52 protein-coding genes and 1 pseudogene (1 of these 53 running past the window's edge) are annotated in these 56,900 nt (G+C 72.5%); 29 read left to right on the top strand and 24 right to left on the bottom strand.

Annotation, left to right across the window (positions count from 1 at the left end; all coding sequences use genetic code 11):
* From AB0F13_RS24890 to AB0F13_RS24870, 5 genes are all read left to right on the top strand, one after another.
* A protein-coding gene (locus AB0F13_RS24890; protein ID WP_362086399.1) for a flavin reductase family protein crosses the window boundary here: on the top strand, positions 1-416 show its 3' portion. It extends 91 nt beyond the left edge of the window; the window shows 416 of its 507 coding nt (coding positions 92-507); its start codon lies off the left edge, out of view; it ends in the stop codon at positions 414-416.
* 188 nt (positions 417-604) lie between these two features.
* Positions 605-1,387: an electron transfer flavoprotein subunit beta/FixA family protein gene (locus tag AB0F13_RS24885; RefSeq protein ID WP_362086396.1), complete on the top strand. Its 783-nt coding sequence runs from the start codon at positions 605-607 to the stop codon at positions 1,385-1,387.
* A 57-nt stretch (positions 1,388-1,444) separates the two neighbouring features.
* Entirely contained in the window at positions 1,445-2,407 is a 963-nt protein-coding gene (locus AB0F13_RS24880) for an electron transfer flavoprotein subunit alpha/FixB family protein (protein ID WP_362086393.1), read from the top strand.
* Positions 2,408-2,603: 196 nt separating this feature from the next.
* On the top strand, positions 2,604-2,825 hold the full coding sequence (locus AB0F13_RS24875) for a hypothetical protein (protein WP_362086390.1): 222 nt from the start codon (positions 2,604-2,606) through the stop codon (positions 2,823-2,825).
* Between the two features lie 323 nt (positions 2,826-3,148).
* Positions 3,149-4,438: an aldolase/citrate lyase family protein gene (locus tag AB0F13_RS24870; RefSeq protein ID WP_362086387.1), complete on the top strand. Its 1,290-nt coding sequence runs from the start codon at positions 3,149-3,151 to the stop codon at positions 4,436-4,438.
* Here AB0F13_RS24870 and AB0F13_RS24865 read toward each other — a convergent pair.
* A complete protein-coding gene (locus AB0F13_RS24865; RefSeq protein WP_362086468.1) occupies positions 4,435-5,424 on the bottom strand; it encodes a LacI family DNA-binding transcriptional regulator in 990 nt (329 codons plus the stop codon). The genes AB0F13_RS24870 and AB0F13_RS24865 overlap by 4 nt on opposite strands.
* A 211-nt stretch (positions 5,425-5,635) precedes the next feature.
* Between AB0F13_RS24865 and AB0F13_RS24860 the strand changes: the two genes are divergently transcribed.
* Entirely contained in the window at positions 5,636-6,592 is a 957-nt protein-coding gene (locus AB0F13_RS24860) for an ROK family protein (RefSeq protein WP_362086384.1), read from the top strand.
* A gap of 132 nt (positions 6,593-6,724) precedes the next feature.
* The gene (locus AB0F13_RS24855) at positions 6,725-7,762 is read left to right on the top strand and encodes an NUDIX domain-containing protein (RefSeq protein WP_362086381.1); all 1,038 of its coding nucleotides are present in this window, start codon (positions 6,725-6,727) and stop codon (positions 7,760-7,762) included.
* Positions 7,763-8,113: 351 nt separating this feature from the next.
* Here AB0F13_RS24855 and AB0F13_RS24850 read toward each other — a convergent pair whose 3' ends face one another.
* A complete protein-coding gene (locus AB0F13_RS24850) occupies positions 8,114-9,499 on the bottom strand; it encodes a dipeptidase (RefSeq protein ID WP_362086378.1) in 1,386 nt (461 codons plus the stop codon).
* Positions 9,500-9,687: 188 nt separating this feature from the next.
* Here AB0F13_RS24850 and AB0F13_RS24845 point away from each other — a divergent pair, with 188 nt between their 5' ends.
* The gene (locus tag AB0F13_RS24845) at positions 9,688-10,917 is read left to right on the top strand and encodes a geranylgeranyl reductase family protein (RefSeq protein ID WP_362086375.1); all 1,230 of its coding nucleotides are present in this window, start codon (positions 9,688-9,690) and stop codon (positions 10,915-10,917) included.
* Between the two features lie 235 nt (positions 10,918-11,152).
* On the opposite strand, the gene AB0F13_RS24840 is transcribed toward AB0F13_RS24845, so the two are convergent.
* Positions 11,153-12,055, bottom strand: a complete 903-nt coding sequence (locus AB0F13_RS24840) for a DUF2797 domain-containing protein (RefSeq protein WP_362086372.1) — start codon at positions 12,053-12,055, stop codon at positions 11,153-11,155.
* Positions 12,056-12,235: 180 nt separating this feature from the next.
* On the bottom strand, positions 12,236-13,465 hold the full coding sequence (locus AB0F13_RS24835) for an MFS transporter (protein WP_362086369.1): 1,230 nt from the start codon (positions 13,463-13,465) through the stop codon (positions 12,236-12,238).
* A gap of 17 nt (positions 13,466-13,482) precedes the next feature.
* Here AB0F13_RS24835 and AB0F13_RS24830 point away from each other — a divergent pair, with 17 nt between their 5' ends.
* The gene (locus AB0F13_RS24830) at positions 13,483-14,706 is read left to right on the top strand and encodes an ROK family protein (RefSeq protein ID WP_362086366.1); all 1,224 of its coding nucleotides are present in this window, start codon (positions 13,483-13,485) and stop codon (positions 14,704-14,706) included.
* 328 nt (positions 14,707-15,034) lie between these two features.
* Here AB0F13_RS24830 and AB0F13_RS24825 read toward each other — a convergent pair whose 3' ends face one another.
* Together AB0F13_RS24825 and AB0F13_RS24820 are read right to left on the bottom strand one after the other, a co-directional pair.
* Positions 15,035-15,607, bottom strand: coding sequence for an ATP-binding protein (locus AB0F13_RS24825; protein WP_362086363.1), 573 nt, complete (start codon positions 15,605-15,607; stop codon positions 15,035-15,037).
* A 216-nt stretch (positions 15,608-15,823) separates the two neighbouring features.
* Positions 15,824-16,153: a hypothetical protein gene (locus AB0F13_RS24820; RefSeq protein WP_362086360.1), complete on the bottom strand. Its 330-nt coding sequence runs from the start codon at positions 16,151-16,153 to the stop codon at positions 15,824-15,826.
* A gap of 231 nt (positions 16,154-16,384) precedes the next feature.
* Here AB0F13_RS24820 and AB0F13_RS24815 point away from each other — a divergent pair, with 231 nt between their 5' ends.
* A complete protein-coding gene (locus AB0F13_RS24815) occupies positions 16,385-17,473 on the top strand; it encodes a PLP-dependent cysteine synthase family protein (protein WP_362086465.1) in 1,089 nt (362 codons plus the stop codon).
* A 39-nt stretch (positions 17,474-17,512) separates the two neighbouring features.
* Here the strand turns inward: AB0F13_RS24815 and AB0F13_RS24810 are convergent, their stop codons facing one another.
* The 5 genes from AB0F13_RS24810 to AB0F13_RS24790 form a co-directional block, all read right to left on the bottom strand.
* The gene (locus AB0F13_RS24810) at positions 17,513-18,373 is read right to left on the bottom strand and encodes a DeoR/GlpR family DNA-binding transcription regulator (protein ID WP_362086358.1); all 861 of its coding nucleotides are present in this window, start codon (positions 18,371-18,373) and stop codon (positions 17,513-17,515) included.
* 80 nt (positions 18,374-18,453) lie between these two features.
* Positions 18,454-20,871 carry a right-handed parallel beta-helix repeat-containing protein gene (locus AB0F13_RS24805; protein WP_362086355.1) on the bottom strand — a complete coding sequence of 806 codons (2,418 nt, stop codon included), beginning with the start codon at positions 20,869-20,871 and terminating at the stop codon, positions 18,454-18,456.
* 97 nt (positions 20,872-20,968) lie between these two features.
* A complete protein-coding gene (locus AB0F13_RS24800; RefSeq protein WP_362086352.1) occupies positions 20,969-21,571 on the bottom strand; it encodes a hypothetical protein in 603 nt (200 codons plus the stop codon).
* Positions 21,572-21,728: 157 nt separating this feature from the next.
* A complete protein-coding gene (locus AB0F13_RS24795; protein ID WP_362086349.1) occupies positions 21,729-22,562 on the bottom strand; it encodes an MOSC N-terminal beta barrel domain-containing protein in 834 nt (277 codons plus the stop codon).
* Positions 22,563-22,647: 85 nt separating this feature from the next.
* Positions 22,648-23,121: a DUF6643 family protein gene (locus AB0F13_RS24790; RefSeq protein WP_362086346.1), complete on the bottom strand. Its 474-nt coding sequence runs from the start codon at positions 23,119-23,121 to the stop codon at positions 22,648-22,650.
* A gap of 176 nt (positions 23,122-23,297) precedes the next feature.
* Between AB0F13_RS24790 and AB0F13_RS24785 the strand changes: the two genes are divergently transcribed.
* The gene (locus AB0F13_RS24785) at positions 23,298-24,566 is read left to right on the top strand and encodes a TerD family protein (RefSeq protein ID WP_362086343.1); all 1,269 of its coding nucleotides are present in this window, start codon (positions 23,298-23,300) and stop codon (positions 24,564-24,566) included.
* 24 nt (positions 24,567-24,590) lie between these two features.
* On the opposite strand, the gene AB0F13_RS24780 is transcribed toward AB0F13_RS24785, so the two are convergent.
* Complete coding sequence (locus tag AB0F13_RS24780; RefSeq protein ID WP_362086340.1) at positions 24,591-25,760, bottom strand: glycosyltransferase; 1,170 nt, start codon at positions 25,758-25,760, stop codon at positions 24,591-24,593.
* A 266-nt stretch (positions 25,761-26,026) separates the two neighbouring features.
* On the opposite strand from AB0F13_RS24780, the gene AB0F13_RS24775 reads away from it, so the two are divergent.
* The 4 genes from AB0F13_RS24775 (at position 26,027) to AB0F13_RS24760 (ending at position 28,465) form a co-directional block, all read left to right on the top strand.
* Positions 26,027-26,815 (top strand): aspartate/glutamate racemase family protein, encoded by a 789-nt coding sequence (locus AB0F13_RS24775; RefSeq protein WP_362086337.1) that lies wholly within the window; start codon positions 26,027-26,029, stop codon positions 26,813-26,815.
* 70 nt (positions 26,816-26,885) lie between these two features.
* Positions 26,886-27,482 carry a hypothetical protein gene (locus AB0F13_RS24770; protein ID WP_362086334.1) on the top strand — a complete coding sequence of 199 codons (597 nt, stop codon included), beginning with the start codon at positions 26,886-26,888 and terminating at the stop codon, positions 27,480-27,482.
* Between the two features lie 97 nt (positions 27,483-27,579).
* Complete coding sequence (locus AB0F13_RS24765; protein ID WP_362086331.1) at positions 27,580-28,059, top strand: NUDIX domain-containing protein; 480 nt, start codon at positions 27,580-27,582, stop codon at positions 28,057-28,059.
* A 121-nt stretch (positions 28,060-28,180) separates the two neighbouring features.
* Positions 28,181-28,465, top strand: a complete 285-nt coding sequence (locus tag AB0F13_RS24760; RefSeq protein ID WP_362086462.1) for a hypothetical protein — start codon at positions 28,181-28,183, stop codon at positions 28,463-28,465.
* A 101-nt stretch (positions 28,466-28,566) separates the two neighbouring features.
* Here the strand turns inward: AB0F13_RS24760 and AB0F13_RS24755 are convergent, their stop codons facing one another.
* Genes AB0F13_RS24755 through AB0F13_RS24740 form a run of 4 tightly spaced genes read right to left on the bottom strand, consistent with a single transcriptional unit; the run spans position 28,567 to position 33,556 of the window.
* Positions 28,567-29,766, bottom strand: coding sequence for an XdhC/CoxI family protein (locus tag AB0F13_RS24755; RefSeq protein WP_362086328.1), 1,200 nt, complete (start codon positions 29,764-29,766; stop codon positions 28,567-28,569).
* 51 nt (positions 29,767-29,817) lie between these two features.
* The gene (locus AB0F13_RS24750; RefSeq protein WP_362086325.1) at positions 29,818-32,049 is read right to left on the bottom strand and encodes a xanthine dehydrogenase family protein molybdopterin-binding subunit; all 2,232 of its coding nucleotides are present in this window, start codon (positions 32,047-32,049) and stop codon (positions 29,818-29,820) included.
* 3 nt (positions 32,050-32,052) lie between these two features.
* Complete coding sequence (locus AB0F13_RS24745) at positions 32,053-33,036, bottom strand: FAD binding domain-containing protein (protein ID WP_362086322.1); 984 nt, start codon at positions 33,034-33,036, stop codon at positions 32,053-32,055.
* Entirely contained in the window at positions 33,029-33,556 is a 528-nt protein-coding gene (locus AB0F13_RS24740) for a (2Fe-2S)-binding protein (protein ID WP_362086319.1), read from the bottom strand. Before AB0F13_RS24740 ends, AB0F13_RS24745 begins: the two co-directional genes overlap by 8 nt.
* Before the next feature lie 287 nt (positions 33,557-33,843).
* Between AB0F13_RS24740 and AB0F13_RS24735 the strand changes: the two genes are divergently transcribed.
* On the top strand, positions 33,844-34,401 hold the full coding sequence (locus AB0F13_RS24735; protein ID WP_362086316.1) for a PadR family transcriptional regulator: 558 nt from the start codon (positions 33,844-33,846) through the stop codon (positions 34,399-34,401).
* Between the two features lie 60 nt (positions 34,402-34,461).
* On the top strand, positions 34,462-36,183 hold the full coding sequence (locus AB0F13_RS24730; RefSeq protein ID WP_362086313.1) for an acyl-CoA dehydrogenase family protein: 1,722 nt from the start codon (positions 34,462-34,464) through the stop codon (positions 36,181-36,183).
* Between the two features lie 48 nt (positions 36,184-36,231).
* On the opposite strand, the gene AB0F13_RS24725 is transcribed toward AB0F13_RS24730, so the two are convergent.
* Together AB0F13_RS24725 and AB0F13_RS24720 are read right to left on the bottom strand one after the other, a co-directional pair.
* Positions 36,232-36,708: a carboxymuconolactone decarboxylase family protein gene (locus AB0F13_RS24725; protein WP_362086310.1), complete on the bottom strand. Its 477-nt coding sequence runs from the start codon at positions 36,706-36,708 to the stop codon at positions 36,232-36,234.
* A gap of 124 nt (positions 36,709-36,832) precedes the next feature.
* A complete protein-coding gene (locus tag AB0F13_RS24720; RefSeq protein WP_362086307.1) occupies positions 36,833-38,719 on the bottom strand; it encodes an NHL repeat-containing protein in 1,887 nt (628 codons plus the stop codon).
* Between the two features lie 294 nt (positions 38,720-39,013).
* Between AB0F13_RS24720 and AB0F13_RS24715 the strand changes: the two genes are divergently transcribed.
* The 7 genes from AB0F13_RS24715 (at position 39,014) to AB0F13_RS24685 (ending at position 47,386) form a co-directional block, all read left to right on the top strand.
* Positions 39,014-39,943, top strand: a complete 930-nt coding sequence (locus tag AB0F13_RS24715) for a polysaccharide deacetylase (protein WP_362086459.1) — start codon at positions 39,014-39,016, stop codon at positions 39,941-39,943.
* Between the two features lie 419 nt (positions 39,944-40,362).
* A complete protein-coding gene (locus AB0F13_RS24710; protein WP_362086304.1) occupies positions 40,363-41,886 on the top strand; it encodes an MFS transporter in 1,524 nt (507 codons plus the stop codon).
* Positions 41,887-41,932: 46 nt separating this feature from the next.
* Complete coding sequence (locus tag AB0F13_RS24705) at positions 41,933-43,294, top strand: pyridoxal-phosphate dependent enzyme (protein ID WP_362086301.1); 1,362 nt, start codon at positions 41,933-41,935, stop codon at positions 43,292-43,294.
* Positions 43,291-44,217, top strand: coding sequence for a diiron oxygenase (locus AB0F13_RS24700; RefSeq protein WP_362086298.1), 927 nt, complete (start codon positions 43,291-43,293; stop codon positions 44,215-44,217). The genes AB0F13_RS24705 and AB0F13_RS24700 overlap by 4 nt, the downstream gene beginning before the upstream one ends.
* Before the next feature lie 78 nt (positions 44,218-44,295).
* Positions 44,296-45,255 (top strand): ornithine carbamoyltransferase, encoded by a 960-nt coding sequence (locus tag AB0F13_RS24695; protein WP_362086295.1) that lies wholly within the window; start codon positions 44,296-44,298, stop codon positions 45,253-45,255.
* Between the two features lie 52 nt (positions 45,256-45,307).
* Complete coding sequence (locus tag AB0F13_RS24690; RefSeq protein WP_362086292.1) at positions 45,308-46,231, top strand: methyltransferase domain-containing protein; 924 nt, start codon at positions 45,308-45,310, stop codon at positions 46,229-46,231.
* A gap of 30 nt (positions 46,232-46,261) precedes the next feature.
* On the top strand, positions 46,262-47,386 hold the full coding sequence (locus tag AB0F13_RS24685) for a hypothetical protein (RefSeq protein ID WP_362086289.1): 1,125 nt from the start codon (positions 46,262-46,264) through the stop codon (positions 47,384-47,386).
* Here the strand turns inward: AB0F13_RS24685 and thpD are convergent.
* The 4 genes from thpD to AB0F13_RS24665 all read right to left on the bottom strand — a co-directional run bounded on the left by thpD (position 47,343) and on the right by AB0F13_RS24665 (position 51,001).
* A complete protein-coding gene (gene thpD, locus AB0F13_RS24680) occupies positions 47,343-48,281 on the bottom strand; it encodes an ectoine hydroxylase (RefSeq protein WP_362086286.1) in 939 nt (312 codons plus the stop codon). The two genes, AB0F13_RS24685 and thpD, sit on opposite strands and share 44 nt — an antisense overlap.
* A 150-nt stretch (positions 48,282-48,431) precedes the next feature.
* Complete coding sequence (locus AB0F13_RS24675; protein ID WP_362086283.1) at positions 48,432-49,346, bottom strand: ABC transporter permease subunit; 915 nt, start codon at positions 49,344-49,346, stop codon at positions 48,432-48,434.
* Entirely contained in the window at positions 49,343-49,990 is a 648-nt protein-coding gene (locus AB0F13_RS24670) for an amino acid ABC transporter permease (protein WP_362086280.1), read from the bottom strand. The genes AB0F13_RS24675 and AB0F13_RS24670 overlap by 4 nt, the downstream gene beginning before the upstream one ends.
* A 96-nt stretch (positions 49,991-50,086) precedes the next feature.
* Positions 50,087-51,001, bottom strand: a complete 915-nt coding sequence (locus tag AB0F13_RS24665) for a glutamate ABC transporter substrate-binding protein (protein WP_362086277.1) — start codon at positions 50,999-51,001, stop codon at positions 50,087-50,089.
* 191 nt (positions 51,002-51,192) lie between these two features.
* Here AB0F13_RS24665 and AB0F13_RS24660 point away from each other — a divergent pair, with 191 nt between their 5' ends.
* The gene (locus AB0F13_RS24660) at positions 51,193-52,608 is read left to right on the top strand and encodes an NADP-dependent succinic semialdehyde dehydrogenase (RefSeq protein WP_362086274.1); all 1,416 of its coding nucleotides are present in this window, start codon (positions 51,193-51,195) and stop codon (positions 52,606-52,608) included.
* A gap of 25 nt (positions 52,609-52,633) precedes the next feature.
* Here the strand turns inward: AB0F13_RS24660 and dhaK are convergent, their stop codons facing one another.
* Positions 52,634-53,626, bottom strand: coding sequence for a dihydroxyacetone kinase subunit DhaK (gene dhaK, locus AB0F13_RS24655; RefSeq protein ID WP_362086271.1), 993 nt, complete (start codon positions 53,624-53,626; stop codon positions 52,634-52,636).
* 246 nt (positions 53,627-53,872) lie between these two features.
* On the bottom strand, positions 53,873-54,412 hold the full coding sequence (locus AB0F13_RS24650; RefSeq protein WP_362086268.1) for a hypothetical protein: 540 nt from the start codon (positions 54,410-54,412) through the stop codon (positions 53,873-53,875).
* Between the two features lie 335 nt (positions 54,413-54,747).
* Here AB0F13_RS24650 and AB0F13_RS24645 point away from each other — a divergent pair, with 335 nt between their 5' ends.
* The 4 genes and pseudogenes from AB0F13_RS24645 to AB0F13_RS24630 all read left to right on the top strand — a co-directional run bounded on the left by AB0F13_RS24645 (position 54,748) and on the right by AB0F13_RS24630 (position 56,727).
* A complete protein-coding gene (locus tag AB0F13_RS24645) occupies positions 54,748-55,248 on the top strand; it encodes a hypothetical protein (RefSeq protein ID WP_362086265.1) in 501 nt (166 codons plus the stop codon).
* Position 55,249: 1 nt separating this feature from the next.
* Positions 55,250-55,552 (top strand): annotated as a pseudogene (locus AB0F13_RS24640) (transposase); the annotation flags it as partial.
* A gap of 547 nt (positions 55,553-56,099) precedes the next feature.
* On the top strand, positions 56,100-56,372 hold the full coding sequence (locus AB0F13_RS24635; protein WP_362086262.1) for a hypothetical protein: 273 nt from the start codon (positions 56,100-56,102) through the stop codon (positions 56,370-56,372).
* Positions 56,347-56,727 (top strand): DUF402 domain-containing protein, encoded by a 381-nt coding sequence (locus AB0F13_RS24630; RefSeq protein ID WP_362086259.1) that lies wholly within the window; start codon positions 56,347-56,349, stop codon positions 56,725-56,727. Before AB0F13_RS24635 ends, AB0F13_RS24630 begins: the two co-directional genes overlap by 26 nt.
* Positions 56,728-56,900 lie beyond the last annotated feature (173 nt).

Below are 56,900 nucleotides of genomic sequence, written 5' to 3'. Positions count from 1 at the left end.
TGATCACCGCCCACGGCACGCGCCCGGCCGGCTTCACCGCGACCTCCCTGACCTCGGTGGCCGCAGAGCCCCCGCTCGTCTCGTTCGGCGTCGGCACCGGCTCCTCCAGCTGGCCCGTCCTGGCGGAGGCCGGCCACGTCGGGGTGCACATACTCGGCGAGCACCAGCAGGAGCTGGCCGCCACCTTCGCGCGCAGCGGCGCCGACCGCTTCGCCCCGCCCACCCGCTGGTACCCCGGGCCCCACGGCGTGCCGGTGCTGCAGGGCGTGCTGGCCTGGATGGTCTGCCGTGTGGTGGCCCGCGTGCCGGCCGGTGACCACCGCCTGGTGCTGGCCGAGGCGGTGGCCGGCGACCCGGGCGGGGACGGCCGCCCGCTCCTGTACCACCAGGGCCGCTTCAACGGATTGCGCGACTGATACATCCCCTTCCGCCGCGTTGGGCAGATCACAGTCGGCCGGCCTTGATTTCGGTGGGCGCGCTCGCTGTACTGACGAGTAACATTCTGGTCGGGCGCAGCCCGCACCGACCGGGGGTCCGCCCCACAAGGCGCCTATGCTGCGTGCCAAGGCAGCTTTGATAGAGACGATGCAGTAGGAGAGCCGGCGTGAGCTTGAGGATCGTTGTCTGTGTGAAGTACGTGCCCGACGCCACCGGCGACCGGCACTTCGCCGAGGACCTGACCGTCGACCGCGACGACGTGGACGGCCTGCTCTCGGAGCTCGACGAGTACGCGGTCGAGCAGGCGCTGCAGATCGCCGACGAGGCGGACGCCGAGATCACCGTGCTGACCGTCGGCCCCGAGGACGCCAAGGACGCGCTGCGCAAGGCGCTGTCCATGGGCGCCCACAAGGCCGTCCACGTCGAGGACGACGACCTGCACGGCACCGATGCGCTGGGCACCTCGCTGGTGCTGGCCAAGGCCATCGAGCACGTCGGCTACGACCTGGTCATCTCCGGCATGGCGTCCACCGACGGCGGCATGGGCGTCGTCCCGGCGATGCTCGCCGAGCGCCTGGGCGTGCCGCAGGTGACCCTGCTCTCCGAGGTCGCGGTCCAGGACGGCAAGGTGACCGGCCGCCGTGACGGCGACGCCGCCAGCGAGCAGCTGGAGGCCTCCCTCCCGGCCGTCGTGTCCGTGACCGACCAGTCCGGCGAGGCCCGCTACCCGTCCTTCAAGGGCATCATGGCCGCCAAGAAGAAGCCGGTGGAGTCCCTGGACCTCTCCGACCTCGGCATCGACGCCGACGAGGTCGGCCTCGAGGGCGCCTGGACCAAGGTCGACGAGGCCACGGAGCGCCCGGCCCGTACGGCCGGCACGATCGTCAAGGACGAGGGCGAGGGCGGCAAGCAGCTCGCCGAGTTCCTCGCGGGCCAGAAGTTCATCTGAGCTCCTGACACCCGATCCTCTCAACCGCCCTCGCAATTTTCGCAGGAGTGCAGATCCATGGCTGAAGTCCTCGTCTACGTCGACCACGTGGACGGCGCCGTCCGCAAGCCCACCCTTGAGCTGCTGACCCTCGCCCGCCGCATCGGCGAGCCCGTCGCCGTGCACCTCGGTGCCGGCGCCGACACGGCCGCCGCGACGCTCGCCGAGTACGGCGCGGTCAAGGTCCTCGCCGCCGACGCCGCCGAGTTCGCCGACTACCTCGTCGCGCCCAAGGTGGACGCGCTCGAGGCCGCGTACAACGCCGTCTCCCCGGCCGCCGTCCTCGTCCCCTCCTCCGCTGAGGGCAAGGAGATCGCGGCCCGCCTCGCGGTCCGCATCGGCTCCGGCATCATCACCGACGCCGTCGACCTGGAGGCCGGCGACGAGGGCCCGGTGGCCACGCAGTCCGTCTTCGCGGCCTCGTACTCCACCAGGTCCCGCGTCACCAAGGGCACCCCGGTCATCACCGTCAAGCCCAACTCCGCCGCCCCGGAGGCCGCCCCGGCCGCCGGCACGGTCGAGCAGCTGGCCGTCTCCTTCGGCGAGAAGTCCACCGGCACCAAGGTCGTCTCCCGCACCCCGCGCGAGTCCACCGGCCGCCCGGAGCTGACCGAGGCCGCGATCGTGGTCTCCGGCGGCCGCGGCGTGAACGGCGCCGAGAACTTCCCGCTCATCGAGTCCCTGGCCGACTCCCTCGGCGCGGCCGTCGGCGCCTCCCGCGCCGCCGTCGACGCCGGCTGGTACCCGCACACCAACCAGGTCGGCCAGACCGGCAAGTCCGTCTCGCCGCAGCTGTACATCGCGGCCGGCATCTCCGGCGCCATCCAGCACCGCGCCGGCATGCAGACCTCGAAGACGATCGTCGCCATCAACAAGGACGCCGAGGCCCCGATCTTCGAGCTCGTCGACTACGGCGTCGTCGGCGACCTCTTCCAGGTCGTCCCGCAGCTGACCGAGGAGATCACCTCCCGCAAGGGCTGATCCCCGGCGCACCGCCCGTGCCCTCCGCCCCCGGCCGTCCGGCCGGGGGCGGAGGGCTTCGTCGTGCCCGCCCGGGTGCCGCGTCCGTTTGGGTGACCTTGGGCGGTGCGGGGGTGTCCGCCGGAGCCGGACGCTGGAAGAGATACGGGCGGACCACTGGCCAGTGCGCGCGGCCGCGCGGATGCGAGGAAGACCCATGCAGAGTGACCGGACCGACACCGTGACGCGGTTCCTCCACGCCCTGAGCCCCGCGAGCCGCGAGGACGTCCAGCAGCTGCCGCGTGAGCAGCAGGAGAAGATGGCCGCGGAATGGGAGAACCACCTCCGCGACGACACGGACCTGATGTCGCTGAGCGAACTGGACCCGGCCACGGCCGAGAACCGGGCGGCGGAGGGCGTCGCCAGGGAATTCTTCTGACGCGGCGACGGTCGCCTGCGCCCCGTTCTCCGCTGCCACGACGGGCGGGGCCGGGCGCCGGTGGGGGACGACGCCGGGCCGCCGGGCGGAACGTCCGGGCGGACGCGTCCGACGGCCGGGCGCCGGGACGGCGATGGAAGAGGCCTGTTACCGCGGGCTTCCTCCCCGGAGGCCATGGGCTTCCCCGAAGGGTGGTTCCCGCTGCGCGGTGAGCCACCCTCCGTGCGTTCGCGGAGGCGGAGGTGTTGACCGCCTCGCTGTCGCCTGGCTAACTTCGCGGCTGCGGATGGTCGATTCCGCACAGCGGAAACGCGGAGGGTGGCATGGAGCAGCAGCGGACGGTCGCGACGACCTTCGGGCCCGCGGTGAGCGAACGGATCGGGGCCTCCCTTGCCGGCGTCGACGCGGAGCTCGCCCGGCGGTACCCGGGCGACCCGGGCACGCGGCAACCCGTTCACACCGTCTACGTCCCGGCCGACGTCTTCGCGGCCGGAACCATCCGCTCGTGGGGTGAGCAGGCACTCGCCGCCCTCGACGAACACGCCCCCGACGCGGGGAGTTTCGCCGCCGTGCTCGGCCTGCCCGACGAGCTCGCCGGGCCGGTGTACGAGCGCGTGCGGGCGAAGCTCGGGCGCGAGCCGGTCGAGGACCTGCGCATCGACTTCGAGGACGGCTACGGGCCGCGCCCCGACGCCGAGGAGGACGCGGCGGCGGCCAGTGCGGCACAGCTGGTGGCCGCGGCGTCCGGCGACGGCACCTCGGCTCCCTACATGGGCATCCGCATGAAGTGCATGGAGGCGGCCGTACGCGACCGGGGGATACGGACCCTCGACATCTTCCTCACCACCTTGACGGAGGCGGGCGGACTGCCCGGCGGGCTCGTGCTCACCCTGCCCAAGGTCACCTACCCCGAGCAGGTGACCGCGATGGTGCGGCTGGCCGAGGAGTTCGAGAAGGCCCACGGCGAGCAAGCCGGGCGCATCGGCTTCGAGATCCAGATCGAGACCACCCAGGCGGTGCTCGGCGCCGACGGCCGGGCCACCGTCGCCCGCCTGATCGACGCGGGGCAGGGGCGCGTCACCTCGCTGCACTACGGCACCTTCGACTACAGCGCCGCGTGCGGGGTCGCCGCCGCCCACCAGTCGCCGGACCACCCGGTGGCCGATCACGCGAAGGCCGTCATGCAGGCCGCGGCGGCCGGCACCGGGGTGCGGCTCTCGGACGGCTCGACCAACGTGCTGCCCGTCGGCGCGACCGCCGACGTCCACCGGGCCTGGCGCCTGCACCACCGGCTCGTGCGCCGCTCCCTGGCACGGGCGTACTACCAGGGCTGGGACATGCACCCGGGCCATCTGCCCACCCGTTACGCCGCCGTCTACGCCTTCTACCGCGAGGGGCTGGAGGCGGCCGCCGCACGCCTCGTGGCGTACACCGCCCGGGCCGGGGGAGCGGTGATGGACGAGCCGGCCACCGCCCGGGCGCTCAGCGGCTATCTGCTGCGCGGCCTGGACTGCGGCGCGCTGGACGCCCAGGAGGTGGCCGCTCTGACCGGGATGGGCCGCGCAGCCCTGGACCGGCTGGCGGGGCGTACGGGCGCCGGCTCCGCCGGCTAGGGCTCCACGGGCGGGAGTTCGCCGGAGCCCCGGGCGATGAGCCGTGTCGTCAGCTCCACGCGGCGCGGTGCGTCCTGGGCCCCGTCCAGGCGCCGGAACAGCAGTTCCGCGGCCGTACGGCCGAGGCGGGCGGCGTCCTGGGCGATCACGGTGATGCCGGGGGAGAGAAGGTCGGCGAGTTCGAGGTCGTCGAAGCCGACGAGGGCGACCGGCCGGGGCAGGCGGGCTATGACACGGATGACCGTGACGCTCACCCGGTTGTTCCCCGCGAACAGGGCGGTCACCGGCTGCGGCCCCGTCAGCATGCGCTCCGCCCCGGCTCGTACGTGCCCGGCGGCCGTGGGGCCCAGGGACACCCAGGAGTCGTCCACGGGCAGGCCCGCGTCGGCCATCGCGGCCCGGTAGCCCCGCAGCCGCTCGGCGGCGGTATGGATGCGGGGCCGGTCCCCGATGAAGCCGATGCGGCGGTGGCCGTGGGCGATCAGATGGGCCACGCCGTCGCGGGCGCCGCCGAAGCTGTCGGAGAGCACCGCGTCGGCGTCCAGCAGCCCGGCCGGGCGGTCGGCGAAGACGGTGGCCACGCCCGCCGCGATCTCGGGCTCCAGGTAGCGGTGGTCGTCGCCCGCCGGGATGACGATCAGGCCGTCGACGCGGCGGGCGCAGAAGGCCAGGGCCAACTCCCGCTCCCGCTCGGGGTCCTCGGCGCTGGAGCCGTTGATGAGGAGGGCGCCGTGCGCGCGGGCCACCTCTTCGACGGCCCGGTTCAGCGGTGCGTAGAACGGGTCGGCGAGATCCTCCAGGACCAGCCCGATGGAGGCGGTACGGCCCTTGCGCAGGATGCGGGCGCTGTCGTTGCGGCGGAAGCCGAGGGCCGTGATCGCCTCCCGCACGCGCCGCTCGGTGTCCGGGGTGACGCCCGGTTCGTCGTTCACCACGCGTGAGACGGTCTTCAGGCCCACCCCGGCGCGCGCGGCGACGTCCTTCATCGTCGGGCGGCTGCCGTAGCGGGGCTGCGGACCGCGGGGGGTCCCGGCGGTGCGGCGGCTGTCGGTCACGGGCGCTCGTCCTTTGCGCGGAGGGGCCTTGGATGCACGGAGGTGAGGTCGAGCATAGAGCCTGGACAACGTTGTCAGAGCCGGGGAGACTGATGCCCGGGCCACCCCCTTCGCACCCGCTGGACCAGGAGAGACCGTCACCGTGCATACCGTCCCCGGCGAGCTCGTCGCCGCTCTCGACATCGGCGGCACCAAGATCGCCGCGGCGCTGGTGGACGGCGGTGGCCGGCTGCTCGTACGCGCCCAGCAGCCGACTCCGGCGCGGGAGGACGCGGCGACCGTGATGGGCACGGTGGTGGCCGTTCTCGACGAGCTGGCCGCCTCCGCCCACTGGCCGCGAGTACGGGCCGTGGGCATCGGCAGCGCGGGGCCGGTCGACGCCCTCGCCGGAACGGTCAGCCCGGTCAACGTGCCCGGCTGGCGCGGGTTTCCGCTGGTCGCCGAGGTGTCCGGACGGGTGGCCGGCCTGCCGGTGGTACTGGTCGGCGACGGAGTGGCGATGACCGCCGCCGAACACTGGCAGGGCGCGGCCCGGGGCCGGGCCAACGCGCTGTGCATGGTGGTGTCCACCGGCGTCGGCGGCGGCCTCGTCCTCGACGGCCGCCTGCACACCGGACCTACAGGCAACGCCGGTCACATCGGGCACATCAGCGTCGACCTCGACGGCGATCCGTGCCCCTGCGGCGCCCGCGGCTGCGTGGAGCGCATCGCCAGCGGCCCGAACATCGCCCGCCGGGCGCTGGAGGCGGGCTGGCGCCCGGGGCCGGACGGCGACACGAGCGCCGCGGCCGTCGCGGGGGCGGCCGGCGCGGGCGACCCCGCCGCGCTGGCCTCCTTCGCCCGCGCGGCGCAGGCGCTGGCGGCGGGCATCGCGGCGACGGCCACGCTCGTCGAGATCGAGGTGGCCGTCGTAGGCGGCGGCGTCGCCGGCGCCGGAGAGATCCTCTTCGCCCCGCTGCGCGAACGCCTGCGCGACTACGCCGCGCTGTCCTTCGCCTCGGGCGTGGAGGTGCTCCCGGCGCGGCTCGGCTCCGACGCGGGGCTGGTGGGCGCGGCCGCGGCCGCGGCGGAGGAACTGGGGCTCTGGGGACGGCCGTGAGCCGCCCCGTGGGCCTCGCCCGGCGCCGCGACCCGAATGCCGCCCCATCCCGCTCGTACACGTTTGCGTGGCAGGGTGTTGCGGGCACGGTGTTCGGGGCACGTCACCGGGGGCTACGGAGAAGGGGGAACCGTGATCGTCTGGCTGAACGGTGCGTTCAGTGGGGGCAAGACCAGTACCGCGAAGGAACTGGCCGAACTCATCCCGGGCAGCAACCTCTACGACCCCGAGGTCACCGGCGGGGCGCTGCGGTACCTGCTGCCGCAGAAGAGACTGGGTGAGGTCGGCGACTACCAGGACCTGCCGGTCTGGCGGCGCATGGTCGTGGACACGGCGGCCGCGCTGCTCGCGGAGCTCGGCGGGGTGCTCATCGTGCCGATGACGCTGCTGCGCCAGGAGTACCGGGACGAGATCTTCGGGGCCCTGGCCGCCCGGCGTATCCAGGTCCGGCATGTGGTGCTGACGGCGGACGAAACGATCCTGCGGGGGCGCATCGAGGACCGGGTGGAGTTCCCGGACGACCCCGGGCGCAGCGAGTCCGTCCGGCAGTGGGCCCGTGCTCACCTCACGCCGTACCGCGAGGCGCTGACGTGGCTGCGCGACGACGCCCTCGCCGTGGACAACAGCCTCCTGACACCGCGTGAGACGGCCGAATGCGTCGCCGAGGCCGTACGCAACGGCACCGCGGGGTCCTGCCAGATCGTCGAGACCCCCGAGCCCACGGCCGCGACCCTCGCCTCGGGCGTCCTGCTCTTCGACGAGGACGACCGGGTGCTCCTTGTCGACCCCACCTACAAGCCCGGCTGGGAGTTCCCCGGCGGCATCGTCGAGCCTGGCGAGGCGCCCGCCCGGGCGGGCATGCGCGAGGTCGCCGAGGAGATCGGCATCGAACTCACCGCTGTGCCACGGCTGCTGGTCGTCGACTGGGAACCGCCGAAGCCGCCCGGCTTCGGCGGGTTGCGCTTCCTCTTCGACGGGGGGCGGCTGAACTCGGCCGATGCGCGGCGGTTGCTGTTGCCGGGAGCGGAGCTCCGGGGCTGGCGGTTCGTGACGGAGGAGGAGGCGGCCACGATGTTGCCGCCGGTGCGGTTGAGCCGGCTGCGGTGGGCTTTGCGGGCTCGTGAACGGGGGCGGCCGCTCAATCTTGAGGCGGGGGAGCCTGTGGGCTGACGCCCAGGTCGTTCGGGCGGGGGCGGGGGCGGGGGCGGGGGCGGGGGCGCCGCCGGTGTGGGGCTGGGGGCGGGGGCGGGGCGGGGAGGGCCCTTCTGGGGCTGGATTATTTACGGCCCGTTGCCCGTGTTTCCTTTGCTGCCCCGCACTTGGGCCGCAAATAACCCTTACGCCCCTGCCAGGGCCCTCCCCGCCCCGCCCCCTCCCGCCGGACGGCGGCCTCGGGTGGAGGGGGCTCGCCTCCTCCGGCGGCCTCCGGCTGGAGGGGGTGAGCGGGAGGAGTTGAGGGCCTGGGAGGAGGGGGACGTGGCCCGCCTCCTTCCGGGGAAGGGGGCAGGCGCGGGTGTGTCCTTAGCGCTTGCTCTCCGCGTATGTGGTGAGGAACAGGGCTTCTGCCAGGGAAAGGCGCTCCAGTTCCTGGGGGGAGACGCTCTCGTTCACCGCGTGGATCCGGGCCTCCGGCTCGCTCAGACCGATCAGCAGGATCTCCGTGCCGGGGTAGAGCGCGGCCAGGGTGTTGCACAGCGGGATCGAGCCGCCCATGCCGGCGGTCTGCATCTCCTCGCCCGGGTACGCGATGCGCATCGCCTCGGCCATCGACGCGTACGCCGGGCTGGTGGTGTCGGCGCGGAACGGCTGGCCCTGGCCGACCTGGTCGACCGCCACCCGGGCATGCCACGGGGTGGCGCTCTCAAGGTGTGCGGCCAGCAGCTTCGTCGCCTCCGCCGCGTCCATGCCCGGCGGCACCCGAAGGCTGATCAGCGCACGCGCGCTCGCGTGCACCGAGGGGGTGGCGCCGATGACCGGCGGGCAGTCGATGCCCAGCACGGTCACGGCCGGGCGGGCCCACAGGCGGTCGGCCACCGTGCCCGAGCCGATCAGGCCGACGCCGTCGAGTACCTTCGCGTCCTTGCGGAAGTCCTCCTCCGGGTACTGAAGGCCGTCCCAGGTGCCGTTCTCCTCCAGGCCGTTCACGGTGGTCGAGCCGTCCTCGGCGCGCAGCGAGTCGAGGACGCGGATCAGCGCGGCCAGCGCGTCCGGCGCGGCACCGCCGAACATGCCGGAGTGCAGATTGCCTTCGAGGGTGTCCACCTGGACACGTACCAGGGTCATGCCGCGCAGGGTCGCCGTCACGGTGGGCAGGCCGAGCCGGAAGTTGCCGGCGTCACCGATGACGATCGCATCGGCCGCCAGCAGCTCGGGGTGCGCCTCGGCGTAACGCTCCAGACCGCCGGTGCCCTGCTCCTCCGAGCCCTCGACGATGACCTTGACGTTGACCGGGACCCCGCCGTGCTCCTTGAGCGCCCGGAGGGCGGTCAGGTGCATGATCAGGCCGCCCTTGCAGTCGGCGGCGCCCCGCCCGTACCAGCGGCCGTCGCGCTCGGTCAGCTCGAACGGGGGAGAGACCCAGGCGGCCTCGTCCAGCGGCGGCTGGACGTCGTAGTGCGCGTACAGCAGGACCGTCGGGGCGCCGGCCGGGCCGGGCAGGTAGCCGAAGACCGACTGCGTGCCGTCGGGGGTGTCGAGGAGGGCCACGTCCTCGAAGCCCTCTGCGCGCAGCGCGCCGGCCACCCAGTGCGCGGCGGCCTCGCACTCGCTCCTGGGGAACTGAGCCTCGTCCGCGACCGACTTGAAGGCCACCAGCTCGGCCAGTTCGGTTCGCGCGCGGGACTGCAGCGAGGTGACGGTCGTCGCGAGCGCGGCCGGATCCGGCAGGCGGGTCGAGGACGTGTCCATGGAACGCTCCTTGTGGGCGCGGCGTTATGTCCGTACGTACGGGCGATTGCGTCACTGATCCTGCCATGGCCCGCCCGGGCGACCGCGCGGTGGTCCGCTCGTGGTTCCCACGGGCGCTCCGCCCGGCGGCGGGCCTTAGGATGCGGGCGGTAGCGGTAGCCGGTGATCGAATGGGAGTAGAAGCACAGGTGAGCAGCGACAACGCAGCCCGGGAAGCGGGCCGGGACGTACCCGAGACAAGCGAGCGCGTCTGGGACGTCGTGGTGGTGGGCGCGGGGCCGGCCGGCGCCTCGGCCGCACGCGCCGCGGCCGCCGCGGGCCGACGGGTGCTGCTCCTGGAGAAGGCCGAACTGCCGCGCTACAAGACCTGCGGAGGCGGCATCATCGGCCCCTCGCGCGACGCGCTGCCGCCCGGCTTCGAACTGCCGCTGCGCGACCGGGTGCACGCCGTCACCTTCTCCCTCAACGGGAAACTGACGCGCACCCGCCGCTCCAAGCGGATGCTCTTCGGTCTCATCAACCGGCCGGAGTTCGACGCCGGCCTGGTCGAGGTCGCCAAGGCCGCTGGTGCCGAGGTGCGCACGGGGGTGACGGTCTCCCGTGTCGAACAGCACGGCCCGTCCGTGCCCGACCGGCGCACCGTGGCCGTCGTCCTGGGCGACGGCAGCACGATCCACGCCCGCGCTGTCATCGGCGCGGACGGCAGCGCCGGGCGCATAGGGGCACACGTCGGAGTGAAGCTGGAGCAGGTGGACCTGGGCCTGGAGGCCGAGATCCCGGTGCCCCCCACCGTCGCCGAGGACTGGGCGGGCCGCGTCCATCTGGACTGGGGTCCCATTCCCGGCAGTTACGGCTGGGTCTTTCCCAAGGGCGACACCTTGACCGTCGGAGTGATCTCGGCGCGCGGCGAGGGCGCCGCCACCAAGCGCTACCTGGACGACTTCATCGCCCGCCTCGGGCTGGCGGGCTTCGAGCCGAGCATCTCCTCCGGGCACCTGACCCGCTGCCGGTCCGACGACTCCCCCCTTTCCCGCGGCCGTGTCATCGTCTGCGGCGACGCGGCCGGGCTCCTCGAGCCCTGGACCCGGGAGGGCATCTCCTTCGCCCTGCGCTCGGGCCGCCTGGCGGGGGAGTGGGCCGTACGGATCGCCGAGGCGCAGGACGCGGTCGACGCGCGCCGCCAGGCCCTCAACTACGCCTTCGCGGTCAAGGCGGGGCTCGGCGTCGAGATGGGTGTCGGGCGCCGCATGCTCACTCTCTTCGAGCGCCGCCCCGGCCTCATACACGCCGCGGTCACCGGCTTCCCGCCGGCCTGGCGCGCCTTCGCCAGGATCACCCGCGGTTCCACCACTCTGGCCGAGATCGTCCGCACCCACCCGCTGGCCCGCCGCACACTTTCGGCCATGGACCGGCACTGACGGTCCCCGAGCAGCCGGTGACGGCCCCTGGCCGACCTCCGGCGGGAGGGGGCGGGGCGGGGAGGGCCCTGGCAGGGGCGTAAGGGTTATTTGCGGCCCAAGTGCGGGGTAGCAAAGGAAACACGGGCAACGGGCCGTAAATAATCCAGCCCCAGAAGGGCCCTCCCCGCCCCGCCCCCGCCCCACCACCGGTGGGTACCGAGGACCGTAACCGGGCGCGACCGCATCGGCGGCGTCAGAAAAGGACCTCCGGCCCAGCAGGCGGCGGCATCCGTATCGCCGCGGTCCGAGCCGTCGTCACCGCGTCCGGTGCAGCCGCCGAGAGAGCCCACCCCGCCAGCTGCCGCGCGTCGACGAGCAGCAACCGCCCGTCCGCCCCGTCGAGGTACACATCCGGGCCTGCCACGGCCGTCACCCGGCCCGCCACCGTGCGCCCGGCGGCGAGCTCCACCAGCTCATGTCCGGGCCGGATCCCCTCCAGGTGGAACGCCGCGTCATGGTGCACCGGCGTGAAGGCCAGTACCGCCAGCGACTCCGGCAGGCCCTCGAGCCCCCGCGCCCGCTCGTGCAGCCCGGCCAGCTCCGCGGCCCTCAGCCCCTGTGAGGGCAGGGGGACGCGGGCGGCGCGCTTGGCCGCGTACGGAAAGCGGTCCGGAACGGCAAGCGCCGCCCCCAGCACCGCCTCCGCCCTGCGCGCCGCCATCAGGGGGCCGCACCCGAGCAGGGCGTGGGACAGTGCGGCCTGTTCCAGCAGCCGGGCGCCCGCCCGCTCGGCGGCGGTGATGCCGGCCTTGACCAGGCCGGGGCCGAACCATGCGAGGTAGACGTCGTACGGGCGGGGGTCGTCGGCGATGGTGTCGGCCGCCACCGAATGCGACCGGTCCAGCCTGGCGCAGTCCCCGCACTGCGCCGACACGGCACTGCACGGCACCTCCGCCCCGGCAGGACAGGGGGTGTGCCGGCCGCCTCTGCGTACTCCGACGCAGCGTCGCCGCTCGCCCGTGGTGAACGCCAGCGGCCGCCCCGGCGGCAACGGGGACAGCCGCTCACCACGCACCGGGTGCCGCCACACCAGCGCGGGCCCCGAGGCGCTCCACCGCAGCCCGGCGCACTGCCACCGCTCACTCTCCGGACCCATGCCTGCCCACCCCTTCCGCGTGACAGCCTGCCGAAGCCGATGTGCCCATGGTGTCAGCGGCCACTGACAACGCGTGCGGCAGCGGCCAGGGCACCTTTAACACGCGCGCAGCGGCCGGGTCACTGACAACGCGTGCGGGCAGCAGCCGGCCCCCGGGGCAGCGCAGGGCAGCGGCCGGTGTCACCCGCGCGGGGCCGCGACCGCGCCCCGGGTGCCGTACGCGATCAGCGCCGCCACGGCCGCGAGCCCGGCGACCGTGGTCAGTGCCACGGGCAGCGAGAACCGGTCCGCGAGGAAGCCGATGGCCGGCGGCCCCAGCAGCATCCCGCCGTAGCCGAGCGTGGACGCGCCGGCGACGCCGCCCGGGCCGGCCAGCTCCCCGGCCCGGCCGATGGCGACGGGGAAGGCGTTGGCCAGTCCGAGCCCGGTGATCGCGAAGCCGGCGAACGCCGCCCAGACCGTCGGCGCCAGCGAACCGATGAGCATGCCCAGCGCGGCGGTCGCACCGCCGGCCACCAGCACCCTCGTCTGTCCCAGCCGCTCCAGGAGCGCGGTGCCGGTCAGCCGCCCGAGGGTCATGGCGAGCGCGAAGGCGGCGTAGCCTGCGGCGGCGACTCCCGGCCGGGCCGTCAGGTCCTGCTCAAGGTGGAGCGCGCCCCAGTCCGCGAGCGCCCCCTCGCCGTAGGACGTGCACAGGGCGATCACGCCGAAGACGGCGATCAGCCGGCGTTCCCGCCCACTGGGGCGCCCACCGGGCGCGGCCGGTGCGGGCGTCGTGCGCGCCGGCGGGCGGGGCGCGGGGTGGGTGAGGAGGGCGCGTCCGGCCCCGGCGGCGACGACGAGCCCGGCGGCGCTCAGGAGCAGGAGGTGGTGTGTAGCCGAAAGGTCACCGGCGACCAGCCCGCCGAGGCCCGCGCCGAGCATCCCGCCCACGCTGAACGCGGCGTGGAAGCCGGGCATCACCGGCCTGCGCAGCGCCGCGACGAGGTCGACGGCCGCGCTGTTCATGGCGACGTTGATGCCGCCGTAGGCGGCACCGAAGACGAGGAGGACCAGCCCGAGGGCGAGGGCGGAGTGGGCGAGTGGGGGCAGCGCGATGCCCAGGGACATCAGGAGCGCGGAGACGACCGTGACCGGATGGCTGCCGAAGCGCCGGCACAGGCGGCCTGTCACCATCATGGTGGCCACTGCGCCGGCCGACACGCCGAGCAGGGCCATGCCGAGGTCACCGGCGGAGGCGCCGGTCTGTTCCTTGATCGCGGGGATGCGGACCACCCAGCCGGCGAACAGAAAGCCGTCGAGGGCGAAGAAGAGGGTCAGGGCGGTACGGAGGCGGCGCAGGGCGGGATCGTCCGAAAGGGGACGCTCGCCGCGCAGAAGGGCCGTCCGTATTTTGTTTAGCGTCGGCACAAAGTCAGAATAGGGGCGTGACCCAGACTCGGACAACACGTTTGGAGCGGGGCCGCGGCGCCCTCGGCCCGGCACTGGCGCTCGTACACACCGGCCGCGCGCCCACGCGCGCCGTCCTCACCGCCGAACTCGGCGTGACCCGCGCGACCGCCGGCGCCGTGGCGGCCGAGCTGGAGGCGCTGGGGCTGATCCAGGTCGACCCGCGCCCGGTGGCCCCGGCCGGCTCCCAGGGACGCCCCTCGCACCGGCTCTCCATCGCGCCGAACGGCCCGGTCGTCCTCGCCGCGCAGATCCACGCCGACGGCTTCCGCGCCGCCCTCGTCGGCCTCGGCGGCCGGATGGTCGCCACCGCACCCGGCTGCATGACGGTGCCCGCGGATCCCGCGCACATCATCGACGCCGTGGTCGAGGCCGGTGCGGGGCTGCTGCGGGAGACCGGCCGCCGCTGTCTGGGCGCCGGGCTCGCGGTGCCCTCGGCCGTCGCCGAGCCGGACGGCACGGCGCTCAACCCGCTGCACCTGTCCTGGCCCGCGGGCGCTCCGGTGCGCGAGCTCTTCACCGAGGCACTCGCCAAGGCCGGCGTGCTCGGCCCCGGAGCCGCCCCGGTCGCAGGCGTCGCGGGCAACGACGTCAACCTCGCCGCCCTCGCCGAGCACCGCCACGGCGCGGGCCGCGGCGCCCGGCACCTGCTGTGCGTGGCCACCGGCCACCGCGGCGTCGGCGGGGCGCTCGTCGTCGACGGCCGCCTGCACACCGGCAGTTCCGGCCTCGCCCTGGAGGTCGGCCACCTCACCGTCAACCCCGCGGGCCTGCCCTGCCACTGCGGCAGCCGCGGCTGCCTCGACGTCGAGACCGACCCCCTGGCCTTCCTCACCGCCGCCGGCCGCGAACCGGGCCCCGCCGTGTCGCTGCTGCAGCGCTCGCGTGACCTGCTCCGTTCGGAGTACGCCGACCCGGCCGTGCGCAGCGCGGCCGAGCTGATCGTCGACCGGCTGGGCCTGGGCCTCGCGGGGCTGGTGAACATGCTCAACCCGGACCGCATCGTCCTGGGCGGGCTCCACCGCGAGCTGCTGGAGGCCGACCCGGAGCGGCTGCGCGCCGTCGTCGCGGACCGCAGCCTGTGGGGCCGCAGCGGCAGCGTCCCGATCCTGTCCGGCACGCTCGAGCACAACAGCCTCATCGGCGCCGCGGAGGCGGCCTGGCAGCCCGTTCTGGACGACCCCCTGGCGGCGCTCGGCTGAGCCGGCGCGCGCGTCGGCCCGCACGTGGGCGCGCGATGTACTCCCCCTGCGGTAGCCGGACGGCCGACCGCTGTACGACACCGGGGAGGCGCCCGGCGAGGAGGACCGGTGGTGACGGACGTACCGTCACTACCGGAAGAACGGGAAGCCTCATGGACCTGATGACCGCGTGGGGACCCGGTGACCCGCGTTCGCACGGCAGCGGGCCTTCGGCGGGCCGGCCCGTCGAGCCGGCGCACAGGGCAAGGGCGGCCGCGCGCGGCATGACGTCCCTGCAGGTGACGTCCCTGCCGCAGCCTCGTCCGCCGTTCCCCTGCCCGCCGCCGGGTCAGCTGTGGACGGCGGACCGGGCCCGGGAGTGCGTACGCAGCGCCGCCGGCCGCAGCCTCACCGGGGCGCCCGCGAACGCGGATTCCTCAAGAGTCGTGAGCCCGAGCGGCGGCCGGTCGAAGGAGACGGTGCTCTCGGTGTCCCGGGCGGCCCTGGGGGCGCCGGCGGAGGCGCTCTGCGGAACGGGAAGGGTGAACCAGACGACCTTTCCGCCGTCGTGACGCTCCTTCACGCCCCAGCTGGAGCTGACCGCGGCGACGAGGGCGAGACCGCGCCCGTGGGTGCTGTCGGTCCCGGGGTCACCGATGGTCGGCAGGCGGGGGTCGTGATCCCGCACCGAGACCGTGAGCCGGTCCATCATGAGGTCGATCTCGACCGTGCAGCGTTTGTCCGGCTCGGCATGCTGGTGAACGTTGGTCAAAAGCTCGGTGACGCCGAGCGCGGCAAGCTCGATGAGCGGATCGAGATGCCAGTAGCGCAACTGCGCAGATACGATTCTGCGGACCTGACCGATCCGCGGCGGCAGAGCCTGGAGCTCCACGGTGCAGTGCTTGTTCACTCGGCTGATCACGGCTGCGACTCCCTGAAGAAGTAGGGCTAGCCTGATTCAGATACGCGTGACGAACGCGCCTTTTCCGGACCGGCGGCGCCCGGCCGTCCATCCGGTCGGCGGGAACCAGCCCGGAGCCTCACCACTGGCCCCGAGCGTGACCGCCGACAACCCTCAGTGATGCCGGTACGAATAAAGCGTCGACTCTCGCGGCGACCTTCGCAACTCCTGTACCCCTCAGTGCTTCGTCGTGCTTCCGTGCGCCGATCGCACGACCTCCAGGAAACGGTTGACCGCGGCCGCTCCGCCGCTCTCGGAGGCGGCGCCGGCACCGCCCAGGGTGAGCACGTAGCGGTTGCCGTTCACCCTCGCCCGTGCCCGGTCCCGGGTCGAGAACCACGGCTTGCTGGCCTGGACCGAGTTCACCGGCGCACTGTCGATCTCCCGGCCGTAGCTGGTCAGCAGCTCAAGCCTGCCGTCCTGGATCTTCACCTGCCCGGCCCGCGTGAGGGAGCGGCGGGAACGTTCGATCCGCACCCCTGTCGCGTTGAACTCCGGTTCCGTCACGGCGCACCACCTCTCCGGCCGAATGGGCTCCTTCCGTGCGCAGTCTGCCCGCGAGGAGGCCCGCGCACCAGTGCACCTTTATGATCGAAACGCCCGAGTGATCCATATGAGTCCGGACGGACGGCGTCCGGCGGCCATCGGCATCGTGAGGAGCGGCGCGTGAACGCCACAGCGCACCCGGGGGCGGCCGGCGCGGCGAAACCGCCCTCCGGCGGCTCCACCGCCACGACCATCGACGTCGACCGCAGCGACCCCGCGTACCGCGCCTGGCTCAAGGAGGCGGTCCGCAAGGTCCAGGCCGACGCCAACCGCTCCGCCGACACCCACCTGCTGCGCTTCCCGCTGCCCCCGGAGTGGGGGATCGACCTCTACTTCAAGGACGAGTCCACCCACCCGACCGGCAGCCTCAAGCACCGCCTGGCCCGCTCGCTGTTCCTCTACGGCCTGTGCAACGGCTGGATCCGCCCCGAGGCCTGCGTCATCGAGGCCTCCAGCGGCTCCACCGCCGTCTCCGAGGCGTACTTCGCCAAGCTGATCGGCGTGCCCTTCATCGCCGTCATGCCGCGCACGACGAGCCGGGAGAAGTGCCGGCTGATCGAATTCCACGGCGGCCGGTGCCATTTCGTGGACGATCCCCGGGCGATGTACGAGGAGGCCGCCGCCCTCGCCCGGCGCTCCGGCGGCCACTACATCGACCAGTTCACCTATGCGGAACGGGCCACCGACTGGCGCGGCAACAACAACATCGCCGAGTCGATCTACAGCCAGCTCCGGCTGGAGCGGTACCCCGAGCCGGCCTGGATCGTCGCCACGGCGGGCACCGGCGGCACCTCGGCGACCATCGCCCGCTACACGCGCTACATGCAGTACGACACCCGCGTCTGCGTCGCCGACCCCGAGAACTCCTGCTTCTTCGACGGCTGGCGCGACCACGATCCGGCCGCGCGCAGCGACCGCGGCTCGCGCATCGAGGGCATCGGCCGACCGCGCATGGAACCGAGCTTCGTACCGGGCGCGATCGACCGGATGATGAAGGTCCCGGACGCCGCCAGCGTCGCGGCCGTACGCGCCCTGGAGCAGGCCATCGGCCGCAAGGCGGGCGGCTCCACCGGCACCGGGCTGTGGAGCTCGCTGAAGATCGTCGCGGAGATGGTGGGCGAGGGGCGCACGGGCAGCGTCGTCACCCTCATCTGCGACCCGGGCGAGCGCTACCTCGACAAGTACTACTCCGACGCCTGGCTCGCCGAACAGGGCCTGGACATCCAGCCCTACGCCATGGCGATCACCGCATTCCTGGCGACCGGCCGCTGGCCCTGCTGACCCCAGGCCCGGTGCGCACCCGGGCGGACGGCACCCGCGTCAGTGCACGGGGCGGCGGATGTCCGTGGCGTCCGCCGAGGCAGGGGCCACCACCAGCTCCGGCAGCCGCTCGGCGATCTCCGCTCTTGCCCGGGCCGGCAGCCCGGCGTCCGTCACCAGCGCGTCGACCTCCTCCAGCGCGGCGAACGAGCTCAGCCCGACCGTCCCCCACTTCGTGTGGTCCGCCAGCACCACGACCCGCCGCGCCGAGCGCACGAAGTGACGGTTCGTCTCGGCCTCCGCGAGGTTCGGCGTCGACAGGCCGGCCGCCACGGATATGCCGTGCACCCCGATGAACAGCACATCGAAGTGGAGCGAGCGGATCGCCGCGTCCGCCACCGGCCCGACCAGCGTGTCCGACGGCGTGCGCACCCCGCCCGTCAGCACGACCGTCGCCGCACCCGGCCGGGCCGCCGGGCCGGACGACGTGACCGAACGCTGGGCACTGTGGAACACATCGGCCACCCTGACCGAGTTCGTCACGACCGTCAGATCCGGGACGTCCACCAGCTGCTGCGCCAGGGCGAAGGCCGTCGTGCCGCCCGCCAGCGCTATCGCGCTGCCCCGTGCGGCCATCCCCGCCGCGGCGCGCGCGATGTCCTCCTTGGCACTGAGCTCCAGCGCCGACTTCGCCTCGAAACCGGGCTCGTGCGTGGTCGCCTGGGCCACCGGCACCGCACCGCCGTGCACCTTTTCCACGGCCCCCTGCCGGGCCAGCGCGTCCAGATCGCGGCGGACCGTCATGTCCGAGACCTTCAGACGCCGCGTCAGCTCATTGACCCGCACCCCGCCGCGCCGCCTGACCTCGTCGAGGATCAGGGCGCGCCGCTGCTCCGCCAGGAGGTTCTGGTTGTCGCTCACCCGGACCGTCCTTTCCGGTCGACCACCGCTCACCATGCGGGCACATCCTCCCACGCACGTATGACAACGGCCGGTCCCGCTCAGACCGGGGGCAGCTGCGGCAGGTCCTGCGGGTACAGCAGGGTCAGGTCGTCGGTGCTCGGCGCCGGCAACTGCGCCACCCGGCCCGCGTGCCGCTCCACCATCGCCTCGAAAGTCTGCCGGGCGGTACGGCCGTTGCCGAACGCCGGGCCCTTGGGGACGGCCGTGAAATAGCGCAGCAGCGCCTCGGCCGCACCCTCGCCGATGCGGTACTCGTGCTCGTCCGCCTGCTGCCGCACGATGCACAGCAGCTCGTCCGGCGCGTAGTCACTGAAGGTGATGGTGCGTGAGAATCGGGAGGCCACACCGGGGTTGACGGTCAGGAAACGCTCCATCTCGGCGGTGTAGCCGGCGACGATGACCACCACCTCGTCCCGGTGGTCCTCCATCAGCTTCACCAGGGTGTCGATGGCCTCGCGGCCGAAGTCCCGCCCGGAGTCCTCCGGGCACAGCGCGTACGCCTCGTCGATGAAGAGCACCCCGCCACGGGCCCGGTCGAACGCCTCCTGGGTGCGCAGGGCCGTGGAGCCGATGTGCTCGCCCACCAGGTCCACCCGCGACACCTCCACCAGATGGCCGCGCTCCAGCACGCCCAGAGAAGCGAGGATCTCACCGTAGAGACGGGCGACGGTGGTCTTGCCGGTGCCGGGGGAGCCGGTGAAGACCAGGTGCCGGCGGACGGAGGCGGCCTTGAGCCCCGCCTGCAGACGGCGGCGGCCGACCTCGATCATGTCCGTCAGCGCGCGGACCTCGCGCTTGACGCTCTCCAGGCCGACCAACGCGTCGAGTTCACCGAGCACGGCCGACGAGGGCCGCGCCGGCTCCGCGGCGGCCGCGGGCCCGGCAGCGACGGGCGGGCGCGGGCCCGGTACCCCGTTCGCCGGCGGCGCGGGCCGCACGGCCGTCTCCACGACGGCCACGCGCGAGGCGTGAACCGCCCCCGGGGCCCCGCCCTCGTCGCTCGTACAGCCGTGACTGACCGGCCCCTCCTCGGCGAACTCGTAGCCGCCGCGGGCACACCGCTCCGTGCGGCACGCCGTCAGGGTCGCGTGACAGCCGTCGATGACGTGGAAGCCGTAGCCGCTGCTGCCCGTCACCCGGCAGCCGTCGAACGTACCGCGGCCCTCCGCCGACACGTAGAAGCCCGCCTCCGCCGGCGAGGTCACCGTGCAGCGCTCGACGACGGGGTCCGCGCCCTTGGTGACGATGACCCCGGTCGACGTGGCGTCCACGTCGCAGCCCGCCAGTGTGCCGCCGCTGCCGGGGCCGCGGAACCAGACGCCGGTGGTGGCCTCCCGGATGCGGCAGTCGTCCAGGCGCGCGCTCGCACCGCCGCTCACCGACACGGCGGTCCCGCGCACCAGGGACAGGTCGCTGTCGCGGACCTCCGCGCGCGAGCCCCGGTCCAGGACGAACAGCGCGTCCGGCACGTCGTGCACCCGGCAGGAGGCGAGAACGGCACTCGCCCCGTCGCTCACCCACACCGCCGGATAGTCGCCCGTGCTGTCGTGGATCTCGCTCCCGTTCGCCTCCACCCGTGTGCCCGGGTCCCACACCGACAGGCCGTTGCGCCCGAACCGGCGCACGGTCGAGCGCGTCATCGTCAGCACCGACCGCGAGCGCAGGTCGACCGCGTTCTCCGGCACGTCGTGGATGTCGCAGTCGGCCAGGGTCAGCACGGCGTCGGTGTCCAGGGTCACGCCGTCGCCGGACGTACGGTGCACCCGGCAGTCCGTCAGGCGCCCGGCGGCGCGCGAGGCCACCTGCACCCCGGCGCCCGTGATCTCGTACACCTCGCAGCCGACCGCCTCCAGGGCGCTGCCCTCACCGGTCAGCGACAGCCCCGCCCCACGGGCGTGGTGCACCCGGCAGCGCTCCAGGCGCGGTTCGGCCCCGCCGCGGACGCTGACGCCCGCCTGCCCGGCCGCCACCACCTCGCACTCCTCGAAGAGGCCGCCCGCGCGGTCCAGCACGCTGATGCCGACGCCGCCGGGGTTCTCGACGGTGCAGCGGCGCACCGTCGGCCGGGCCCCGCCGCGCACCTCGATGCCGGCCGCCGAGCGCGTCACCACCCGCAGACCGGCCAGGTCCGGCGACGCGCCGTCCTCGACCAGGAGCGCCGGCTCGGCCGCGTCGTGGCCCTCGATCCACAGGTCGCGCAGGGTCGCTGAGGCCCGTACGGTCACGGCGACACCCTCGGCCGGGGCGATGCGCACCGAGCCGCGCGCGCCCTCGCTGCCCCGCAGGGTGACGGCCCGGGCCAGGACGAGGTTCTCCCGGTAGGTGCCGGGCGCCACGGACAGCACATCGCCGTCGGCCGCCGCCTCCAGGGCCGATGCGAGGGAGTCGTACTCTCCCGTACGCCGCCGCCAGCGCGCCGTGCCGGTGTGCGTCACCTGGACCGAGCCCTGTGCCATGGTGCTGCTGTGCCCCCACCTCGAGTGTGTGTGCATCCGGGACGGACGAGTACCGGCCGCCCCACCGTAGCGCGCGTGCGGCACGGTAGTTGACCGCTCAGCTCCCCGCGTCCGCCCGCCCCCAGGTGTGCGCGGCCCGTTCCCACGCCCGGTCCCACTGCGCGTACCGCCGTTGCGTGAGCCGCCATACGACCAGCCGGCGCGCCCCTTCGAGCAGGCCGGCCACGGCGGCGGCCGTGCCGAGACCGGCGAGCACCGCGTGCACCGTGGCGGTGGCACCGTCCATGGGCCGGCCCGCGACCTGCCCCCGGTCGTCCGTCCACAGCGCGAACCGCTCGCCGGGGCGGGCGGGCTGACGGACGGCCACCAGCGCGGTCCGGGCCCGGTCCCCGGGCGCCTGCCAGCGGGCGAGGACCCTGCGGTAGTCCTCGCGCCCGGCGGTGGACTCGTGGTCGGTGCCGTCGGAGCCGCCCGATACGGAGCGCAGAGCGATGGCGCTCACCAGATGCCGGTGCCGGTGCTGCTCGTGGACCGTCTCCCGCAGCGCCTCATGGGCGAGGGAGCCGGTGACCCAGCCGAGAGCCGGCCCCACGACGAGCATCAGCAGCACGGCGGCCGCTCCCGCCCAGGCTTCGAGGACATCGCTCCGGCGGCGCAGCGGATTGCGTCGCCACCGCCATACGAACGTCGTCGCGCGCATGGTGCTCACCCCCTACGCGTCCGTAAATACCTCATACAGGGCGTCGCATGCGGAGGAAGGCGGCGGAGAGAGCAAAATCACCCCTTGTGGAGGTCGGCCGCGGCGGCGCGTTGACGCGAGGCGTGACAAGAGGGGGCCGGTCGGGGCAAGGCGGGATTCAGCCGAGAATCTCCACTGTGTCCCCGACGCGCACCGTGCCGGTGTGCTCCGGTATGAGGTTCTGGCCGAACGCCGCCTTCTGCCCGATCCGGTGGTGCCGGGCGAGGGTGCGCAGGGGCTCCTTGCCGCGCTCGGCCGTGTGCTGGTCGATGGTGGTGATCACGCAGCGGGCGCAGGGCTTGACGACGCGGAAGGCGACCTCGCCGATGCGGATGCGGCTCCAGTGGTCCTCGGCCCAGGGCGCGGTGCCGCCGACGACCACGTTGGGCCGGAAGCGGTCCATGGGCAGCGGCCCCTCGGCGGCGCGCTCACCCCCGGCGATCAGGGAGTTGAGCGCCTCCAGCGAGGCGGTCGTGGTGAGCAGCAGCGGAAAGCCGTCGGCGAAACTGACCGTCTCTTCGGGGGCGGCGTACTGCGGGTCGATCGGGCGGCGCCGGGCGGGATCGTCCATGTACAGGAGCTGGACCCCGGTCCCCAGGAAGGCGCTCAGCCATGCGTCGGCGGCGGCGCCCGCCCGTACCGCCTCCACCTTGTCGCGGAACAGCTCCACGGTGGTCGTGGGGCCGTCGGTCCCCGGACCGGGCGCGGCGACGTCGAGCGGTGCGCGACCCGGGGCGGCGAGCCGGACGCCGCCGCCCGGCAGCGGCTCGGCCGATGCCAACGCGAGCGTCGGCTGTTGCCGTTGGGTGATGAACCGGCCGTCCGGCGCGGCCAGCATCCACCTCCGGTCCCCGGCGAGCCCCCACGGCTCCACGGCCGCCTCGCCGGTCGTACACCCCGCCATCGACTTGACCGGATAGAAATGGACCGCGTTCAGTACAGGCTTGGACATGTGGCCATTTTGCCAGCCGGATATGACAGTTGGCCGGCCGGACGGCCGGACCCGCCGCGACGGCGGACCCTGCCCGCAGCCGCGGTCAGTAGCCCCCCTGCTCCGGGTAGGGGCGGTTGCCGTACTGGTCCTCGTACGAGGCCGGGCGCGGCGTGACCGGGCGCATCGCCTCGTAGCCCGCGGGGGCGGCGGGACCCGCGGGACCCGGGCGCTGCTGGTACTGCTGCGGGCCGGGGTAGCCGCCGCGCGGCGCCGAGGCCTGCTGCGGGATGTACGGGGCGGGTGCCTGCTGCAGCCCGCCGCCCTGCTGGCCGTACTGCGGGGCCTGGCCGGCGTAGCCGCCCTGCGGGGCCTGCGGCGCCTGATGGGAGGAGGGGCCGGAGGGCAGGGCCGGCAGCGCCGGCAGATTGCTGCTGCTGAAGTCGTACGGCGACGCCACGCGGATCGGTGCGATCTGCGGAGTACCCCGCTCGGCGACGAGGCTGTCGTAGATGGGGGTGTCCGGAAAAGACGACGAGGCGTAGTAGCCGCCGCCGTAGGTGCTGCGGGGGGAGGTCATAGCCCATAAGTTAAGCCCATGGTGTGCCGGTTGGGGAGCCCGGTATGGGGGTTGATTCCGGTGCTCACGGGGGCTGCGGATTACCAATGCGAGCGAACCCGGGAAAATCGGTCGTCAAGGTACGTTGGAATCGCGTAAAGACCGGCTCATTTCGGAGCGGCACGAAGGGGTGGGACATGGGCATGCTGAAAGGTGCCAATATCCGGATTCCTGCACAGGTGGTACGGATCGAACTGGGCTGGCGCACGGGGCCCGGTGTGCCCGATGTCGACGCCTCGGCACTGCTGCTGACGGCGGGCAAGGTCCGTTCGGACGCGGACTTCGTCTTCTACAACCAGCCACTGCACGCCTCCGGCGCGGTACGGCACGAGGGCAAACGCCCCACGGCCGGCACCGTGACCGACACCCTCACCGTCGATCTGGGCGCCGTCGAGCCGGCCGTCGGGCGAATCGTGCTCGCGGCCTCCGCCGACGGCGCCGCCTTCGGACAGGTGCCCGGACTCCACATCCGCGTTCTGGATGCGGCGGGCGGCGCGGAGCTGGCCCGCTTCGACAGCCGGGACGCCACCGTCGAGACCGCCTTCGTCCTCGGCGAGCTCTACCGGCGGCAGGGCGAGTGGAAGTTCCGCGCCGTGGGCCAGGGCTACAGCAGTGGCCTCGCGGGCCTGGCGAGGGACTACGGCATCACCGTCGACGAACCGAGGACGGCGGCGCCCGTGCCACCGCCCCGGGCCGTCCCGTCCCCGCCGGTGCCCGCGACGCCGCGCGCACCGGTGCCCGCCCCGGCCGCGGCCCCGCCCGCACGGCCGGTCAGAGTCACGCTCACCAAGGACGCCCCGGCCGTCTCCCTGGCCAAGCAGGGCGGCACATCCGGTGCGATGCGGGTCAACCTCAACTGGCAGCAGGTGCACAAGCCGGCCGCCACCGGCTGGGGCCGGCGGCTGAGCCAGGCCATGGCCGCCTACTCCGGCCTGGACCTCGACCTCGGCGCCCTCTTCGAGCTCAGCGACGGCAGCAAGGGCGTCGTGCAGGCCCTCGGCAACTCCTTCGGCTCGCTCCACCAGCCGCCCTACATCCACCTCGACGGCGACGACCGCACCGGGGCCGTGGAGTCCGGCGAGAACCTCACGATCAACCTCGACCACATCGACGCCTTCCGGCGCATCCTCGTCTTCGTCACCATCTACGAGGGCGCCAGCAGCTTCGCCGGCCTGCACGCCACCGTCACCCTCCAGCCACAGCGCGGCGCGCCCATCGACTTCCAGCTCGACGAGTGCACCGTGCCGTCCAACGTCTGCGCGCTCGCCCTCATCACCAACAACGGCGGCGACCTCGTCGTCCAGCGCGAGGCCCGCTATCTGGTGCCGGCCCGTGGCGTCAGCCCGCAGGTCACACTGGACCGCACGTACGGCTGGGGCCTGAAGTGGACGCCCGGCCGCAAGTGAGGCGGCCGCTCCGCCGAAGGGGCTCTAGGGCATGGCCTCGGGGCGGGCGTACGTACGCCCCTTCCAGGCCGCGCCCCGCCCCCGGTAGTGCTGCACCGCCGAGTCGAGGGTCATCAGCAGGTACAGCAGGGCCGTGACCGGCAGCAGGGGCGCGAGCCACAGCGGCTGCCGGTAATAGCGCAGCATCGGCACATACGTCCCGGCCATCACCGCCCATGCCGCCGCACCCATCGCCGCCGGCGCCGCGGCACCGGCCAGGGCGCCGGCCATCACGGCGACCGGCGGCGCGAGGTACACCACCGCCATGCCCGCGACCGTCCCGGCCAGCAGCAGCGGATGGTGCAGAAGCTGCGCGTAGGCGCTGCGCGAGACCATCCGCCAGAGCGGGCCGAGCCCCGCGTACGGCCGCACGCTCTCCACCCGCTCCGCCAGCCCCAGCCAGATCCGGCCGCCCGAGCGTTGGACCGCCCGCGCCAGCGACACGTCGTCGATGACCGCCTGCCGGATGCTCTCCGGCACGCCCGCCCGCTCCGCGGCCTCCCGGCGCAGGAGCACGCATCCGCCGGCGGCCGCCGCGGTGCGCGCGCCCGGGGCGTTGACCCGGCGGAAGGGGTACAGCTGGGCGAAGAAGTACACGAAAGCCGGGACGATCATCCGCTCCCAGAACGTGACCACCCTCAGCCGCGCCATCTGCGACACCAGGTCCAGCCCGCCCGAGCGGGCCGCCGCCACCAGTTCCCGCAGGCTGTCCGGGCCGTGCGCGATGTCCGCGTCCGTCAGCAGCAGGTACTCGGCGTCCGTACGGGCACGCGCGAGCGCCATGCCGTGCCGGACCGCCCACAGCTTGCCGGTCCAGCCCGGCCCGGGTTCCCCGGGCGAGTCCACGGTCAGCGGCAGACCGCCGCACGAGTCGGCGAGCGCCCGGGCCAGCTCGCCCGTGCCGTCCGTGCTGCCGTCGTCGACGAGGAAGATCTCCGCCCGCCCCGGATAGTCCTGGGCCAGCAGCGAGGGCAGGCTCGACGGGAGCACGGCCGCCTCGTCCCTGGCCGGCACCACGATCGCCACCGCCGGCCAGTCCCCGGGCGCGGTGCGCTCCGGCAGCCCGGCATCCGTTCGCCAGAAGAAGCCCTGCCCCAGCAGCAGCCAGCCCCACGCGGCCAGGGAAACAGCGGCGGTCCACGTCAGCACGCTCACCCGCCGCAGTCTGCCGTACGAAGGCCGGGCGCGGGCGGAATGCGGCCGAGCGGGCACGGAGGTGTCACGAGGATCTTCGCCGGGGCGAGGGGCGAGGGGCGAGGGGCGAGGGGCGAGGGGCGGTGGTGCGCACGGGCCGGCGGGAGGTGTACGCGGGGCGGTGGGGAACTGCGGCGGCGGACGTGCGGCCGGGGGGCATGCGCTCCCGGGGTACGGGAGGGGGTGTGCCAGACCGATCGCGCCGCCGTATCGATTAAAGTGAGCGGGTGAAGATCGCGCTGATGGACTCCGGCAATGGACTACTGGCGGCGGCCGCCGTCGTGCATCGGCTGCGGCCCGATGCCGATCTCGTGCTCTCGTCCGCGCCCGACGGCATGCCCTGGGGCCCCCGGACCACCGAGTACGTCATCGAGCAGGCGCTGGCCTGCGCCCGGGCCGCGGCGGCGCACCGCCCCGACGCCCTGATCGTCGCCTGCAACACCGCCTCCGTCCACGCGCTGGCCGCGATACGCGCCGAACTCGAACCCGCTCTGCCGGTCATCGGGACCGTGCCGGCGATCAAGCCGGCCGCGGCGAACGGCGTCCCCTTCGCCATCTGGGCCACCCCGTCCACCACCGGCAGCCCCTACCAGCGCGGCCTGATCCGCGACTTCGCCTCCGGCGTCGACGTCACCGAGGTGCCCTGCCCGGGCCTGGCCGACGCCGTGCAGCGGGCCGACACCGACGCCATCGAGATCGCGGTGAAGGCGGCCGCCGCCGCCACGCCGCGCCACGTAAGGGGCGTCGTCCTGGGCTGCACCCATTACGAGCTCGTCGCCGAGCGTATTCGCGCCGCCGTCCAGGACCCCTCGGCACCGCCCCTGGAGCTGTACGGCTCCGCCATGGCCGTCGCCGCCCAGACACTGCGCCGCATCGGCGCAGTGCCCGCCCCCGACGCCGAGCCGTCGGGCGGCCTGACCGTCCTGCTCAACGGTCACGAAGCAGAGCTCGAGCCCGCCTCGCTGACCTACTCCGAGGGCCGCTCGCTGCTCTCCCTCAGCGCCGCACGCCCCTGACACGGGCACCGTTCGGGTTCGTCTGCGCGGACCCCTGCCGCAGTGGCGGAACGTGAGTAGGCTGCCCGGTATGAGGGACCACTCCGAGGGCCCGCAGGGTCACGAGGGCTCGCAGAGCCCCGAGAGCGACAAACAGCCGGGCGTGACACCACCCGCCGTCTGGACGGGCCGCGCGACCAACCGCGTGCAGTGGCTGTTGGCCGGCGTCGGCGCCGCCTGCATCGCGCTCGGCATCGAGCTGGCCGTCGACAGTGCGTGGACGGCCGGCCTCGCCCCTCTCGTGATGGCGGTCGTCGGCTGTGTCGCGGCCGGTCTGCTGATGGTCTACGGCACCCTCGCCTTCGTGCACGTGGCCGTCCGGGTCGACAAGGACACCCTCGAGGTCCGCTGCGGCCACATCGGCGTCCCCCGCACCCGCATTCCGCTCACTCACGTGGTCGGCGCCGACTTCGACCCCCGCGTCACCCCCCGCCAGTGGGGCGGCTGGGGCTACCGCTGGCGTCCTGAGAAGGGCACGGCGGTCGTCGTGCGGCGCGGCGAGGGCCTCGTGGTCCGGCTCGGCGACGGCCGTACCTTCACGGTCACCGTGGACGACGCCGAAGCGGCCGTCCGGGTGATCCGCGCCCGCCTGCGCCTCCTCGGCGGCGGCCGCACCGCGTCCGCCTGACCCGCGTTCCGCGCCCCGCGGCCCCGGCCGTCCCCCGCCCCGGCGAGCTCCTTCCCGCGCGGGAATCCCGGCGCCCGGACCCCACTAGGCTCGCCGCATGCCGATTCCCGACTTCATCCGCGACCTCCGCGCCACCGCGGGCAGCCAGCTCCTGTGGATGCCGGGTGTCAGCGCCATCGTCCTCGACGACGACGGCCGGGTCCTGCTCGGCCGCCGCGCCGACACCGGCCAGTGGTCCATCATCGGCGGCATCCCCGACCCCGGCGAGCAACCCGCCGCGGCGATCGTCCGCGAGGTCTTCGAGGAGACGGCGGTCCGCTGCACCCCGGAGAAGGTGCTGCTCGTCGACGCCCTGAAGCAGGTCACCTACCCCAACGGCGACGTCTGCCAGTTCATGGACATCTGTTTCCTGTGCCGGGCGGTGGGCGGTGAAGCACGCGTCAACGACGACGAGTCGCTGGAGGTGGGGTGGTTCGAGGTGGACGCGCTGCCGGTGATGGAGGAGTTCGCGGTGATGCGGATCAAGCGGGCGGCAGAGGGCGGTCCCACCTGGTTCCAGGGGATGAGGGAGGGGTGAGTGGCGGGGCGTAGGTGACGCGGGAGTTGATGGGGGTGGGCAGCACGCCGCGTTGTCAGTGGCCCCGGTTAGGTTCGCCCCATGAGTTTCTCATTGCCCGTACCGGGGCGCGTGGTTGTCGGTGGTCGATGAGGGCCTGACGGCCCTCGGGATCACCGCGGTGTCCGTGGAGGCCTTCAGCCACAGCGATCTGCCGGCTCCTCTGCCGTGGACGTACGTGCCGGGCTGCGGCGAGTGGACGCCCGAGCAGTGTGCTCAGGCACTGGCGCAGTTCGAGGTCACCAAGAAGAAGGGACACGCCCCGCCGCTCGAGCCCGAGGTGGTGGAAGCCGTCATGCAGTGCATCGGCTGGATGCGGCATGCGCAGTCGCGGCCCGGCTTCGGCATCATCGGCTTCTCCTCCTGATGCCTGCCCCGGCGCTGCTCACCAGTCGAAGTCCCAGCCCCTGCCGGCGCTCTTGCCTCGGCCTGACCTTCCCGCGCGGACGGGCGTCGTCAGGGAAGAGTTCAGCCGAAGGCCCGCGCGCGTCCGCGTCCTCGGGAGGTGCCCGCATCGTCCGGCCGCCGGCTACGGGGCGGGGGCGGGTCGCGGTGGATGGGGTTGCGCGTGCCGGTGAGGGGGAGGCCGGTGCCGCCGTGGCGCTCGGCGACGATCTCGCTCGCGATGGACAGGGCTGTCTCCTCCGGCGTACGGGCGCCCAGGTCGAGGCCGATGGGAGAGCGCAGCCGCGCCAGCTCCGGCTCGGTCAGGCCCGCTTCGCGCAGCCGCCGCAGGCGCTCGTGGTGGGTGCGGCGCGAGCCCATCGCGCCCACGTAGGCGACGGGCAGCCGCAACGCCCGTTCCAGCAGCGGCACATCGAACTTGGCGTCATGGGTGAGCACGCACAGCACTGCGCGGGCGTCGAGCCGCTGGGAGTCGAGATAGCGGTGCGGCCAGTCGACGACGACCTCGTCGGCCTGCGGGAAGCGTTCCCGGGTGGCGAAGACGGAACGGGCGTCGCACACGGTCAGGTGATAGCCGAGGAACGTGCCGACGCGTACGAGCGCGGCGGCGAAGTCGATCGCACCGAAGACGACCATGCGGGCCGGTCGCGCGGTGGTCTCGATCAGCAGCGTGATCGCCGGCTCGCACCGCGTGCCGTCGGCGCCGATGCGGACCGTCGCCGTGCGGCCGGCGGTCAGCAGCGCGTGCGCCTCCCTGGCGGCCGCCCGGTCCAGCCGGTCGTCGCCGCCGAGTGATCCGCGGTGCGAACCGTCGGTCCGGACGAGCAGGGCCTGGCCGCGGAGGCTCCCGGGGCCGTCCAGGCTCCGGACGATCGCCACGGGTTCCCCTCGGGCGGCGGCGGTCAGTGCGGCGGTGAAGGTGGCGGCGGCGCGGTCCGTACCGGGTGTGCCCGCGCGCACGGGGGTGACGAGGACGTCGATCGTGCCGCCGCAGGCCAGGCCGGCGGCGAAGGGGTCGCTCTCGTCGGACCCGAAGCGTTCGAGCAGCGTCTCGCCGGTGCTCAGCGCCTGGTGGCACAGTTCGTACACCGCCGCCTCCACGCATCCGCCGGAGACGGAGCCGGTCGCCGTGCCGTCGGTGTCGACCGCGAGGGCGGCACCGGGCGGCCGCGGCACGCTCCCGTCGGCGGCCACCACCGTGGCGACGGCGAAGTCGCGTCCTCGCGCGCACCACCGGCTCAGTTCACGGGCGATGTCCAGCATGGCGATGCTCCTCGTGTCGGTGCGGCCGGTGTACGGCCCTCTGCCCGGCCCCTACAGCACCTGTTCGAGGGTGATGGGCAGTTCGCGGACGCGCTTGCCGGTGGCGTGATACACCGCGTTGGCGATGGCGGCCGCGGTGCCGGGGACGCCGAGCTCACCGCAGCCCTTGGTGCCGTTGGGGGTGGTGGGGTCCGGGCCGCCGACGAAGTACACCTCCAGGTGGGGGATGTCGGCGTTGGTGGCGATGAGGTAATCGCCGAAGGTGGGGTTGGCGATGCGTCCGGTGCGCGGTTCGGTCATGGTGTCCTCCAGCAGGGCCATGCCGATGCCGCCTACGGTGCCGCCGATGAGCTGGCTGCGCGCGGTCTTCTCGTTGAGGATGCGTCCGGCGTGCGCGGCGGTCACCAGGCGCGCCACCCGGATCACCCCGAGGTCGGCGTCCACGTGCACTTCCGCGAACTTGGCCGCGTAGGGGCCGGTGGGGATCACGGGCTGATCCGTCTTCGGTGCGTCGGCCGCCCCCTCGACGGCCAGCTCGTCCCGCCCGTGCCGGGAGAGGATCGCCTCATAGCTTTCGCCCCGGCCGTCGTCCTTGCGCTTGATGTGGCCGTCCTCGACGCGCACGTCGCCTACGTCCGCACCGCGCAACGGCGACCGCGTATCGTCGCGGACCAGGTCCAGGAACGAGCGGATCAGGTTCCGGGAGGCGGCGTGGATCGCGGAGCCCATGGCACCGGTGAGCCCGGAGCCACCGGCCGAGGGCGCCTCCGGCAGGGAGCTGTCGCCCAGGACCATGCGCACCCGCTGAAGCGGCAGGGCCAGCAGTTCGGCAGCGAGCTGGGTCATCACCGTGTACGTTCCGGTGCCCAGGTCCATGCCCGCGCTGGCCACCACCGCACTCCCGTCACGCTTGACCGTGATCCGCGCCCGGCAGGCCTGCTGTTCGAAGAAGAACGACGTCCCGCCCATGCCGTACCCGACCAGGGTCCGGCCCCGGCGCATGGAGCGCGGCTTCGGGTCGCGGCGCGACCAGCCGAATTTCTCGGCACCGGTGCGGTAGCACTCGCGCAGCGCGTTGCTCGACCACTGCTGCCCGGTCACCGGGTGTTTTTCGGCGTAGTTGAGCAGCCGCAGCTCGACGGGGTCCATGTCCAGTTCGTAGGCGAGCTCGTCCAGCGCGCTCTCCAGCGCGAAGCTGCCCTGGGCGTCACCGGGAGCACGCATCGAGCCGGGTGAGGGAATGTTCACGCGTACCTGCACGTCCCGCACGCGGATGTGGGGACTGGCGTAGCTCTCCAGCGAGACCCGGGAGACCTTCTCGAAGTTCTCGTCGCCGACCGAAAGGGTCTGCCATGCCTCGTGGTCGATCGCGGTGATCCGGCCGTCGCGGCCGGCGCCGACCCTGACGGTCTGTCTGGTGTCGGGCCGGTGTCCGACCGAGGTGAACATCTGCTTGCGGGTCAGTACCAGTTTCACCGGGCGCCCCACGTGCCGCGCGGCGACCGCGGCCAGGACGGTATGCGCCCACGTACGCAGCCCCGAACCGAAGCCACCGCCGATGTAGGGCGCCAGCACCCGGACGTCGTCCCGTGGTAGGCCGAGCGTCGCAGCGAGGCCGGTCCTGGTGTTGGAGGGGCCCTGGGTGGCGTCGTGGACGGTCAGCCTGTCGCCGTCCCACGAGGCGACTGCCGCGAAGGGGCCCAGCGGATTGTTGGTGTTCGCCGCGGTCCGGTAGGTCTGCTCGACGCGCACCTGCGCCGAGGCCAGTGCCCGGGCGGTGTCGCCGGTCCCGCCGTCGCTCCCGAACGGGTCGCGGACGTGTTCGGCCCCCGGATCGTCGATCTCCACCACGGGGGTGTCCGCCACGTAGTCGGCCCTGACCAACCGTGCGGCCTCGGTCGCCTGCTCGAAGGTCTCGGCCACCACCACCGCGATGTTCTCACCGTGGTAGACGATCCGGTCGCTCTGCAACGGGGGCGGTGGCAGGGAACTCAGCTGACCGTCCGCCTTCACCAGCCGGGGGGCGTTCTCGTGGGTGATCACCGCGAGCACGCCCGGCGCTGCCCGGGCCGCCGCGGTGTCGATGGCGCGGATGCGCCCGGCACCGATGGTGCTCTGCACCAGGACGGCGTGCGCGAGGTCCGGGTAGTCGACGTCCGTGGGGTAGGTGGCGCGGCCGCTCACCTTCACCCGGGCATCGACGCGGTCGATGCCCTCACCGATCCCGGCCGGGGTGGTCGCCTCCCTCTCGCCGGAATCGTCGTGCACCGCGGAGCTGCCCATTGCTCACGACTCCTTCGACAGGGTGCTCAGCATCCGCACGACGGCTCTCCTGCCGAGCTCGATCTTGAAACCATTGGCGGACTGCGCCACCGCGCCCTCCAGGGCCGCCTCCGCGGCCGCCGCGAAGACCTCCCGGTCCGGCGAGGCCCCCCGCAGCAGCTCTTCGGCGCGCGGCACCCGCCAGGGAACGGTGCCGACACCGCCCAGGGCGAGGCGCGCCTCGTGGATCGTCCCGCCGTCGATCACCAGGGCCACCGCGACGGACGCGAGCGCGAACTCGTAACTGGCCCGGTCACGGACCTTGAGATAGCCCGAACGGGCCCCACGGGGGAGCAGCGGAATCTCCAGATGTGTGAGCAACTCCCCGTGCTCCAGCACGTTCTCCAGGTGCGGAGCGGAGCCCGGAAGGCGGTAGAACTCCGTCAGCGGAACCACACGCTGCCCCGCCCGGCCCCGGGCACGCACCGAGGCGCCCAGGGCGAGCAGGGCGACGGCGGCATCGGAGGCGTGCGTGGCGATGCAGTGCCTGCTGGTGCCCAGCACCGCGTGCATCCGGTTGACGCCGTCGATCGCACTGCACCCGGTGCCCGGCTCCCGCTTGTTGCAGGCCACGCTCGGATCCCGGAAGTAGCGGCAACGCGTCCGCTGCAGGAGGTTGCCGCCCATCGTGGCCATGTGCCGCAGCTGTGGGGAGGCGCCCAGCAACAGCGCCTCCCTCACCAGCGGCAGCCGGCCGGCCACCACCTCGTGTGCGGCGAGCTCCTCCATCGTGGTCAGTGCTCCGACGACCAGCGAATCCCCGGTGTCCCGGATGCCGCGCAGGGGCAACCGGGTGATGTCCACGAGCCGGACGGGCTGCAGCACCTCGTCCCTCATCAGGTCCACCTGTGTGGTGCCGCCGGCGAGGTAGGCGGCGGCCGGTTCCGCCGCGACCTCGGCAACCGCATGATCGACGCTCTCGGCGCGGACGTAGGTGAAGCTACGCACGGTCCCCCCTGCCCGCCACCTCACGGATCGCCGCCAGGATGTTCGGGTAGGCGCCGCAGCGGCACAGGTTGCCGCTCATGAACTCGCGAACGTCGTCGTCGGAGGCTGCCCGGCCCTCCTCGATCAGGGCGATGGCCGACATGATCTGGCCGGGGGTGCAGTAGCCGCACTGGAAACCGTCATGCCGGGCGAACGCCTCCTGCATCGGGTGCGGCTCGCCGTCCTGCCCCAGCCCCTCGATCGTCCTCACCTCGCGGCCGTCGGCCGTCGCGGCGAGGGTGAGGCAGGACAGCACCCGCTTGCCGTCGACATGCACGGTGCACGCCCCGCACTGCCCCTGATCGCAGCCCTTCTTCGTGCCCGTCAGCTTCAGCTCGTGCCGCAGGGCGTCCAGCAGCGTGGTACGGGTGTCCACCTCGAGCCGCCGCTCGTCGCCGTTGACCCGGAAGGACACCGGCACCCGGGCCGGCCGGGCGCGCGGCCCGGGCGCCAGCCCCGCCTGTGGTGCGGATGCATCCATGCCCACCGCTCACCTCCATGCGCCTGCCGCGCAGGCTTTTTGCCAACCCACCGGCTCAGCTCGTCCGCGATGCGCCGACCGCCGACAGAGGTTCATAAGCTGAGAAATGCATCCATAAGGTCAGCGCGATATTACGCGCGGCTGTCCGGCGGTCAACGAAGACACGTCGGCGTCACGGCCGCCGGCCCCGCACCGTGCGCCGTTTCTCCGCCGGCCGCGGGTGAGCCGTGTCTCACCTGCGCGGCGCCCCTTGCCTATGAAACGAGTTGCATAGCAGGATCCGGGCCATGGCGCTCGAGCACGCGATCCTCGTCTCCCTGCTGGAGAAGCCGGGCTCCGGCTATGAGCTGGCCCGGCGCTTCGAGCGGTCCATCGGGTACTTCTGGACCGCCACGCATCAGCAGATCTACCGCGTCCTCAAGCGAATGGAGGGCGACGGCTGGATCGACGTGCGCGAGGTGCCCCAGCAGGGCCGGCCGGACAAGAAGGAGTACTCCGTCGCCGCCCTCGGCCGGGCCGCCCTCTCCCGGTGGCTGCACGAGCCGGTCGAGCCCGAGAGCGTCCGGCACGACCTCGCAGTGAAGATCCGCGGCGCGGCCTTCGACGACCCGGTGGCGCTGATCCGGGAAGTCGAGCGGCACCACCGCGCGCACACCGAGCGGCTCGCGCACTACCTCGCGGGGGAGCTGCGCGACTTCACCGGACCCGAGGCGCCCACGACGCCCGACGCCGGGCGCGAACTGCAGCACGTCGTGCTGCGCGGCGGCATCGCCTACGAGCGGATGACGCTCGCCTGGCTCGACGACGTACTCGCCACCCTCCACCGGATCCGTCCCGAGCGCTGAACCTCCGCGCCGCGACAACTCACCCCGATCCCCAAGCCCTAGCCGGAAAGGCGAACACCCATGGCCGACCCGCTGCTGTTCAACCCGCGCACCTACGACCCGGCGCACTTCGACCCCGAGACCCGCAGGCTGCTGCGCGCCACCGTCGACTGGTTCGAGGCCCGCGGCAAGCGCAGGCTGATCGAGGACTACCGCTCCCGTGCCTGGCTGGCGGACTTCCTCGCGTTCTCCGCCGAGGAAGGACTGTTCGCCACCTTCCTCACCCCGGCCTCCGCCGCCGACGGGCAGGACGACAAGCGCTGGGACACCGCCCGGATCGCCGCCCTCAACGAGATATTCGGCTTCTACGGGCTCGACTACTGGTACGCGTGGCAGGTCACCATCCTCGGGCTCGGCCCGGTCTGGCAGAGCGACAACGCCGCTGCCCGCACCCGCGCGGCGGAGCTCCTCTCCCAGGGCGAGGTCTTCGCCTTCGGCCTGTCCGAGAAGACCCACGGCGCCGACATCTACTCCACCGACATGCTGCTGGAACCCGACGGTGACGGTGGCTTCCGGGCCAGCGGCTCCAAGTACTACATCGGCAACGGCAACGCCGCCGGGCTCGTCTCCGTCTTCGGCCGCCGCACCGACGTCGAGGGCCCCGACGGCTACGTCTTCTTCGCCGCCGACAGCCGCCACCCGGCGTACCACCTCGTGAAGAACGTCGTCGACTCCTCGAAGTACGTCAGCGAGTTCCGTCTGGAGGACTACCCGGTCGGTCCCGACGACGTGCTGCACACCGGCCGCGCCGCCTTCGACGCCGCCCTCAACACCGTCAACGTCGGCAAGTTCAACCTCTGCACCGCCTCCATCGGCATCTGCGAACACGCGATGTACGAGGCCGTCACCCACGCGCACAACCGCATCCTCTACGGCCGCCCCGTCACGGCCTTCCCGCACGTGCGCCGCGAACTGACCGACGCCTACGTCCGCCTCGTCGGGATGAAGCTGTTCAGCGACCGCGCCGTCGACTACTTCCGCTCCGCCGGCCCCGACGACCGCCGCTACCTCCTCTTCAACCCCATGACGAAGATGAAGGTGACCACGGAGGGCGAGAAGGTCATCGACCTGATGTGGGACGTCATCGCCGCCAAGGGCTTCGAGAAGGACACCTACTTCGCCCAGGCCGCCACCGAGATCCGCGGCCTGCCGAAGCTGGAGGGCACGGTCCACGTCAACCTCGCGCTCATCCTCAAGTTCATGCGCAACCACCTGCTGCAGCCCGCCGAGTACGCGCCCGTGCCGACCCGCCTCGACGCGGCCGACGACGCCTTCCTCTTCCAGCAGGGACCGGCCCGCGGCCTCGGCTCGGTACGCTTCCACGACTGGCGCACCGCCTACGAGGCGTATGCCGGCGTGCCCAACGTCGGCCGCTTCCGGGAGCAGGCGGACGCCCTGTGCGAGTTCGTCACCACTGCGGCGCCGGGCGAGGAGCAGAGCCGTGACCTCGACCTCCTTCTCGCCGTCGGCCAGCTGTTCGCGCTGGTCGTGCACGGCCAGCTGATCCTGGAGCAGGCGCGCCCGACCGGGCTCGACGAGGACGTGCTCGACGAACTGTTCGCCGTCCTCGTCCGCGACTTCTCCGCACACGCCGTCGAGCTGCACGGCAAGGACTCGGCCACCGCGGAACAGCAGAGCTGGGCGCTGGGCGCGGTCCGGCGCCCGGTCGTCGACGACGCCCGCTCGGCGCGTGTCTGGGAACGTGTCGAGGCCCTGTCCGGAGCGTACGAGATGGCTCCCTAACGGCGCGGCGGCGGTGGTGGCGGCCCAGGGGCCGCCACCACCGCCGGGTCAGGCCTGGCCGGCCTGCTCCCAGGGCTGCCGGCCCGCCACCTGCCTGGTGGTGGCGTTGAGGCGGTTGAAGAGGTTGCTCAAGCCGATCATCAAGGTGATGGCCGACAGTTCCCGCTCGTCGTAGTGCCTGGCGGCCTCGTCCCAGACGGCGTCCGGCACCGGGTCCGTCCTGTCGCTGAGGCGGGTGGCGGCCTCGGCGAGCGCCAGCGCGGAGCGCTCGGCGTCGGTGAAGAAGGGCGCGTCCCGCCAGGCCGCCACCGTGGCGAGTTGCTCGTCGCTCACGCCCGCCTTGCGGGCGCTGCGCACACCGCCGTCCACGCAGACGCTGCAGCCGTTGATCTGGCTGGTGCGCAGGTGGACGAGCTCGAGCGTCGTCTCCGCGACGCCGCCCTTCCTGACGGCCTTGACCAGAGCCAGGGCGGCCGTCATGGCCTCGGGAATGATCACGGCCGGGTTCTCCATACGTGCCTTCACGGCTGTTCCCCTCACGCTTCCTCGAAGCGCCGGTGCCCTCGCACCGGCGCGGTTCTTCGTCTTCACCGCACTGACGGATCGCGACGCGGAAGTGTGACCGGTGGGCCGGCCGGGAGCCGCGCGGTCAGCACGCCCCGGCCGCCACGACCGTCGCCACCAGCGGCACCGGTGGCAGGCCGCCCACCTCGGCCGAGCCGTCGTCGTACCGGCCCGGCGCCGTGTGCGGCAGAGCCCGCAGCGGCAGGGTGCACACCAGTCGGCCGCTGTCGGCGGCGACCGTGTTGACATGCGGATTCGCCAGGACGACGAGCGTCCTGCCGCTGTCCTCCGTCCGGTACCCCACCCGCTTGCTCACCGCACCCCCGAGGGCGTGCGGGTAGCGGAACAACGGCCGGCCCTCGAAGACGAAGCCGGTCGGTGCGGTGAAGCGCTGCACGATCCGCCCCGGGTTCACCGGCCGGCCGACGGGGGCGAGATAGGCGAGAGCGAGGACCGCCGCGGCGCCGGGCACGGCCTGCGGCACGTTCTCCTGCAGGACGGTGAGCGCCTGCTCGTCGGCGACCGGCAGCGGCGCGGCCACCACCACCGCCAGGGCGTGGGCCGTCCGGCGCGCCGCCGGCCCGGCGCCCCGCACCACCGTGAGCGTGGCCTCGTAACGCCCGGGCGGCGTGGTCTCGGGCGCCCGCACCCGGAAGACCCCGTCGGCCGCACCGCCGGCCAGGTACCGCTCCCCGCCCGGATACCTACGCCGCAGGGGCCCTCGCGTGCCGTCCGCCGCACCGACCAGGCCCTCGGGCAGGGCGAGTTCGAAGGCAAGCTCGGCGCCGCCGGCGACGTCCCGGGCCCTGGCGCCCAGAGCGAACTCGTGCGGGCGCTGCACGGTGGCCGGGACGACGAGTTCCACGGACACCTCCTCGCCGCCGGCGCCCGGCGCGGCCGCCCCCGGCAGCCCCGCGACCGTGGTGATCCGGCGCACCCGGTGGCTGTCGCACTCGGCCACGAGCAGATCACCGCGGCCGGCCACCGCCACCGCGCGCGGGAAGTACAGCTCCGCGCCCAGGGCGCCCCCGCCGTCCTCGTCGTGGTCCGGCGCACTGCCGCCCGCCACCGTGGCGATCACGCCGTCCGGCATGACCACGCGTATCCGCTGGTTGAGGGAGTCGGCGAGGTACAGGTTCCCGGCGGCGTCGAGATCGACGCCGCGCGGCTGGTCGAGCCGGGCCCGGGCGGCGGGCCCGCCGTCGCCGTCGTAGCCGGGGAGGCCGGTACCGGCGACTGTGGTGATCATGCCGTCGGGGGACACCTTGCGGACCCGGTGGGTCCAGCAGTCGGCGATGTAGAGGTTGCCCCGGTCGTCGAGGGCCACGTCGATGGGGTTGCGCAGTGCGGAGGCCGTCGCGCTGACGCCGTCGGCGCCGAAGCCGGGCTCTCCGGTGCCGGCGACGGTGGTGATGGTGCCGTCGGTGGTGATGCGCCGTACGCGGTGGCCCTTCCACTCCGCCACGTACAGATTGCCCCGGCCGTCGAGGGCCAGGCCGCGGGGCTCGTTGAAGCGGGCCGCCAGGGCGGGGCCGCCGTCGCCGCCGTGCCCGGGGGCGCCGGTACCGGCGACGGTCGTGATGACGCCGTCGGCGGAGATCCTTCGGATGCGGTGGTTCCAGTAGTCGGCGACGTACAGGCCGCCCGCGCCGTCGGTGACCAGGCCGCCGGGCTCGTGGAGCAGGGCCTCGCCGGCCGGCCCGCCGTCGCCGCTGAAGCCGGGCTTTCCGGTGCCGGCGACGGTGGTGATGGTGCCGTCGGTGGTGATGCGCCGTACGCGGTGGCCCTTCCACTCCGCCACGTACACGGTGCCGGCGCCGTCGAGGGCCAGGGCGCGCGGCTGGTCGAGACCGGCACGGGACGCGGGGCCGCCGTCACCGCCCGAGCGGGCCTCGCCCGTGCCCGCGAGCGTGGTGATGACGCGTACCGCGCCGGACGCGGCGCCCGCACTCTGACCGTCGTTGGCCGTCATGGTCGAGCCTCCTCCTGGGGCGGCAGCTGCAGGGGCGCGCACGACTGGGCGGTCCCGGCTGCCGCGGGAGTCCCGGCGCGCGTCGGATTCCGGCCGCGCCGACCCACGTTAGGGACATGGCCGACGAGCCGACAGACCGTCAGGTCCGGCTGCCGAGACTTCCGGCCATCCCCCGCCGGTGGCGTGTTCGCGCTCCTGACCCATAGCTGACGCACTGTCAGGATGGCACGGGCCGGCGCCCGCCGGACCGAGCGCGAGCGAGTCGAGAGCGAGTCCGAGAGCGAGGAGCCGGCCATGGCCGCATCCGACCACCGTGACCCCGCGCCGCGGCGGCGGCCCTGGCAGTGGGAGGAGCACGAGTGGCGCGGGCACGTCGAGCGCGTCCGCGCGGGCCGCAGCCTGAAGCCGGCCGCGTGGCCGCAGGGCGCCAGGGCCGCCGTGGCGCTGTCCTTCGACACCGACCACGAGACGATCCCGCTGCGCGACGGCCAAACCGGGCCCGGCAAGCTCTCACAGGGCGAGTACGGTGCCCGGGTGGGTGTCCCGCGGGTGCTGGCGCTGCTGGAGCGGTGCTCCGTCCCCGCCACGTTCTTCATGCCGGCCGTCTCGGCCCTGATGCGCCCTCAGGAAGCCCGTGGGTACACCGGTCGCGGGCACGAGGTCGGCATCCACGGCTGGATCCACGAGCGCAATATGGAGCTCGATCCCAAGGACGAGCGCGACCTCGCCTTCCGGTGCGCGGACACCCTGGAAAGGCTCAGCGGACAGCGGCCGGTCGGTATCCGCACGCCCTCCTGGGACTTCAGCGACCACACCCTGGAGATCAGCCGTGAACTCGGCCTGCTCTACGACTCCTCGCTGATGGCCGACGACGATCCGTACGAGATCGTCGCCGACGGGGAGCCCACCGGCATCGTGGAGATCCCGCCGGAGTGGATCCGAGATGACGACATCTACTTCGAGATGGACCGGTATTCCCCGCTGCGTCCGCACGGCATGCCGCGCCAAGTCGTCGGCGGTATCTGGCGGGACGAGTTCGACGTCGCCTATGAGGAGGGCGGCCTCTTCCAGTTGACGATGCATCCGCATGTGATCGGGCACCGTTCACGCATCGTGGTTCTTGAGGAACTGCTGGAGCACATCGCGGGGTACGAGGGCATCTGGTACGCCACGCACGCGGAAGTCGCCCGGTATGCGAAAGAGAGCTCGGAGGCCAGTTCGTAAGCACGGCCGTTCCAGCGCTCGAAGAAACAACCGGAAGCAATTCAGGTGCCGCCGCTTCGACCCCAGTGGTGATACCGCGCGCGTTCCCGCCACTGTTGGGAAAGAGGTTGCTTTGCTAAAGTGTCCTCTGCTCATCTTCCGAGAGCAGTCGGGGGTCAGTGAGGATGCACCGCAAAAGCATATGATCGACCGCCCACTCAAAAGTCAGCGTGTGCGGCCGTTCCTGCGAACGGAAAAGCGAGCCGACGAGCTGGATGCCGGGGCGCTCTGACCCTTGATCAGGCCTCTGATCAGGAAGAAGCCTGAGGTCGCCCCAGTCGCCGTCCCTGCCGCTTGGCGCACCGTCAAACCCCCCGGTCGTATGGTGCGCCCTTGGTTCAGGGTGTTCTCGCCTGCCCGGGCTGGATTCAGGAACGCGCATGAGAAACATTCGGGCGACCCGCGAGTTCCCGCTCGCATTGCGATTGCTATTGCTCAACCAGTTTGGGATCGACATTGGCTTCTACCTCCTGATGCCGTTTCTCGCGGCATATCTGGAGCAGGGGCTCGGAATGTCGGCCGCGCTCGTCGGTCTGGTGCTCGGGGCGCGGAATCTCAGCCAGCAGGGCCTGTTCATCCTCGGCGGATCGGCGGCCGACCGGCTGGGCCCGCGCGTGGTGATCATCACCGGGTGCGCGCTGCGGACCGTGGGCTTCGCCCTCTTCGCCTTCGGGAGCTCGCTGTGGCTGCTGCTGTGCGCCTCCGTGCTCACCGGGCTGGCGGCGGCGCTCTTCTACCCCGCCGTACGCACCTACGTCGCGCTGGAGTCGGGCGAACGCAAGGCCGAGGCCTTCGCGCTGCTCAACGTCTACGCCACCAGCGGATCACTCATCGGACTCCTCCTGGGCAGCGTGCTGTTCCTCGCCGACTTCCGGCTGTGCGCCGTGGTGGCGGCCGCGGTGTTCGGCATGCTGACGGTCGCCCAGGCGATGGTCCTGCCGACCCGCGGGGCCGTGCCCCACGGCCCCTCCGCCACGGTGCTGGGGGACTGGCGCGAGGCGTGCTGCAACCGCCGGTTCCTGCTGTTCTCCCTCGCCACCACCGGCATGTTCACCATGGAGAACCAGCTCTACCTCCTGCTGCCCGAAGGGGCGCTGGACGCCTCGGGCTGGAAGGGCGCGGCCGGCGTCCTGCTGGCCGCGGGCGCGCTCGCCAACATGATGTTCCAGCTGCGCATCACCAGAGCCCTGGAACGCAACGGCGGCGGCACCCGCTGGGTGAGCTCGGGGCTCGTGGTGATGGGGCTCAGCTTCCTGCCCCCGCTGTTCGTCTGCGGCGGGGAACCGCCGGGGAGCACGAGCGAGGCGACGGCGCGCACACTCGTCATGGTGATGGGCTCGGTCATGCTCTTCTTCGGCATCATGGTCGCCCACCCGACAGTGATGGAGATGATCCCGCAGTTCGGACGCGAGAGCCTGACGGGCACCTACTTCGGGCTGTTCTACGTCTTCTCCGGCATCGCGGCCACCGGTGGCAACGCCGTGGTCGGCCGGGCCATGGACATCGGCAAGCAGGCCGGCCTCTTCTGGCTGCCCTGGGTGTGCTGCCTGTCCTTCGGGCTGGCCTCCGCGGGCTCGGTGGCCCTGCTCTACCGCACACGGATGCTGCCCGGCGTGCCGATGCCGTCCGGGGCGCCCGTGGCCGAGGGCACCGTGGTGGGCACGGCGAGGATGGGCAGCGCGGGGATGGGCTCGGCGGTCGTCAAGCGGGCGGCGGCCCCCGTCGTCCCGGTGGTCCCCACGACACCGGCGGGCCCCTCCCCGGTGGCGCAGGGCCCGCAGCGCCCCACGCCCGCCCTGGAGTCCGCCGCCTCGGCGAGCGAAGGCATCAGACAGCAGGACACGGCCCGGCTGCCCGGCCCGGCCCGGGCCGCCGACGAGGCCTCGGACCAGCCGCCCCGCTGACCCCGGCGGCCGCCACCGGTGCGAACCGGGGTCCGGTGGAAGGGCGATGGCGCCCTCCCGGGAGATCCGGCCATCAGAAAAATCGCGAATTGCGCGGTTGCCCGGCTCCCCGGGAGGGCGCGCGAAGGCTCTGACTTCCCTTCCAGGGCAGGCAATTATGCGGCTGTCATGGACTCCTCCCCGGGGAAGGTGGCGCGTTCGCTACCTTGCAGTAGGACTGGTCGCGCCCATAAATTCGAAGATCCGGGGCCATGGTTTCCCGGTCGGCGAAGGGGCCGGTGCCGGGCAGTCTCGGGGAGGCGTCTTGGTGGGCCTTGCGGACGGACACGCGAATCCGCCAAGGGAAGGCGGATCTTTCGTGCCGCTCACGCCCGTTGTCGCTCTACAGCTTTCCGTCGACGGTTATCCGGCAACCCTGTGGCTCAAATTGGAGTCACACAATCCGCACGGTTCCGTAAAAGGCCGCACCGCGCTCGCACTATGGCGGGACGTGGTGCCCCGCGTTGACCCGGAATTCGGCATCATCGAGTCCACCTCGGGCAATCTGGGCCTTGCCCTCGCAGCCGTCGCGGCGGGCAACCAGGTACCGTTCACCGCCGTCGTGGACCCCAGGAGCAGCGCGTCCCTCGTGGACGCCGTACGCGCGCTCGACGGACGCGTGGTCACCGTCGACGAGCCGGACGGCGCGGGCGGATACCTGCTCAGCAGACTCGCCTACATCGAGGAACGGCTGGCCGCCCAGCCCCGGCTGGTCTGGCCCAATCAGTACGCCAACCCGGCCAACCCCGCGGTGCACGCCCGGGAGACCGCGCCAGAGCTACGCGCGCAGATACGGGAGCGGCCGACCAGCGTCCTGGTCGCCGTCTCCACCGGCGGCACCCTGGCCGGCTTCCGCCGCTACGTCCTGACGGCCCGGCCCGAGTGGGAACTGGTCGGCGTGGACGTCGTCGGCTCGGCGGCCCTCGGCGGCACCTCCGGCCGGCGCGTGCTGTCCGGCATCGGCGCGAGCCGCCCCTCGGCGTTCCTGCCCGACGGCTACCGCCCCACCGTCTGGATCACTCCTCAGGAGGCCGTCAGCGCCTGCCTGTGGCTCGCGGAGACCACCGGCTTGGGAATCGGCGGCAGTTCGGGCGCCCTGATCGCGAGCGCCCTGCGCCTCTTCCGCGCCACCCCCCGGCGCACCAGCGTCGCCTGTCTGTGCCCGGACGGGGCCGACCGCTACCTCGACAGCGTGTACTCGACGTCCTGGCGGGATCGCCAGGGCCTGGTGAGCGTTGACATCGGCCGGGGGGTCGAGATCCTCGCGGTGCACCACCCGCCCCGCGACCCGGCGGCGGGCGGCGCCGCCTGGTCCGCGGCCCGCGGAGCACCCGCCCCGGACGATTCCCCGAAGGGACGGTCCCGATGACCGCGGCCGAGCCCCGTCGAGAGTGGGACGAACGAGCCGGCGTGCGCACCTCACCGCGCCGCCGGCTCGGCGACGAACTCCGACGCGGGCAGCTGTTCTTCCCGCCCGCGCTCGTCCCCTATTTCGATCACCCACTGACCGGCGCGTTGCCCGGGCACCAGCGCACCGCCCTGCTCGCCCGGCACCTCTACCAATACCTCGGATTCACCGCCCAGTTCGAGACGCGCGTGGTCAACCGGGCCACCGAACGCATCGCGGGCGGCCGCGGCGGGACGGACGTCCCCACCGCGACCCGGCTCGACGCCTACCGCATCTACGTCGACGAGGGATACCACTCCCTCTACAGCCTCGACGTCATCGACCAGATCTCCCGGGCGAGCCGGATCACCCCCGCGCCGTACGACTTCGGCCCCTTTCTGGCCCGCCTGGACGAGGTGGGGGAGCGGGCCCTGCCGGACGAGACCCCGCTGGCCCAGCTGCTGCAGGTCGTGGTCTTCGAAACGCTGATCACGGCGATCCTCAACGACGTCCCCAAGGATCTTCGCGTGCTGACGGTCGTCCGTGACATCGTCCGCGACCACGCGCGGGACGAAGGCTGGCACCACGCCTTCTTCTCCGGGTTCTTCCGTGAACTGTGGGCCCGGCAGCCCGCCGCCCTGCGCGGCCGGGTCGCGCGCTGCCTGCCGGGGCTGATCCGCTCCAGCCTGCTGCCCGACCTGCGCCCCGTACGGGCCTCGCTGGCCGCCGCCGGGCTCCGGCCCGCCGCGGTGGAGGACGTCGTACGGGACTCCTACCCGGCCGGCCGTGTCGACGAGGACATCAGGAGGGCATCGCGCCACGCAGTACGGCTCTTCGAGGAAACCGGTGTCCTGGATGTGCCCGGCGGCCGGGAGGCCTTCGAGAGCGCCGGACTGCTCCGCTGAACCGAAGCCGGCCCGGGCCGGCGCGCCACCGGGCACGGCCGCCCGCCGGCCCTCCACCGAACCGAGGAGTGAGGATTCATGGGCGATACCCCCCTCCCGCCGGGCCCCGGACAGGAGCGCGGCCTGTTCTCGCTGGCCGAGCTGCCACCTCCGCTGATCGCCGGCCTCACCGCACGGTCGGTCGAGCTGTTCCACGACGCCGCGGCCCACGACCGGCCGCTGGACGGCCGGGTGGCGGGCGTGCTGTTCACCAGAACGTCGACCAGGACCCGTACCGCCTTCACCGTCGGCGCCATCCGGCTGGGCGCCGCACCGGTCACCTTCGGCCCCGGCGACCTCCAGCTGAACACGGGAGAGTCGGTGGCCGACACCGCACGGGTCCTCGGCCCGATGCTCGACCTGCTGGTCGCCCGCACCGCGGGCCCCCTGCAGGAGCTGCGCCGGCTCTCCCGGCAGGGCCGGCTGCCGGTCGTCAACGCCATGGCGGCGCAGGAACACCCCAGCCAGGGCGTGTGCGACCTGGCCACCCTCGCCCTCACCTTCGGCGACCTCACCGGCATACGGGTGCTCTACGTCGGCGAGGGCAACAACACCGCCGTCGCCCTCGCGCACGCTCTCGCGGCCGTCCGCGGTGCCCACGTCACCTTCGCCACCCCGGCCGGCTACGGCCTGCCGGCGCAGGAGCTGCGGACGGCGGAGCGGCGGGCGGGCACGGTCGGCGCGGTCGTCGAGCAGATCCACGCCCTCGGCCCCGCCCCCCAGGACGTGGACGTCGTCTACACCACCCGCTGGCAGACCACGGGCACGGCCAAGGACGACCCCGACTGGCGGGAGCGGTTCCGTCCCTTCCACGTCGACGAGGCGCTGATGGACCGCTGGCCCCGCGCGTCGTTCATGCACGACCTGCCCGCCCACCGCGGCGACGAGGTCGCCGGCCGCGTCCTGGACGGCCCCCGGTCGCTGGCGTGGACCCAGGCGGCCATGAAGCTCTCCAGCGCGATGGCCGTGCTGGAGTGGGCGGCCGCCCCGGACGGCTGACGCCCCTCTGATCCCCAGCCCGAGCCCGTACCACTCACCGACAGGGGTCCTCATGCCGAACGTCTCCCGCGTCCTGTCCTACGAGCACCTCGCCGGGGACGACTTCGTCCCGCCCGCCTCCCCGCAGGTCTTCTTCGAACCGGCCGACACCGAGATCGGGGTCTGGGTCGTCCACGACCTGCTCACCGACGGCTGCTCCGTCCTCGACCTGGGCTCGGGCAGCGGTGCGGCCGCCGCCGCGATGGCCCGCGCCGGCGCCGCCCGGGTGCACGGCGTCGACTCCGGTCCGGAGACGGTCGCCTGGGCCGGTCAGCACTACGCCTCACGCGACGGGGACGGCCGGGTCACCATCGCCCGGGGCGACTTCTCCGCGATGACCACTGGGGAGCTGCTGGCCACCGCCCCCACCCCGCTGCCCCGGCCGCTGGTGGTCACCAGCAACCCGCCCTACGTCCCCCTCACCGTGCGGGCCGACGCGCAGCGCCGCTCCATCAGCGGCGGCACGGACGGGCTGAAGTGGGCGCCGGCGATCATCGGGCACGGCCGTGCGCTCCGCAGCGACCTGGGGCTGACGATCGGCAGCTACTCGACGCCCCGCAAGGCCGTCCAGCTGCTGGAGGCGGCCGGCTACCGGGTGCACGCCGTCACGCTGTGCCCGCTGCCGCTGGGCGAGTTCACCCTGGCCAACATGGAGCAGGTGCTGGCCCTGGAGGAGGCGGGCGAGGCCGTGCTGTGGCGGGCCGGGCGCGACGTGCCCGCCTACTTCATCGTCGGCCTCGCCTGCCGGTGGACGGGGCCGGGCACGGCCGCCACGCACGACCGGCTCTCGGGGGACGGGCTGCTGGGGCTGCTGCGCGTCGCCGCCCGCTCGCGCACCGCCCGCCTGGAGACCCTGGACGGGCCGCGCCCGGACGGCTGGAGCGGGCCGCTGAGGGTTCTGGACCTGCCGGCGGCCACGGTCCGCCGGCACTGGTGAGCAAAGGCAAGAGCCGAGGGAGAACAGCCAGTGAAGGACGCAGTCAACCCACCGCTCCCGGTACTCGTCTCGCCCGTCAGCGTCACCGCCGGGGCGGTGCTGCACAGCGCCGACTTCATCCGCCACCGGCTGCGGGCCGGCGGCCGCGACAGCATCGTGCTGTACGCGGGCGTCCAGATCAACGGCACCCCCCACCTGGGGACCAACGTCATGCAAAGCGCCGCTTTTCTCCTGGCCCAGGCGGCGCGGGAACGTTTCGGTGTAGCGGCCCGCATACGGTTCGGGGCGCTGGACAACGCCCCGTACGAAACCCGCGCGTGCCCGGAGACCGGCAGCCTGTACGAGCGCTCCTACCGGCAGGCGCTGGGCGGTAGGCGCATCGAGGAGCTGGTCGCCCGGCACTACGGCGGCCTCTTCGACGAGCTGTCCGCGGCCACCGGCGTCGGCTACGAGGTCGAGACGTACACCAGCCAGCAGTCGGGGCACGCCTTCCGGGAGGAGTTCCTGGCCTCGCTCGGCCTGATGGACACGCTGCGCTGGGTGCTGGCGCCCTCCAGCGGCACCGTGCCGGTGAACTTCCCCTGCCCGCAGTGCGGCTGGTCGCAGAAGTTCGGCGAGCGGACCGAGCTGCTGTCGGCCGGGGACCAGGAGGCCCGGTTCGCGGCGTTCTGCCTCGACCACGGGAAGTACCTGGTGGACGTCACGCCCGCGACGGACGCCTTCATCGGGCTGACGACCCTGCACCGCAACCTCGTCAAGGAGCGGGTGGCCGCCCGCGACGACGCGCTGCCGGTCATCGTCAAGGGGGCCGACTGGGCGCCGGGTTGCCGCCTGCTGGACGAGGCGTTCCTGTGCTACCCGGGGACGCTGCCACCGCCGCGCCTCTTCACGCCGGTGGTGCTCTGCGACTCCGGCGCCAAGCTGTCCAAGTCGCTCATCCGCCAGGGCGCGGCCGACCTGCCGGCCGCCACCGAGCCCTGGATGCTGGACGCGTCGGTGTGGGAGGGCACGGTGGGGGAGTACGCGCGGATGCTGCTGGGCCTGGTCTCCCGCATGCTGTCCGAGCCGCGCCACTTCGAACGCGGCTACACCACGCGGGAGGTGGCCCGCCTCATGGGCCGCCGGGGCCCGGGCCCGTCCGGGGGAGCGGGATGACTTCGCGGCTGGCCAGGTAGCGGGGGCGCGGCCTGGGCGCCGCGTAGGGAACCCCGAGCGGGTTGTGCACGCTGTTGTAGACCACGAAGAGGTTGGTCCGCGAGAAGGGCGAGGTGTTGCCGTTCGAGGCGTGCAGGCAGTTGCAGTCGAACATGACGGCCGAGCCGGGCGCCCCGGTGAACTGCCGGATGCCGTGCCGTTCGGCCAGCGCCGTCACACCGGCCCGGTCCGCCGACCCGGCCGGGAGGTTCTTCCCCAGCAGCGACAGCTTGTGGTAGTCGGAGGGCGTCTCGCCGACCGACGGGAGGAACGTCCGGTGCGAACCGGGGATGATCATCAGGGGGCCGTTGTACGGCATGTTGCCGGTGAGCGCGATGGACAGGCTCAGGGCCCGGGGCGCGGGCATCCCGTCCTCGGAGTGCCAGGTCTCGAAGTCGGAGTGCCAGCCGAACGGTGAACCGCCGAAAGCGGCCTTGTAGTTCACTCTGCTTTGATGGATGTACACCTCGGAACCGAGGATCTGCCGCGCCATCCCGGCGAGCGGCTCGGAACGGATGACGGCGGCGAACACCTCGGAGAGCTCATGCACTTCGAAGAGCGAACGGATGCCGTCGGAGTCGGGCTCCATGACCATGCGCTCCGTGCCGCGCACCATGCTGTCCGCGGACATTCTCGCGATTTCCGCGCGGCATTCGGCGACCTGTTCACCACTCAGCAGCGCCTCGAAGGCGAGGAAGCCGTCGCGCTCGTACGCCACCAGCCGCCCGGCGTCCAGCGGACCGCCTTCGGTCCCGCCCCAGACGACGGGATGGCTCCGGTCCACGGGGACCGACTCGGTGACATGGCGGGTGGGGTACGGATCGTGCGCGGTACCGGGCACCGGGGAGGAGGACATCGCCGCGACTCCAGAAGTATCGGGGATACCGGGACGAACGGCTGTGACGTTTCTGCCGTCGGAAGGAGAAATCCGCTGCATGGCTTCCCGTGGCCGCAGACGGAAAAACCTGGCCGCCGGCCCCCTCCCCGCTGCCCGGGGGGATTTCGGTCAAGGTCGCGGAACCGAGCGGATACGGGGCCCCGGACGGCGCTGCCTGCCGCGCCGGGCCAGCCGCCGGGCGAATGCGGAGAGACAAAGGCACATGCCGATATAGACCGGGCCGACGACGAGCAGGACGGGTATGTAGGGATAGCCGGAGGGTGTCGCCGTGTTCTGGGCCAGGAGTTTCCCTGCGTAGAGAAGTTCCTCGTAGGTGATGATGAAACCGAGCGAGGTGTCCTTGAGCGTGACGACGAGCTGGCTGACGATGCCGGGCAGCATGGCCCGTACGGCCTGGGGCAGGACCACGGTCATGGTCACCTGACTCTTGCGCATGCCCAGCGCGTACGCCGCCTCGCGCTGGCCCCCGGGCACGGCCCGGGCCCCGGCCCGCAGGATCTCCGCCTGCACGGACCCGTTGTACAGCGCGATGCCGATGACCAGCGCCCACAGGGTGGGGCCGGCGAAGTTGTCCGCGAGCCAGTTGCCGGTGCGGCCGAACTCCGTGCGCAGAAAGCGGGCGGCGGTGGCCACGCAGGACCGCAGCCAGCCCGTGTTGTACAGCGCGAAGATCATGATGAGCAGCGGCATGGCCCGGAAGAACTCCACCAGCGCCGTGGCGGGCCAGCGCAGGAACCGGTGGTCGGAGAGCCGTCCGGCGGCCAGCAGCAGGCCCAGCAGCAGTGACAGCACCACGGCCAGGGTGAACGCCTTGAGCGTCTCCAGGGCGCCGATCAGGATCCGTCGTTGTACGCCCCGGTAGGTGAAGGCCTCCCACATCGCCGGGGTGAACTGACCGGCATCACGCAGCCGGAGCACCACATGGACGGCCAGGGCGGCGATGCCGAGGACCGCCAGGGCGCCGATCAGGAGATTGCGGCGGCGGGCACGGGGGCCCGGGGTGTCGAAGAGGACGGAGCTCACCGCGCCACCGCCAGCCGGTGCTCCAGCAGCCGGAAGAGCGCGCTGATGGTGAGGATGAGCAGGAGGTAGGCGACGGAGACCCACAGGAAGACGGTCAGGATGGCGTAACCGCGCTCGGCGAGGGTCTTCTCCACGCTGAACAGCTCGTAGACGCTGAACCCGCCGGCCAGCGCCGAGTTCTTCGTCAGCGTGATCAGCAGGCTGCCGACGGGCGGGACAGCGACCCGGCCGGCCTGCGGCAGCACGACCAGAAAGGCCGTCTGCGCGAAGGACATCCCCAGGCTGCGGGCCGCCTCCGCCTGGCCGACGTCGACGGTGTTGACGCCCGACCGGAGCGCCTCGCAGACGAACGCGGAGGTGTAGACGCCCAGGGTCAGCACGGCGAGGGTGAAGTAGCTCAGCCCGGACAGCCCGACCATCGGCAGGCCCAGCGTCACGCCGAAGAACAGCAGGGTGAGCGGGGTGTTGCACAGCACGGTCACCCCGGCGGTGCCGAACGCGCGCAGCGGCGGGACGGGCGAGACCCGGAAGAGGGTCAGAACGGTGCCCAGGCCCAGGGCGAGCAGCGCGCTGAGGCCGGTCAGTGCCACGGTACCGAGGAACCCTCTGCGGAACAGGCCGACGTTGTCCAGCAGTACGTGCACGGTCGCCTCCGTGACCTCGGCGGGCCCGCGTGCCGGCCCGGGCGGGTGGGTACTCCGGGGCCGTGACCTGCCGCGCGCGGCAGCTCCCGCCCCGGGTCAGTACCGGATCACCTCCGGCGGGGTGGGGGCGGGGGCGCCGGAACGGCCGAGGGTGGCGGCGTAGGCCCTGAGCCAGTCGCCGTTGCCGCGGTGGTGCTCCAGCGCGTCGTTGACCGCGTCGCGCAGGGCCTTGTCACCGCGGGTGAGCCCGACGCCGTAGGGCTCCTGGGAGAAGGGCCTGCCGACGACCCGCAGCCTGCCGCCGTTCTGCGCGGCGTACCCCTTCAGTATCGTGTCGTCGCTGGTCACCGCGTCCGTCTCGCCGCTGATCAGGTCCTGGACGCACTGCGCGTAACTGTCGTGGGAGCTGACCTCGGCGCCGTAGGAGGGGTTCTCGATGCGCCGCCAGGGGGTGGAGCCGGTGACGGAGCAGACCCGCCGGCCCCTGAGGTCGTCCGGGCCGCGGATGTCCTTCTCGTCCCGCTTGACCAGCAGGTCCTGCCCGGCGATGTAGTACGGCCCGGCGAAGGAGACGTGCTTCTTGCGCTCGTCGTTGATGGTGTACGCGGCGACGTAGAAGTCGACGTCCCCCTGGGAGATGGCCGTCTCCCGGCCCTGCGGGGAGACGGTCTTCCAGGTGATCTGCCCGGGCCCGAACCCGAGGTCGGCCGCGATCATCCTCGCGATCTCGATGTCGAACCCGAAGCGGCGGCCCGTGACGGGGTCCTCGAAGCCCAGGAACGGGTGGTCCGACTTCACGCCGATCACGATCCGGTGGGCGGCCCTGGCGTGCCGCAGGGCGGGCGAACCGCTGACGGTGACATTCCGGTTGACCGGGTAGGCCATGCGGTGCTCCCCGTTGCCGATCAGGGCGGCCACGCTGCCCGGGGGAACGCCTTCCCGGCCGCAGGAGACCAGCGAGGCCAGCGTGAGCAGTGCGATGGTCGGGACCAGGGGACTCCTCGGCCTCATTCTGCTCCAGGTGAGAGAAAAAGGCGGATGACCCTGTGATCCTTGGATCACCCAAGACGAAAACCAGCATACCGACGGTGGCGTGGTACGCCACCGGTGATGCGCCCGCGCACGCGATCCGGGTGACGCCCCGGCGGGATGCCCGGGCGGCACGTCTTGCGCGGGCGGGCACGGCGCCGCAGAGTCGAGGCATGCCCATCGCAACGGTGAACCCAGCGAACGGCGAGACGCTCAAGACCTTCGACGCACTGGGCCCGGAGGAGATCGAGCGACGCCTGGCCGCGGCCGCGGCGGCCTTCCGGCAGTACCGCACCACGGACTTCGCCGAACGGGCGCGGCTGCTCGGCCGCGCCGCGGACCTCCTGGACGACGACGGCGACGACATCGCCCGCACCATGACCACCGAGATGGGCAAGCCGCTGGCCGCGGCCCGCGCGGAGGCGGCGAAGTGCGTGAAGGCGATGCGCTGGTACGCGGCGAACGCGGAGCGGCTGCTGGCGGACGAGCTCCCCTCCGACGCGGAGGTCAAGGACGCCGGCGCGGCACACGCCCGCGTCCACTACCGCCCGATGGGAGTGATCCTCGCCGTCATGCCGTGGAACTTCCCCCTGTGGCAGGTCGTCCGCTTCGCGGCGCCCGCCCTCATGGCGGGGAACACCGGCCTGCTCAAGCACGCCTCGAACGTGCCGCAGACCGCGCTCTATCTGGAGGACCTCTTCCGCAGGGCCGGTTTCGCCGAGGGCTGCTTCCAGACCCTGCTCGTGGGCTCCGGTGCCGTGGAGTCCATCCTGCGCGACCCCCGCGTCGCCGCGGCGACGCTCACCGGCAGCGAACCGGCGGGCCGCTCGGTCGCGGCGGTCGCCGGCGACGAGGTCAAGAAGACGGTCCTGGAACTGGGCGGCAGCGACCCGTACGTGGTGATGCCGTCGGCGGATGTCGCCCGCGCGATCCGCACGGCCGTTACGGCCCGCGTCCAGAACAACGGCCAGTCCTGCATCGCGGCGAAGCGCTTCATCGTGCACACCGACATCTACGACGCCTTCGCCGAGCGCTTCACCGCCCTGATGGCGGGGCTGACCGTCGGCGACCCCATGGCGGAGTCCACCGACGTCGGCCCGCTCGCCACGGAACGCGGCCGCGCGGACCTGGAGGAGCTCGTCGACGACGCCGTACGCCGCGGCGCGACCGCCCTGTGCGGCGGCCGCCGCCCCACGGACCCGGCCGAGCTCGCCCGGGGCTGGTACTACGAACCCACCGTCCTCGCCGGGGTCGCCCCGGGCATGCGCATCCACCACGAGGAGGCCTTCGGTCCGGTGGCCTCGCTGTACCGTGTCCGCGACCTCGACGAGGCGGTCGCGGTGGCCAACGACTCACCCTTCGGCCTCAGTTCCAACGTATGGACCCGTGACGAGGGCGAACAGCGGCGGTTCGTACGTGACATGGAGGCCGGCGGCGTCTTCTTCAACGGCATGACGGCCTCCCACCCGGCGCTGCCCTTCGGCGGCGTCAAGCGGTCCGGCTACGGCCGGGAGCTGTCGGGCCACGGCATCCGCGAGTTCTGCAACGCGACGACTGTCTGGCACGGCGAGGAACCGGGCGCAGGGTGACGGCCGCCGGGAAGCGAGCCTTGGATCACCGCCCCCAGCGGAGCCCGGGGGTCTGCACGGGCGCGTCGTACAGGCGCAGCAGCTCGTCGTCCACCTGGCACACGGTCACCGAGGCGCCCGCCATGTCGAGCGAGGTCACGTAGTTCCCCACGAGCGAGCGCGCGACCGGCACGCCGCGCTCACGCAGCACGCGGTGCACCTCCGCCGTGAAGCCGTACAGCTCCAGCAGCGGGGTCCCGCCGGCCCCGTTGACCAGCACCAGCACCGGCCCGCTCGGGCGGAGGTCCTCCAGCACCGCGTGCACGGCGAAGTCCGCGATCTCCCCCGACGTCATCATCGCCCGCCGCTCCCTGCCGGGCTCGCCGTGGATGCCCACCCCCAACTCCAGCTCACCGGAGGGAAGGTCGAAGGTCGGACCGCCCTTGGCCGGCGTGGTGCAGGACGCCAGGGCGACGCCGAAGCTCCGCGACGACTCGTTGACCCGGCGGGCGATCGCCTCCACCCGCTCCAGCGGCGCACCCCCCTCGGCGGCCGCACCCGCGATCTTCTCCACGAAGAGCGTCGCCCCGGTTCCGCGCCGCCCGGCGGTGTAGAGGCTGTCGGTCACGGCGACATCGTCGTTGACCAGGACGCTGGCGACCTGGATGCCCTCGTCCTCGGCGAGCTCGGCGGCCATGTTGAAGTTGAGCACGTCACCCGTGTAGTTCTTCACGACGAACAGCACTCCCGCCCCGCTGTCCACGGCCGCCGCCGCGCGCACCATCTGATCGGGAACGGGAGAGGTGAACACCTCCCCGGGGCATGCCGCATCCAGCATCCCCACCCCCACGAACCCCCCGTGCAACGGCTCATGCCCCGACCCCCCACCCGACACCAGCCCCACCTTCCCGGCCACGGGCGCATCCCGCCGCACGACGACGCGCCGCTCCACATCGACCGCCAGCTCAGGATGCGCGGCGGCCATCCCACGCAACGCGTCGGCGACCACGGTCTCGGGGACGTTGATGAGCATTTTCATGGGGGGCTCCGGGGGTGCTGGGCGGACGAGCCCCTGACCTGCGTTTTCGCAGGTCAGGGCTGGTTCGGCAGGTAGTTGATCTAGGCGGTCTCTGGCGGTCGATGGCTGGGGCTGGCGGTACTGATGCTGACCTAATGCTGACTTTGCTGATGGTTCGTCAGCTACCCCTGGGGGCTGTCTGCGGTCTCGGGAAGCGTACCGAGACCGGTGGCAGGGGCGAGCGCTCCAAGGAGGCGGAATAGGGGGTCATGGCTCCCGCACACGAATTTTGACCCAGCCGGTCTTCCGCTTGGCGGGGGTCGCATGGCGTTTGCGGCAGCGTTTGCGAGACGCCCTGTGCGACGTGCGTATCGGACTTGTGCTGACTGATCCAGGGAGGGTGAATAGCTGCTGATAGTGGGAGGGGATATCGGTACTGCCCCAGTACTTCGTCCCGGCAGGCGGCGAACCTGCAGGTCGGGCTGCTGCCGACGAGCTCCGGACCTGTTGAAGCATCAGCGAGTTACTCTCGCAATGAGCGCCGTGGACTCGGTCGGAAAGCTCAGCTGGGCGGTTGGTTTCGTACATCTCACGGATGCGCGTGTCGATGCCGTCGGCCTTGTCCGCGGTGGCGTTGGCGCGGCGCAGCTGGTCTTCGGCGGTGTTGAGCTGGGCGGTGATGCGGACGCACCACTGGTAGCCGGGGGCCTGGTCGGTGCCGAGGACCGCGGCCAGGGCAGCAGCGGCTGCTTCGGCCTCGCGGGTTTTGGTGGCGGCGTCGGCGGCAGCCTGGTCCGCCTCGTCCACGAGGCTTTCGAGCCGGGTGGTGCCCAGATGTCCATAGGGCCGGGCCGTCCAGTCCTCGACCGGCTCTGAAACGGGTTCCGGCTGGGGCGCGGCCGGTTCGGGGCGCGCGGCGTAGCCGACGGCCAGGAAGCGTTCCAGGGGCCGCCGCTCGGGCTCCGTCTGTTCCTGGTGGTCCTGCGCCTGCTCACCGGCGTAGGCATCGTGGCGCCATACGACCAGCCTGCGGCGCGGCCCACCGTCCCGCAGCCCGGCAGAGCTGTCCAGGGCCCCTAGCCGGGGGTGTGCCTTACGTTCGTCCCTGGGGTGTGCCGGGGGTGTTGTGCATATTGCTGGGTATGACGCCTCCGCTCGCCACCCGCATACACCTGGTGATCACTTTCGCGCTGGTGACGTGCGCGGCGCTCGGCGGGATCTGCTTCGGTCTTCTCCTGGGCGGCCCGATCACGGCTGTGATTGTTGCGGGTGCAGCCGGTCTGGGTACATGGGTCGGGTCGTTCTTCGCCCGCCGCCAGATCGTCGCCCTCTTCCGGCCCGAGAGCGATGTCGCCCGGGCCGACGGCTATGCCGAGGGGATCGCCGACGGGGTCCTGGTAAGTATCGCGACGTACCAGGCCGCGGTCTTCCCGCTCACCCCGGACGGGGTGAGCGAAGAGGAACGACAGGCCCGCCGCACCGTCGCCTACCGGGTCTCCGCTTATGACGGTCTGCCCCTTGCGGTACGGGTTTCGGCGGCCGAAGCCCTGGAAGCCGTCGACCAGGGCCTGGACGCCGACCGCGCCCAGGCCGCGATGAAGGCTTTGTCCCTCACGGTCTACGCGCACCGCGGCGGCCGGTGAGCAGTGGAAGCCGGGTGACCCGGAGGTCCTGGTCGTGCTGGACGCCGGGTACGACGCTCCGCGCATCGCTCGTCTGCTGGCCGGGCTGCCTGTCGAGGTCCTCGGCCGCCTGCGTTCGGACCGTGTGTTGCGGCGGCCGACACCGCCGCGGGTCTACGACCCCCAGGGCGGCCGGCCGCCGAAACACTGTGGAGAGTTCGTCTTCGGCGATCCGGGCACCTGGGGTACCGAGCAGGCCGTGACAATCACGGACACCCGCCTCAGCAGCAAGGCGACCGCTCAGGCGTGGGACCGGCTGCACCCCACAGGACAGCAAGTGCGCCGTAACTTACCAGCAGCAGCGGCCGCGCACCCGTTCGGTCAGCGAGACGTCCCAACGGCACGGTTCCCAGAAATCCGAAGAAACCTGCCACTGCAAGACCGAAACCCACTTGGGAGGCAGTCAGTCCGGCATACCGGGTCAAGAAAATGACGCTGGAGGTCAAAAATAACCCGCTACCCGCCGATTGCGCCAGAGTCAATACGGCCAGGCGTCGAGCAGCCCCCCTCTTCCGGCACTAAGTCAGCCATCCAAGCTGACCGATACTCTTTAGCTCTTTTTCGTAACATGCCTTGCCTGAGTGTTGCAACCCATGACGAGAGGTTCGCCATCTGGGTCATTTCGTGCCATCCGCGCTCCCCGGATGGGATTCCATGCGAAGGCACCAGTTCAAGATCCACTACGAACGATTCCCCCTACACGCATCGACCGTCAAGAGGTGAACGTAAAGCAATACCAAGTGAACTCAAACTTTTCTTCATGGGCGTCCCTGAGGTACGGACCACTCGACGCGCCATGGTTCCGTGGGGGCATGAATGAACGCTTCTTACCCGGACAGATCATCGTTCGCCGCGAGCTGCTCGACGATAAGCCGTGGCTGACCTATCCGGTGCGCGTGGTCGAGGACAGTGCTGATCTGCTGGCGCTGTACATGGCTCAGGGCACACCCATGACCTTCGGCCCTGGGCCGTTCTCGTGGGGCCCCCACCCGTGGCAAGCCATCGCAGACACGTGGCAGTCGCCCGGGGTGCTCCAACTCCAGAGGCCCGGCGACCTGTATGCGGTGGGTCTTCTGGAGCGATGACCGTTCCCGCCACGATTGGTACATCAACTTCCAGCGGCCGTTCCGCAGGACGACGCATGGGATCGACACCCTGGACCTCGAACTCGACATCTGGGTTCCCGGGGACGGGAGCCCCTACCGCTGGAAGGACGTCGACCACTTCGAGGAGCGGGCGAAGGCCGGCGGCTTCGCCGAGGGCGAGGCCGACCGTGTGCGCGAGGAGGCTCGGGAATTGGCGGCCGTCCTTGAGCGTGGGGAGGCATGGTGGGACCTGGCATGGGCGCGGTGGCGCCCCAACGACACCTGGACCATCACAGACCCCGTGCCGTACAAACTGGCCGAGTCGGTACGCCCTGTCACTACCGTCCCGAGTTGAGCGGAAGAGCCCACCACAGCCTGCAGAACAACGGGCTCAACCACGCCAGGTACCTATGAGCCTTCGCCACCCTCACTTAGACGCCGTTTCTTATGGTGTGATCGTTCGTTGAGCCGTGCATGACGGATCTGGTTGAGCGACTGGTACCGGACGAGTTATGGGCGTTGTTCCGG

The sequence above is a fragment of the Streptomyces sp. NPDC026206 genome (assembly GCF_040638465.1).
Classification (GTDB): domain Bacteria; phylum Actinomycetota; class Actinomycetes; order Streptomycetales; family Streptomycetaceae; genus Streptomyces.
Note: the sequence above shows the minus strand (reverse complement) of the source record. Positions and strands in the feature narration are given on the sequence as shown.

Bases quoted from the DNA above. Each gene is read 5' to 3' on its own strand.
- AB0F13_RS24880 (WP_362086393.1), top strand. From the start codon at position 1,445: ATGGCTGAAGTCCTCGTCTACGTCGACCACGTGGACGGCGCCGTCCGC.
- AB0F13_RS24875 (WP_362086390.1), top strand. From the start codon at position 2,604: ATGCAGAGTGACCGGACCGACACCGTGACGCGGTTCCTCCACGCCCTG.
- AB0F13_RS24870 (WP_362086387.1), top strand. From the start codon at position 3,149: ATGGAGCAGCAGCGGACGGTCGCGACGACCTTCGGGCCCGCGGTGAGC.
- AB0F13_RS24865 (WP_362086468.1), bottom strand. From the start codon at position 5,424: ATGAAGGACGTCGCCGCGCGCGCCGGGGTGGGCCTGAAGACCGTCTCA.
- AB0F13_RS24850 (WP_362086378.1), bottom strand. From the start codon at position 9,499: ATGGACACGTCCTCGACCCGCCTGCCGGATCCGGCCGCGCTCGCGACG.
- AB0F13_RS24840 (WP_362086372.1), bottom strand. From the start codon at position 12,055: ATGGGTCCGGAGAGTGAGCGGTGGCAGTGCGCCGGGCTGCGGTGGAGC.
- AB0F13_RS24805 (WP_362086355.1), bottom strand. From the start codon at position 20,871: ATGGCACAGGGCTCGGTCCAGGTGACGCACACCGGCACGGCGCGCTGG.
- AB0F13_RS24800 (WP_362086352.1), bottom strand. From the start codon at position 21,571: ATGCGCGCGACGACGTTCGTATGGCGGTGGCGACGCAATCCGCTGCGC.
- AB0F13_RS24795 (WP_362086349.1), bottom strand. From the start codon at position 22,562: ATGTCCAAGCCTGTACTGAACGCGGTCCATTTCTATCCGGTCAAGTCG.
- AB0F13_RS24790 (WP_362086346.1), bottom strand. From the start codon at position 23,121: ATGACCTCCCCCCGCAGCACCTACGGCGGCGGCTACTACGCCTCGTCG.
- AB0F13_RS24785 (WP_362086343.1), top strand. From the start codon at position 23,298: ATGGGCATGCTGAAAGGTGCCAATATCCGGATTCCTGCACAGGTGGTA.
- AB0F13_RS24770 (WP_362086334.1), top strand. From the start codon at position 26,886: ATGAGGGACCACTCCGAGGGCCCGCAGGGTCACGAGGGCTCGCAGAGC.
- AB0F13_RS24765 (WP_362086331.1), top strand. From the start codon at position 27,580: ATGCCGATTCCCGACTTCATCCGCGACCTCCGCGCCACCGCGGGCAGC.
- AB0F13_RS24755 (WP_362086328.1), bottom strand. From the start codon at position 29,766: ATGCTGGACATCGCCCGTGAACTGAGCCGGTGGTGCGCGCGAGGACGC.
- AB0F13_RS24750 (WP_362086325.1), bottom strand. From the start codon at position 32,049: ATGGGCAGCTCCGCGGTGCACGACGATTCCGGCGAGAGGGAGGCGACC.
- AB0F13_RS24740 (WP_362086319.1), bottom strand. From the start codon at position 33,556: ATGGATGCATCCGCACCACAGGCGGGGCTGGCGCCCGGGCCGCGCGCC.
- AB0F13_RS24735 (WP_362086316.1), top strand. From the start codon at position 33,844: ATGGCGCTCGAGCACGCGATCCTCGTCTCCCTGCTGGAGAAGCCGGGC.
- AB0F13_RS24730 (WP_362086313.1), top strand. From the start codon at position 34,462: ATGGCCGACCCGCTGCTGTTCAACCCGCGCACCTACGACCCGGCGCAC.
- AB0F13_RS24720 (WP_362086307.1), bottom strand. From the start codon at position 38,719: ATGACGGCCAACGACGGTCAGAGTGCGGGCGCCGCGTCCGGCGCGGTA.
- AB0F13_RS24715 (WP_362086459.1), top strand. From the start codon at position 39,014: ATGGCCGCATCCGACCACCGTGACCCCGCGCCGCGGCGGCGGCCCTGG.
- AB0F13_RS24710 (WP_362086304.1), top strand. From the start codon at position 40,363: ATGAGAAACATTCGGGCGACCCGCGAGTTCCCGCTCGCATTGCGATTG.
- AB0F13_RS24705 (WP_362086301.1), top strand. From the start codon at position 41,933: ATGGCGCCCTCCCGGGAGATCCGGCCATCAGAAAAATCGCGAATTGCG.
- AB0F13_RS24700 (WP_362086298.1), top strand. From the start codon at position 43,291: ATGACCGCGGCCGAGCCCCGTCGAGAGTGGGACGAACGAGCCGGCGTG.
- AB0F13_RS24695 (WP_362086295.1), top strand. From the start codon at position 44,296: ATGGGCGATACCCCCCTCCCGCCGGGCCCCGGACAGGAGCGCGGCCTG.
- AB0F13_RS24690 (WP_362086292.1), top strand. From the start codon at position 45,308: ATGCCGAACGTCTCCCGCGTCCTGTCCTACGAGCACCTCGCCGGGGAC.
- thpD (WP_362086286.1), bottom strand. From the start codon at position 48,281: ATGTCCTCCTCCCCGGTGCCCGGTACCGCGCACGATCCGTACCCCACC.
- AB0F13_RS24665 (WP_362086277.1), bottom strand. From the start codon at position 51,001: ATGAGGCCGAGGAGTCCCCTGGTCCCGACCATCGCACTGCTCACGCTG.
- AB0F13_RS24660 (WP_362086274.1), top strand. From the start codon at position 51,193: ATGCCCATCGCAACGGTGAACCCAGCGAACGGCGAGACGCTCAAGACC.
- dhaK (WP_362086271.1), bottom strand. From the start codon at position 53,626: ATGAAAATGCTCATCAACGTCCCCGAGACCGTGGTCGCCGACGCGTTG.
- AB0F13_RS24645 (WP_362086265.1), top strand. From the start codon at position 54,748: ATGACGCCTCCGCTCGCCACCCGCATACACCTGGTGATCACTTTCGCG.
- AB0F13_RS24635 (WP_362086262.1), top strand. From the start codon at position 56,100: ATGAATGAACGCTTCTTACCCGGACAGATCATCGTTCGCCGCGAGCTG.
- AB0F13_RS24630 (WP_362086259.1), top strand. From the start codon at position 56,347: ATGCGGTGGGTCTTCTGGAGCGATGACCGTTCCCGCCACGATTGGTAC.